General features: G+C 67.7%; 48 protein-coding genes. 16 read left to right on the plus strand and 32 right to left on the minus strand.

The genetic code is table 11. The features are described from left to right. Window positions 1-69 precede the first annotated feature (69 nt). A complete protein-coding gene (locus ACNPNP_RS03620; RefSeq protein ID WP_448964698.1) occupies window positions 70-948 on the plus strand; it encodes an SMP-30/gluconolactonase/LRE family protein in 879 nt (292 codons plus the stop codon). Between the two features lie 40 nt (window positions 949-988). On the opposite strand, the gene ACNPNP_RS03625 is transcribed toward ACNPNP_RS03620, so the two are convergent. Further along, entirely contained in the window at window positions 989-2,578 is a 1,590-nt protein-coding gene (locus ACNPNP_RS03625) for a molybdopterin-dependent oxidoreductase (RefSeq protein WP_448964699.1), read from the minus strand. A 163-nt stretch (window positions 2,579-2,741) separates the two neighbouring features. Between ACNPNP_RS03625 and ACNPNP_RS03630 the strand changes: the two genes are divergently transcribed. Both ACNPNP_RS03630 and ACNPNP_RS03635 read left to right on the plus strand, forming a co-directional pair. Continuing rightward, window positions 2,742-3,935 carry a MalY/PatB family protein gene (locus tag ACNPNP_RS03630; RefSeq protein ID WP_448964700.1) on the plus strand — a complete coding sequence of 398 codons (1,194 nt, stop codon included), beginning with the start codon at window positions 2,742-2,744 and terminating at the stop codon, window positions 3,933-3,935. Between the two features lie 32 nt (window positions 3,936-3,967). Continuing rightward, entirely contained in the window at window positions 3,968-5,050 is a 1,083-nt protein-coding gene (locus ACNPNP_RS03635) for a PQQ-dependent sugar dehydrogenase (protein ID WP_448964701.1), read from the plus strand. Window positions 5,051-5,054: 4 nt separating this feature from the next. On the opposite strand, the gene ACNPNP_RS03640 is transcribed toward ACNPNP_RS03635, so the two are convergent. Next, a complete protein-coding gene (locus ACNPNP_RS03640; protein ID WP_448964702.1) occupies window positions 5,055-6,071 on the minus strand; it encodes a magnesium and cobalt transport protein CorA in 1,017 nt (338 codons plus the stop codon). Between the two features lie 9 nt (window positions 6,072-6,080). Continuing rightward, window positions 6,081-7,616 carry an MFS transporter gene (locus tag ACNPNP_RS03645; RefSeq protein WP_448964703.1) on the minus strand — a complete coding sequence of 512 codons (1,536 nt, stop codon included), beginning with the start codon at window positions 7,614-7,616 and terminating at the stop codon, window positions 6,081-6,083. Between the two features lie 225 nt (window positions 7,617-7,841). Between ACNPNP_RS03645 and ACNPNP_RS03650 the strand changes: the two genes are divergently transcribed. The 4 genes from ACNPNP_RS03650 to ACNPNP_RS03665 all read left to right on the plus strand — a co-directional run bounded on the left by ACNPNP_RS03650 (window position 7,842) and on the right by ACNPNP_RS03665 (window position 11,596). Beyond that, entirely contained in the window at window positions 7,842-8,768 is a 927-nt protein-coding gene (locus tag ACNPNP_RS03650; RefSeq protein WP_448964704.1) for an ABC transporter ATP-binding protein, read from the plus strand. Then, a complete protein-coding gene (locus ACNPNP_RS03655) occupies window positions 8,765-9,577 on the plus strand; it encodes an ABC transporter permease (protein WP_448964705.1) in 813 nt (270 codons plus the stop codon). The genes ACNPNP_RS03650 and ACNPNP_RS03655 overlap by 4 nt, the downstream gene beginning before the upstream one ends. Window positions 9,578-9,647: 70 nt before the next feature. Beyond that, on the plus strand, window positions 9,648-10,940 hold the full coding sequence (locus ACNPNP_RS03660) for a sensor histidine kinase (RefSeq protein ID WP_448964706.1): 1,293 nt from the start codon (window positions 9,648-9,650) through the stop codon (window positions 10,938-10,940). Then, window positions 10,937-11,596, plus strand: a complete 660-nt coding sequence (locus ACNPNP_RS03665; RefSeq protein ID WP_448964707.1) for a response regulator — start codon at window positions 10,937-10,939, stop codon at window positions 11,594-11,596. The genes ACNPNP_RS03660 and ACNPNP_RS03665 overlap by 4 nt, the downstream gene beginning before the upstream one ends. Window positions 11,597-11,624: 28 nt before the next feature. Here the strand turns inward: ACNPNP_RS03665 and ACNPNP_RS03670 are convergent, their stop codons facing one another. The 4 genes from ACNPNP_RS03670 to ACNPNP_RS03685 are packed head-to-tail and all read right to left on the minus strand — an operon-like array spanning window position 11,625 to window position 15,015. Continuing rightward, a complete protein-coding gene (locus ACNPNP_RS03670; RefSeq protein WP_448964708.1) occupies window positions 11,625-12,497 on the minus strand; it encodes a fumarylacetoacetate hydrolase family protein in 873 nt (290 codons plus the stop codon). After that, window positions 12,494-13,369 carry a fumarylacetoacetate hydrolase family protein gene (locus ACNPNP_RS03675; protein WP_448964709.1) on the minus strand — a complete coding sequence of 292 codons (876 nt, stop codon included), beginning with the start codon at window positions 13,367-13,369 and terminating at the stop codon, window positions 12,494-12,496. Before ACNPNP_RS03675 ends, ACNPNP_RS03670 begins: the two co-directional genes overlap by 4 nt. Window positions 13,370-13,408: 39 nt before the next feature. Further along, window positions 13,409-14,200, minus strand: coding sequence for an SDR family NAD(P)-dependent oxidoreductase (locus tag ACNPNP_RS03680; RefSeq protein ID WP_448964710.1), 792 nt, complete (start codon window positions 14,198-14,200; stop codon window positions 13,409-13,411). 23 nt (window positions 14,201-14,223) lie between these two features. Further along, the gene (locus tag ACNPNP_RS03685; protein WP_448964711.1) at window positions 14,224-15,015 is read right to left on the minus strand and encodes an SDR family NAD(P)-dependent oxidoreductase; all 792 of its coding nucleotides are present in this window, start codon (window positions 15,013-15,015) and stop codon (window positions 14,224-14,226) included. 126 nt (window positions 15,016-15,141) lie between these two features. Between ACNPNP_RS03685 and ACNPNP_RS03690 the strand changes: the two genes are divergently transcribed. Both ACNPNP_RS03690 and ACNPNP_RS03695 read left to right on the plus strand, forming a co-directional pair. After that, the gene (locus tag ACNPNP_RS03690; protein WP_448964712.1) at window positions 15,142-15,699 is read left to right on the plus strand and encodes a carboxymuconolactone decarboxylase family protein; all 558 of its coding nucleotides are present in this window, start codon (window positions 15,142-15,144) and stop codon (window positions 15,697-15,699) included. Window positions 15,700-15,732: 33 nt separating this feature from the next. Next, the gene (locus ACNPNP_RS03695) at window positions 15,733-16,530 is read left to right on the plus strand and encodes an IclR family transcriptional regulator (protein WP_448964713.1); all 798 of its coding nucleotides are present in this window, start codon (window positions 15,733-15,735) and stop codon (window positions 16,528-16,530) included. 1 nt (window position 16,531) lies between these two features. Here the strand turns inward: ACNPNP_RS03695 and ACNPNP_RS03700 are convergent, their stop codons facing one another. The 5 genes from ACNPNP_RS03700 to ACNPNP_RS03720 are packed head-to-tail and all read right to left on the minus strand — an operon-like array spanning window position 16,532 to window position 22,022. Further along, window positions 16,532-17,470 (minus strand): nucleoside hydrolase, encoded by a 939-nt coding sequence (locus tag ACNPNP_RS03700; protein ID WP_448964714.1) that lies wholly within the window; start codon window positions 17,468-17,470, stop codon window positions 16,532-16,534. Next, entirely contained in the window at window positions 17,467-18,402 is a 936-nt protein-coding gene (locus ACNPNP_RS03705) for an alpha/beta hydrolase fold domain-containing protein (protein WP_448964715.1), read from the minus strand. Before ACNPNP_RS03705 ends, ACNPNP_RS03700 begins: the two co-directional genes overlap by 4 nt. Next, a complete protein-coding gene (locus ACNPNP_RS03710) occupies window positions 18,399-20,687 on the minus strand; it encodes a family 78 glycoside hydrolase catalytic domain (protein WP_448964716.1) in 2,289 nt (762 codons plus the stop codon). Before ACNPNP_RS03710 ends, ACNPNP_RS03705 begins: the two co-directional genes overlap by 4 nt. Then, entirely contained in the window at window positions 20,688-21,470 is a 783-nt protein-coding gene (locus ACNPNP_RS03715) for an alpha/beta hydrolase fold domain-containing protein (protein WP_448964717.1), read from the minus strand. 6 nt (window positions 21,471-21,476) lie between these two features. Then, window positions 21,477-22,022 carry a quercetin 2,3-dioxygenase gene (locus ACNPNP_RS03720; RefSeq protein ID WP_448964718.1) on the minus strand — a complete coding sequence of 182 codons (546 nt, stop codon included), beginning with the start codon at window positions 22,020-22,022 and terminating at the stop codon, window positions 21,477-21,479. A gap of 146 nt (window positions 22,023-22,168) precedes the next feature. Here ACNPNP_RS03720 and ACNPNP_RS03725 point away from each other — a divergent pair, with 146 nt between their 5' ends. Further along, window positions 22,169-23,095 (plus strand): LysR family transcriptional regulator, encoded by a 927-nt coding sequence (locus ACNPNP_RS03725; protein WP_448964719.1) that lies wholly within the window; start codon window positions 22,169-22,171, stop codon window positions 23,093-23,095. Here the strand turns inward: ACNPNP_RS03725 and ACNPNP_RS03730 are convergent. From ACNPNP_RS03730 to ACNPNP_RS03750, 5 genes are read right to left on the minus strand one after another with little or no spacing between them, the layout of a single operon-like run. Beyond that, on the minus strand, window positions 23,092-25,476 hold the full coding sequence (locus ACNPNP_RS03730) for a family 78 glycoside hydrolase catalytic domain (protein WP_448964720.1): 2,385 nt from the start codon (window positions 25,474-25,476) through the stop codon (window positions 23,092-23,094). The genes ACNPNP_RS03725 and ACNPNP_RS03730 overlap by 4 nt on opposite strands. Continuing rightward, window positions 25,460-26,335, minus strand: a complete 876-nt coding sequence (locus tag ACNPNP_RS03735) for an ATP-binding cassette domain-containing protein (RefSeq protein WP_448964721.1) — start codon at window positions 26,333-26,335, stop codon at window positions 25,460-25,462. Before ACNPNP_RS03735 ends, ACNPNP_RS03730 begins: the two co-directional genes overlap by 17 nt. Then, window positions 26,299-28,257 carry a dipeptide/oligopeptide/nickel ABC transporter permease/ATP-binding protein gene (locus ACNPNP_RS03740; RefSeq protein ID WP_448964722.1) on the minus strand — a complete coding sequence of 653 codons (1,959 nt, stop codon included), beginning with the start codon at window positions 28,255-28,257 and terminating at the stop codon, window positions 26,299-26,301. The genes ACNPNP_RS03735 and ACNPNP_RS03740 overlap by 37 nt, the downstream gene beginning before the upstream one ends. Next, entirely contained in the window at window positions 28,254-29,195 is a 942-nt protein-coding gene (locus tag ACNPNP_RS03745) for an ABC transporter permease (RefSeq protein ID WP_448964723.1), read from the minus strand. The genes ACNPNP_RS03740 and ACNPNP_RS03745 overlap by 4 nt, the downstream gene beginning before the upstream one ends. A gap of 55 nt (window positions 29,196-29,250) precedes the next feature. After that, complete coding sequence (locus tag ACNPNP_RS03750; protein WP_448964724.1) at window positions 29,251-30,816, minus strand: ABC transporter substrate-binding protein; 1,566 nt, start codon at window positions 30,814-30,816, stop codon at window positions 29,251-29,253. Between the two features lie 210 nt (window positions 30,817-31,026). Here ACNPNP_RS03750 and ACNPNP_RS03755 point away from each other — a divergent pair, with 210 nt between their 5' ends. From ACNPNP_RS03755 to ACNPNP_RS03765, 3 genes are read left to right on the plus strand one after another with little or no spacing between them, the layout of a single operon-like run. Beyond that, window positions 31,027-32,001 (plus strand): alpha/beta hydrolase fold domain-containing protein, encoded by a 975-nt coding sequence (locus tag ACNPNP_RS03755; protein ID WP_448964725.1) that lies wholly within the window; start codon window positions 31,027-31,029, stop codon window positions 31,999-32,001. Then, complete coding sequence (locus ACNPNP_RS03760; protein WP_448964726.1) at window positions 32,001-33,260, plus strand: family 1 glycosylhydrolase; 1,260 nt, start codon at window positions 32,001-32,003, stop codon at window positions 33,258-33,260. Before ACNPNP_RS03755 ends, ACNPNP_RS03760 begins: the two co-directional genes overlap by 1 nt. Beyond that, the gene (locus ACNPNP_RS03765; RefSeq protein WP_448964727.1) at window positions 33,257-34,075 is read left to right on the plus strand and encodes an MBL fold metallo-hydrolase; all 819 of its coding nucleotides are present in this window, start codon (window positions 33,257-33,259) and stop codon (window positions 34,073-34,075) included. Before ACNPNP_RS03760 ends, ACNPNP_RS03765 begins: the two co-directional genes overlap by 4 nt. A gap of 142 nt (window positions 34,076-34,217) precedes the next feature. On the opposite strand, the gene ACNPNP_RS03770 is transcribed toward ACNPNP_RS03765, so the two are convergent. The 8 genes from ACNPNP_RS03770 to ACNPNP_RS03805 form a co-directional block, all read right to left on the minus strand. Beyond that, window positions 34,218-34,967: an IclR family transcriptional regulator domain-containing protein gene (locus tag ACNPNP_RS03770; RefSeq protein WP_448964728.1), complete on the minus strand. Its 750-nt coding sequence runs from the start codon at window positions 34,965-34,967 to the stop codon at window positions 34,218-34,220. A 54-nt stretch (window positions 34,968-35,021) separates the two neighbouring features. Next, the gene (locus ACNPNP_RS03775) at window positions 35,022-36,191 is read right to left on the minus strand and encodes a thiolase family protein (RefSeq protein ID WP_448964729.1); all 1,170 of its coding nucleotides are present in this window, start codon (window positions 36,189-36,191) and stop codon (window positions 35,022-35,024) included. Window positions 36,192-36,330: 139 nt separating this feature from the next. Beyond that, window positions 36,331-37,938: an ABC transporter substrate-binding protein gene (locus tag ACNPNP_RS03780; RefSeq protein ID WP_448964730.1), complete on the minus strand. Its 1,608-nt coding sequence runs from the start codon at window positions 37,936-37,938 to the stop codon at window positions 36,331-36,333. Further along, the gene (locus tag ACNPNP_RS03785) at window positions 37,935-38,837 is read right to left on the minus strand and encodes an alpha/beta fold hydrolase (RefSeq protein ID WP_448964731.1); all 903 of its coding nucleotides are present in this window, start codon (window positions 38,835-38,837) and stop codon (window positions 37,935-37,937) included. The genes ACNPNP_RS03780 and ACNPNP_RS03785 overlap by 4 nt, the downstream gene beginning before the upstream one ends. Window positions 38,838-38,867: 30 nt before the next feature. Continuing rightward, window positions 38,868-39,734: an ATP-binding cassette domain-containing protein gene (locus ACNPNP_RS03790; protein WP_448964732.1), complete on the minus strand. Its 867-nt coding sequence runs from the start codon at window positions 39,732-39,734 to the stop codon at window positions 38,868-38,870. After that, a complete protein-coding gene (locus tag ACNPNP_RS03795) occupies window positions 39,731-41,650 on the minus strand; it encodes a dipeptide/oligopeptide/nickel ABC transporter permease/ATP-binding protein (protein WP_448964733.1) in 1,920 nt (639 codons plus the stop codon). Before ACNPNP_RS03795 ends, ACNPNP_RS03790 begins: the two co-directional genes overlap by 4 nt. Window positions 41,651-41,709: 59 nt before the next feature. Then, on the minus strand, window positions 41,710-42,642 hold the full coding sequence (locus ACNPNP_RS03800; protein ID WP_448964869.1) for an ABC transporter permease: 933 nt from the start codon (window positions 42,640-42,642) through the stop codon (window positions 41,710-41,712). A gap of 138 nt (window positions 42,643-42,780) precedes the next feature. Next, window positions 42,781-43,200 (minus strand): MarR family winged helix-turn-helix transcriptional regulator, encoded by a 420-nt coding sequence (locus ACNPNP_RS03805; protein ID WP_448964734.1) that lies wholly within the window; start codon window positions 43,198-43,200, stop codon window positions 42,781-42,783. A gap of 151 nt (window positions 43,201-43,351) precedes the next feature. On the opposite strand from ACNPNP_RS03805, the gene ACNPNP_RS03810 reads away from it, so the two are divergent. Next, window positions 43,352-44,467, plus strand: a complete 1,116-nt coding sequence (locus tag ACNPNP_RS03810; protein WP_448964735.1) for a CapA family protein — start codon at window positions 43,352-43,354, stop codon at window positions 44,465-44,467. A 17-nt stretch (window positions 44,468-44,484) separates the two neighbouring features. On the opposite strand, the gene ACNPNP_RS03815 is transcribed toward ACNPNP_RS03810, so the two are convergent. From ACNPNP_RS03815 to ACNPNP_RS03845, 7 genes are read right to left on the minus strand one after another with little or no spacing between them, the layout of a single operon-like run. Further along, entirely contained in the window at window positions 44,485-45,690 is a 1,206-nt protein-coding gene (locus tag ACNPNP_RS03815) for an MFS transporter (protein WP_448964736.1), read from the minus strand. A gap of 3 nt (window positions 45,691-45,693) precedes the next feature. After that, window positions 45,694-46,944, minus strand: coding sequence for a 2-hydroxyacyl-CoA dehydratase (locus ACNPNP_RS03820; protein WP_448964737.1), 1,251 nt, complete (start codon window positions 46,942-46,944; stop codon window positions 45,694-45,696). Continuing rightward, the gene (locus tag ACNPNP_RS03825; protein ID WP_448964738.1) at window positions 46,941-48,002 is read right to left on the minus strand and encodes a 2-hydroxyacyl-CoA dehydratase family protein; all 1,062 of its coding nucleotides are present in this window, start codon (window positions 48,000-48,002) and stop codon (window positions 46,941-46,943) included. Before ACNPNP_RS03825 ends, ACNPNP_RS03820 begins: the two co-directional genes overlap by 4 nt. Further along, complete coding sequence (locus ACNPNP_RS03830; RefSeq protein WP_448964739.1) at window positions 47,999-49,234, minus strand: CaiB/BaiF CoA transferase family protein; 1,236 nt, start codon at window positions 49,232-49,234, stop codon at window positions 47,999-48,001. Before ACNPNP_RS03830 ends, ACNPNP_RS03825 begins: the two co-directional genes overlap by 4 nt. A gap of 43 nt (window positions 49,235-49,277) precedes the next feature. Further along, window positions 49,278-50,105 carry an amino acid ABC transporter ATP-binding protein gene (locus tag ACNPNP_RS03835; protein ID WP_448964870.1) on the minus strand — a complete coding sequence of 276 codons (828 nt, stop codon included), beginning with the start codon at window positions 50,103-50,105 and terminating at the stop codon, window positions 49,278-49,280. Window positions 50,106-50,107: 2 nt separating this feature from the next. Continuing rightward, window positions 50,108-51,010, minus strand: coding sequence for an amino acid ABC transporter permease (locus ACNPNP_RS03840; protein WP_448964740.1), 903 nt, complete (start codon window positions 51,008-51,010; stop codon window positions 50,108-50,110). A 17-nt stretch (window positions 51,011-51,027) separates the two neighbouring features. Continuing rightward, complete coding sequence (locus ACNPNP_RS03845; RefSeq protein WP_448964741.1) at window positions 51,028-51,945, minus strand: transporter substrate-binding domain-containing protein; 918 nt, start codon at window positions 51,943-51,945, stop codon at window positions 51,028-51,030. A gap of 119 nt (window positions 51,946-52,064) precedes the next feature. On the opposite strand from ACNPNP_RS03845, the gene ACNPNP_RS03850 reads away from it, so the two are divergent. Then, complete coding sequence (locus tag ACNPNP_RS03850) at window positions 52,065-52,667, plus strand: MarR family winged helix-turn-helix transcriptional regulator (protein WP_448964742.1); 603 nt, start codon at window positions 52,065-52,067, stop codon at window positions 52,665-52,667. Between the two features lie 338 nt (window positions 52,668-53,005). Then, window positions 53,006-53,540: ABC transporter substrate-binding protein (locus ACNPNP_RS03855; protein WP_448964743.1), on the plus strand; the 535-nt coding region annotated here is incomplete at its 3' end.

Here is a 53,540-nt window from a genome sequence, read left to right on the forward strand (position 1 = left end):
GCTGATGCGCCCGCGTCGCCCTGCCTGGCGTTGACCCGCCTACGCTGAAGCAGGAACGGAAGGGCGTCGATGACGACTGAAACGGGCCTGCTCCCCCACGGCTCAGCCGTCGAACGACTCGCCACCGGCGCGACCTGGTCGGAGGGGCCGCTCTGGATCCCCGACGAAGGGGTCCTGCGGTGGAGTGACATCCCGGGTAACCGCATCATGCGTTGGGACGCGGCGACCTCCGAGGTGAGCGTTCATCGCAGCGACGTGGAGTTCACGAACGGCCGGATGCTGGACCGCGACGGCAGCGTCGTGCAGTGCTCGCACGGCCGGCGACGGCTGGAACGGGAACTGCCCGACGGGACCGTCACCGAGATCGTCGGACGCTGGGGCGTGCACCGGCTGAACTCGCCGAATGACGTGGCACTCGCACCGGACGGCTCGTATTGGTTCACCGACCCCGATTACGGCATCACTCAGCCGCGCGAGGGTCATCCCGGCATCCGCGAGTACGGCGCGTGTCATGTGTTCCGCTGGTCAGATGCCGACGGGCTCACATCCATGATCGATGACATGGACCGCCCGAACGGGATCGCGTTCTCGCCCGACGGCGGCGTCGTCTACGTCACCGACACCGGGCCGGAGCTGGGCGCGCGGCGCGACCACCGCATCCGCGCGTACGACGTGGACGGAGCCCGCGCGACCAACGGCCGGAAGTTCGCCGCGATCGAGGTCGGTCTGCCCGACGGCATCACGGTGGATGTCGAGGGCCGCGTCTGGTCGTCCGCCGGTGACGGCGTGCACGTCTTCTCTCCGGACGGGACGAAGCTGGCCTTCATCCCCGTCCCCGAGGTGGTCGCGAACGTCTGCTTCGGCGGTCCGGACGGCCGCGATCTCTTCATCACGGCGACCACCAGCCTCTACCGCGTCCACACCGTGACGAGGGCTGCGCAGTTCTGACGACTCAGGGTGCGCAGGGACTCCCGTGGAACGACGTCCATCACGTCACGCGGATGAGCGAGCGCTGCCACCCCGACGAGCCGTTGGGTGCGATGGGTGCGCGCTCCTCGATCTGGAGGTCGCCGTCCTTGTTGACGGCACGAACGGCGACGTAGTGCGTGCCGGGCGTCGCATCCCATTCCATGAACCACTGCACCCAGGTGTCGTCGTTGATGGGGGTCGACAGCGTCGCCGGCATCCAGTCGCCCTCATCGATGCGCACCTCCACGCGCTCGATCCCGACCGACTGCGCCCAGGCGACACCCGCGATCGGGATGCGTCCGGCCGGCACTGCCTCGCCGATGCTCGGGGTGTCGAGGCGCGACGAGAACTTGATCGGCGCCTCCGCGCTGTAGCCGCGAGGAGTCCAGTACGCCTCGTCCGCGGCGAAGGTGGTGACCTTGAGCTCGGTCAGCCACTTCGTCGCCGACACGTACCCGTAGAGCCCCGGCACGACCATCCGCACGGGGAAGCCGTGCTCGAGCGGGAGAGGCTCTCCGTTCATGCCGACAGCGAGGATCGCGTCGAGCTCGTCGTCGACGAGCGCGGCGAGCGGAGTGCTCGCGGTGTAGCCGTCGACGCTGCGGGAGAGCACCATGTCCGCTCCGGACTGGACGCCGGCCTTGCGCAGCACATCCCGCAGCGGCACCCCGAGCCACATCGCGTTGCCCACGAGCTCACCGCCGACCTCGTTCGAGACGCATGTCAGGGTGATCGCGTACTCGTCCACCCCCATGTCGAGGATGTCCTGGAAGCTCAGCTCGACGCGCTGATCGACCATGCCGTCGATGACCAGTCGCCAGGTCTCCGGATCGATCGTCGGCACGGTCAGCGCCGTGTCGACCCGGTAGAAGTCGGCATTCGGAGTGAACAGCTTGCTGAGGCCAGGAACATCGAGTTCTGCGCCGGCCGGCACCGTCACGGTCGTGCGCGGGGCCGGCAGCTTCAGCGCCTTGCGGATCGTCTCGACGGATGAGACCGCCATGCTCACGGTGCGGGCCGTGATCCCGACGACGACGGCGGATGCTCCGGCGAGAGCGGCCAGCACGAAGAAGCGTCGCCGGTTGAGCTCCTTCGGAGCCGACGGCGCATCGACGGCGGGGTCGACCACGTCCTCATCACGCGCGATGAAGGACGCGCGCCATGCCTGCAACCGCCGCACGAGAAGGATCAGCAGGAAAGATCCGACCACGGTTCCGAGCACCGGCGGAAGGAATGCAAGGGGCGTCACGCCGGCGCGGGTGACGATCGCGGCGGTCGACAGCACCCCGGCGATCACCAACGCGATCACTCCGAGCGGTGGGCGCACCAACTGCAGGATGCCGGCGATCGCCGAGGCGATGACCACGGCAAGGCCGAGACCCGCCAGCAGCGCGATCTTGTCGTACTCGCCGAAGGTCGCGATCGCGAACTCCTTGAAGGGTTGCGGCACGATGTCGATCACGAACCCGCCGACGGCCAGGATCGGGCTCGCCGTGCGCGCGAAGAGCAGTGCGAACAGCTCTGCGGTGGCGAGGAAGACCGCCCCTGCGATCACTCCCGCGAGCGCCGCCCACGCGATGAATCGTCGGCCATTGCTGCGTTTTGTCACGATCTCCTCCAACTTCACCCGCGAAGGTGCTCCCCCGTTGTTCGGAGCCGGAGCGGAAACGGATCCCTCCGACGACCGACCCCATGTCTCAGATCCTCGTTACGCTGGAAAGTGGAGCGGCCAAGAGTGCGTTCTCCAGTCTCCGATCGAGAGGACGGCGCGGATGTCACCCCAGGACTTCGACGCGACCACGGAAGCCGACCTTCGCGCGGCCGGCAGCTTGAAGTGGACGATGTTCCCCGACATGATCGGGGCGTTCGTCGCCGAGATGGACTTCGGTGTCGCACCGGCGGTCAAGGATGCTGTGAGCGGCGCGATGGAACGCGGACTCACCGGCTATCTCCCGCAGCAACTCGCCGACGACCTCTCCCGGGCGACAGCCGACTGGTATGCGGGCTCATACGGCTGGACCGTGCCGGCCGAGCGCGTGCACCACGTTCCGGACGTGATCGCGGCGTTCGAGTTCGCGATCGAGCAGTTCACCAGCCCCGGTGCCGCCGTCATCGTCCCGACGCCCGCCTACATGCCGTTCCTGATGGTCCCGCAGATGCACGGCCGTCGGGTCATCGAAGTACCGAGTGTGGAGATCGACGGCCGCTGGCAGATCGACCACGATGCCGTGACCGCCGCGTTCGCCGACGGCGGCGAGCTGTTCGTGCTGTGCAACCCGCACAACCCCCTCGGCACCGTCTCCACGCGCGAAGAGCTCGAGTGCGTCGCCGAGACCGTCGCGGCAGCGGGAGGGCGGGTCTTCTCCGACGAGATCCACGCCCCGCTCGTCTACTCCCCCGCACGGCACATCCCGTACGCCTCGATCTCGGAGACGGCGGCCGGCCACACGATCACTGCCGCGTCCGCCTCCAAGGCCTGGAACCTCGCGGGCCTCAAGTGCGCGCAGATCATCCTCTCCAATGAAGAGGACGCTCAGCTCTGGGAGACGGCCGGCGCCTGGGTCGGTCACGGCACATCGACGATCGGCGCTGTCGCGAACATCGGCGCCTACACCGGTGGCGCCGGCTGGCTGAGGGAGGTCGTCGAGTATCTCGACGGCAACCGCCGCCTGCTCGCCGATCTCGTCGCCGAGCACCTCCCCGGCGTCAGGATGACGACGCCGGAGGGCACCTACATCGCGGTGCTGGACTTCCGAGCCACCGGACTCACGGGCGATCTCGGCACGTGGTTCCGAGAGAACGCCGGCGTCGCGATGACCGACGGGGCGGCCTGCGGAGTCGCCGCGGTCGGCTTCACGCGTTTCGTGTTCGCGATGCCCCGGCCCCTGATGGAAGAGGCCGTGAGGCGGATCGCAGCGGCTCTGGCAGACCGGACAGCGCCGCTGCCAGCCGGTTCGACACGCTGACCGGACGGACAGAGCTGACGGAGAGCGATCCCATGGCGACGAAGCGCTTCCTGAGTCTGATCCCCCTGATCCTCGTCGTCTCCGCACTCACGGCCTGCACCGCTCCCGCGGACGTCGCGCCGTCCGAGACCGCGACGGCATCCGCGACCCCGACCGCGTCGGAGACGCCGTCATCCTCGCTCGCTGTCTCGGGCCTCGACGCCCCATGGTCAGTGGCCTTCCACGGCACGACCGCGCTGGTGAGCGAGCGCGATTCCGCGCGCATCCTCGAACTCGACGGCGCGGGCGCCGCCCGCGAGGTCGCCGTCATCGACGGCGTCGCGCCGGCCGGAGAAGGTGGACTCCTCGGCATCGCCGTCCACGATGATCATCTGTACGCGTACTACACAGCGGGTGACGAGAACCGCATCGACCGCTTCGCACTGACCGGAGAGCCGGGCGCGCTCGGCCTCGACGCTCCCGAGCGCGTGTTCGACGGCATCCCCGCAGCGCGCAATCACAACGGCGGCCGCATCGCGTTCGGTCCGGACGGCATGCTCTACGCCACGACCGGCGACGCCGGGGATGAACAGAGCGCGCAGAGCCTCGACAGCCCGGGTGGCAAGATCCTCCGCCTCACCCCTGACGGGCGCATCCCGCAGGACAACCCTTTCCCGGGGTCGGCCGTCTACAGCCTCGGGCACCGCAATCCCCAGGGCATCGCCTGGGATGCCGACGGCACCATGTACGCCAGCGAGTTCGGGCAGGACACCTGGGACGAACTCAACGTGATCGAACCCGGCGGCAACTACGGCTGGCCCGAGGTCGAAGGCATCGCCGAACAGGACGGCTTCATCGATCCGGTGCAGCAGTGGGCGCCGCAGGACGCCAGTCCCAGCGGCATCGTCGTCGCCGGAGACGTCATCCTCATCGCGAACCTCCGCGGCGAGCGCCTCCGCGAGGTTCCCCTGTCCGACCTCGCCGCGTCGACCGAGCATCTGGTCGGCGAACACGGGCGCCTCCGCGACGTCGCGCTCGCCCCCGACGGATCCGTCTGGGCGATGACGAACAACACCGACGGACGGGGAAGCCCACGGCCGGACGACGACCGGATCCTCGAGGTCGTCGTCGACTGAGGCGTTACAGCCAGCCCTTCTTCTTGAAGACGGCGTAGAGGCCGAGACCCATCACGAGCATCGCCCCGACGGCCATCGGGTAGCCGTACGTCCAATGGAGCTCCGGCATGACGGTGAAGTTCATCCCGTAGATCGTGCCGATCAGCGTCGGTGCGAACAGGATCGCCGCCCACCCCGAGATCTTCTTGACCTCTTCGTTCTGACGGATGCTCAACTCCGTCATCCTTCGCATCTCCTCGTTCTGACGTCGCGCGACGATCGTCGACTCCACGGTGAGAGCGTTGTCGAGCACCGTCCGGAACGTCGTGGCGCGATCCGCGATGCGCAACGTGTGATCGAGCACGTCGCGCAGATACTGCTGCAGCTCGAGCTCGACCTGATACTTCTCGGATCCGCGCTGCAGCGCCTCGAGCATGCCGGGAAGCGGCTGCGTCGCCCGCTGGAAGTCGATCACCTCACGGGCGAGTTTGTAGATGCGCTCGGTGGCGTCGGCATCCTCGACGAACAGCTGGTTCTCGATCTCGTCGATGTCGTTCTCGAGGCCGGCCAGAACGGGAGCGTACTCGTCGACCACTTCGTCGAGGATCGCGTACAGCACCGCTTCAGGACCGCGCGCGAGCAGCTGCTGATCGTGCTCGAGCCTGGCGCGCACGCGTCCGAGGTCGGGAGACTCGGCATGGCGGATCGTCACGACGAAGTCGGGACCCGCGACGACGTGCACCTCCCCGAACTCGACCTCCTCCACATCGTCCAGATACCGGGCGGGGCGCAGCACCAGGAACAGCACGTCCCCGTAACGCTCGATCTTCGGACGCTGGTGGCCGGCGAGAGCGTCCTCCACCACGAGGGCGTGCAGCCCCAGTTCGTCCGCCACCTCGCGCACCTCGTGCTCGCTGGGACGGTACAGCCCGATCCAGCCCATTCCACCGCGCTCGCGCATGGTCTCGAAGGTCTCGCTCAAGGTGTGCGGGTTCTCCGTTCGGACACCGCTCACGTATATCGCGTTGTCGATGATGGCCATCGGGAGACCTCAGTTCTGGATGATGGGCAGGGGCATGGTGCTGGTGTCGAGCAGTTCATTATCGTCCTGCTCGGCGACCAGTTCCTTCGCCTCGGCACGCGTCTCCACCGTCGGGAACGATCCCTTCAGCGGCCGCTTCGCCGTCTCCTTCATCGAGAGCATCGCCACGCCGCCGAGCGCGGCGAAGAACATGATGTAGAACGCCGGCATGTACGTGTTGCCGGTGAGGTCGATCAGCGCCTGGCTGAACAGCGGCGTCGTGCCGCCGAACAACGACACCGCGACGTTGTACGCGATCGCCATCGCCCCGAATCGGGACGCGGTCGGGAACAGTGCGGGAAGAGCGGATGCCGAGATCGCGACGTAGAACGCGACCGGGATCGCCACCATCGCCAGCGCGATGATGACCGCCCATTCCTGACCGATCTGCATCACCGCGAACGCGGGCACCATCAGCACGATCGTCGAGATCACCGCGATGCCGTACACGGGCTTGCGCCCGATGCGGTCGGACAGCTTGCCGATCAGCGGCAGGCACGCGCTCATCACGATCAGCACCGGCACCGTGGCGATCGCCGCCATCAGATTGGACACGCCGACCTCGGTCTCGAGATAGGTCGGCATGTAACTGGTCAGCGCGTAGCCGGCGGTGTTGGTCGCAGACACCAGCGCGATGCCGATCAGCACCTCGCGCCAGTGGTGCCGGAAGATGCCGATGACGCCCTGGCGCGCCAGCGGATCGTTCGGGTTCCCCTCGCGCTCCTCCTCCGGTTCGGCTTCGAACGCGGGGGTCTCCGGGATCTTCAGCCGGAACCAGATCGCCACGACGCCGAGCGGGATGGCGATGAGGAAGGGGATGCGCCAGCCGTACTCGATCATCGCCCCGGTGCCCGAGATGCCCTCGGTGATCCACGTGACGATCGCGACGGTCGAGGCACCGGCGGCGAAGCCGATGTACGAGCCGACATCGAGGAACGATGACCAGTACCCCCGCGAACGGTCGGGGGAGAACTCGGACACGTAGGTGGTCGCGCCCGCGTACTCACCGCCGGTGGAGAAGCCCTGCACCATCTTCAGCAGGTACAGCGGAACGATGGCCCACAGCCCCAGTTGCTCGGACGTCGGCAGCAGTCCGATGAGCCCGGTGGCGATCGCCATCATCGTCATCGTGAAGAACAGCACCTTCTGCCGGCCGATCCTGTCACCGAGCGGCCCGAGCACCAGCCCACCGAGGGGACGCACGAGGAACGAGATCGCGAACCCGAGCAGGGTCAGCAGCAGGCCGAAGCCGCCCGGGGCGTCGGATGCGAACACCGCGGTCAGCGTGACAGCGAGGTAGCCGTAGATTCCGAAGTCGAACCACTCCATGAAGTTGCCGACCACCGTGCCGGAGATCGCGATGCGCAGCCGCGACCTCTTGACCACGAGCACGTCGTCGACTTCGAGCCTTCTGCGGCGGACGATCGGCTTCCTGAGGCGCCGTGAGCGCGCACCGCCATCGGATGCCGCAGCCTGAGGATCGGAGACAGGATTGTCATTGGACATGGGATGATCCCTTCGGTCCGATCCGGTCCGGATCACGGGCTCGCACCCCTGGAACGGATCTCGATGGGTCTCACGATACCCACCGGGCGCATCCGTGCAGCCAGTGTGCGCGGCGTTGTCACCTATTGCCGAATCGTCGCGGTGGGTCCGCAGTGCCACCCGGATCCACGCAGTCGGCACCTGGGGAGGACGCGCGCATCTGGCGCGTCTTCGTAGCGTGGAGACATGATCACAGCAGAAGGCCTCACGAAGAGGTTCGGAGACAAGACCGCAGTGCAGGACGTCTCGTTCACCGTGAAGCCGGGTACCGTCACCGGCTTCCTCGGACCGAACGGCGCCGGCAAATCCACCACGATGCGCATGATCGTGGGCCTCGACAGACCCACCGCCGGCAGGACGTCCGTCAACGGCAAGGAGTACCGGCGCCTGCGCGCCCCTCTCACAGAGGTCGGCGTGCTCCTCGACGCCAAGGCCGTGCACACCGGCCGCACCGCCAGGAACCACCTGCGCGCGATGGCGGCGACCCACGGCATCCCCTCATCGCGCGTCGACGAGGTCATCGATCTCGCCGGTATCGGGTCGGTGGCCCGCAAGCGCGCCGGCAAGTTCTCGCTCGGCATGGGCCAGCGCCTCGGCATCGCCTCGGCGCTGCTCGGCGATCCCCACACGCTGATCCTCGACGAGCCCGTCAACGGCCTCGACCCCGAGGGCGTGCGCTGGGTGCGTCAGTTCGTGCGCTTCGCCGCGTCCGAAGGACGAACCGTGCTGCTGTCCAGCCACCTCATGAGCGAGATGGCGCAGACCGCGGATCACGTGATCGTCATGGGCCGCGGTCGAGTGCTGGCGGATGCTCCGCTGGACGAGCTCGGCCGCGCCTGGACCGCGACGACGGTCAGGGTCCGCAGCCCGCGGATCGCGGATCTGGCATCCGCCGTCGCTTCCAGCGACGTCGAGATCGTCAGCACGAGCCCCGATTCGCTGGACATCGTCGGACTCCCCGCCTCGCGCATCGGCGACATCGCCGCCGATCGCGGCATCCCGTTGCATGAGCTCACCCCGGCGAACGGCTCGCTCGAGGACGCGTATCTCGCACTCACCGGCGAATCGGTCGAGTACCGTTCCGCCGACTACTCCGTGAAGGAACTCGCATGACCACCACAGCCGCCCCCGCCGCACGCCCGCGCGTGGCCTCGACGCACCGCCTCACGTTCGCGCGTGTGCTGCGCAGCGAATGGATCAAGCTCTCGACCCTCCGCTCCACCTGGTGGTCGATCAGCATCGCCGCGCTGTTCACGATCGGCATCGCCGTGCTCGTCGCGGGCGCAGTGAACGTCCCAGGGTTCGAACCGATCCAAGCCGTCGTGACACCTTTCCAGTTCACGATGCTGCTCGCCGGCATCCTCGGAGCCATCGCCGTGACCGGTGAGTACTCCACCGGGATGATCCGGTCCACATTGGCCGCCGATCCCGTCCGCGGCTCGGTGCTCGCCGCCAAGGCGATCGTCGTGGGCGTGTTCCTCTTCATCTCCTCGCTCGCGATCTTCATCCTCGCCGCGATCGCGGTGATGCCGATCTTCGCGTCGAGGGACATCGCGTTCCCTGGAGACGACCTTGCCGGTGCGATCGTGCCGATCCTGGCCGCGTCGTTCTCGATGGCCGTGTTCGCGCTGATCGGCGTGGCCTTCGGGTTCCTGCTGCGCTCCGGCGCCGGTGCGATCGCAGCCACCGTCGGACTCCTGTTCGTCCTCCCCATCATCGCGAGCATCTTCGCGATGCCGGTCGAGGGCTGGGAATGGATCACGGATGTGAGCAACCACCTGCCGATGACCGCCGCTCAGAGCGCCATCCTCCCCCAGGACGGCGTGGGTCTGTCCACCGGCGAGGCCTACCTGACGCTCGGCGCATGGGTCGCGGCCGGGATGGCGTCGGCATGGGCGGTCCTCAGGACCCGCGACGCGTGAGAGCGCGACGTCCATCGGCACGCACGTGAGAACACGACTCCCGCACTCACCGACGCGTAGAGTCGAGGCCGTGTCGACCTCGAGTAGCCGCAGCGCCTCCCTCCGTGAGGAGGAGGCCCCCCCGCTTCCGCGTCCGCCGGGGATCATCCGTCGCTTCTGGGCGCGGCATCCGGTCTTCGCCGACGTGCTCGTCGCACTCATCTGCCTGCTGCTCTCGATCGTCCCGGCATCGAACTTCGCCACATATCGTTCGACGCCTGATGGCGACATGGTGCTCATCGACCCTCCGCCTGTGGTCGCCAGCATCATCATCGGGACGCTCATCCTGTGCGCGTGCGCACTCCTGCTGCGACGACGGCAGTGGCCGCGCACGGCCTTCATCGTCGCGTACGTCACAGCGGTCGCGTACCTCTTCCTCCTGGAGCCGGCGGGTGGCCCGCTGCTGCTCGTCACGAGCTACTCCCTTGCCGTGTACCGCTCCTCGCGTGCGGCGTGGAACGGGCTGGCGATCGGCATGGGCTCGCTGAGCCTGATCTCCATCGCCCTGCAGCTCACCGGTGTGATCTCCCTCCAGACGGCGTTGAACGCCATCTTCGGGCAGCTCACGCTGGCTCTGATCGGCACGCTCATCGGCGTGAACGTCGGGGGTCGCAAACGCTACCTCGAAGCCGTGATCGACAGATCGCGACAGCTTCTCGTCGAACGCGATCAGCAGGCTCAGCTGGCGGCATCCGCGGAGCGCGCCAGGATCGCGCGCGAGATGCACGACATCGTCTCGCACTCGTTGACCGTGATCGTCGCCCTCTCGGAGGGCGCCGCCGCGACCGAGGACCAGGCACGGGCGAGGGATGCTGCCACCGCGGCGGCGGCGACCGCCCGCGGTGCGCTGACCGAGATGCGCTCGATGCTCGGAGTGCTGCGCGACGGGGCGGGCGACATCCCCCTGGCCCCGATGGAATCCGCCGCTCCGCACGCCACCGTCGCCACGGCGCAGAACGCCGGATACCCCGTCACCCTCACGACCGTCGGCGAGGCGAACGTGTCCGCCACGGTGGACTTCGCGATCGGCCGGATCGTGCAGGAGGGGATCACCAACGCCATGCGTCACGCTCGCGGCGCGACGAGGATCGCCGTGCTCATCGACTACTCCCGCGACCCCGTGCTCATCGAGATCGAGAACGACGGCGTCACCGGTCCGGTCGGCACGACCGGGTTCGGACTCCGCGGTCTCAGCGAGCGCGCCACGCATGTGAACGGCACGATCCACTCCGGACCGGTCGACGACCGGCACTGGATGCTGCGCGCAGAGCTGCCGGCGGCATCCGGATCGACCACCCCCGACCGAGCAGAGGACGTCAAGTGACCGATCCGATCCGCATTCTCCTCGTCGACGACCAGGACCTCATCCGCGTCGGGTTCCGGCTCGTCCTCGAGGCCGAATCCGACATGGTCGTCGTCGGTGAGGCCGGCGACGGCGAGGCGGCGATCAGTCGTGCGCGGGAGCTGCGACCCGACGTCGTGCTGATGGACATCCGGATGCCAGGGCTCGACGGCATCGCCGCGACGGAGGCCATCGTCGAGGCCCCCGACACCCGGGTGCTCGTGCTCACCACATTCGACCTCGACGAGTACGCCTTCGGTGCGATCCGCGCGGGGGCGAGCGGTTTCCTGCTCAAGGACGCTCAGCGGCACGAGATGACCTCGGCCGTGCGTGCGGTGCACCGCGGGGATGCCGCATTGTCGCCGAGGGTGACGCGTCGGCTGCTGGAGCACCTCGGCCCTCGCCTGCCTGCGGCAGAGGCGGCATCGGATCCCACCGCTGCGCTCACCGACCGCGAACGCGACGTGTTCCGTGCGATCGCCCGCGGGCTCACGAACGCGGAGATCGCTCAGGAGCTGTACCTGAGCGAGTCGACCGTCAAGACGCACGTCGGCCGCGTGCTGATGAAGCTCGAGGCGAGGGACCGGATCCACGCCGTGATCCTCGCGCACCGTTACGGGATGAGCGAAGACGCATAGTCCCCAGAACGCGAACGCCGACGCCTGTTCATTCGGCGGTGCCGGAGACGGGTGGCGCCGGCGCGAACCGAGTCGTCAGAACACCGATCCCATCGACTTTGCTGACCAGCACGTCGTCCGGTCCGATGAATCGTTGCGGCGTGCGACGGTTGCCGATGCCGGACGGGGTGCCCGAGAAGATGATGTCCCCCGGCAGCAGCGGGCAGACGGCCGAGAGGCGCACCAGCAACTCCGGCACGTCGTAGAGCATCATCGAGGTGCGAGACGCCTGCATCCCCTCGCCGGACAGCGTGCACGAGATCGCCAGATCATCGCGGTCGGCGAACTCGTCCGGCGTCACCAGCCATGGTCCGGTCGGCCCGAAGCCGGGGTACGACTTGCCCAGGCTGAACTGCGGGGGAGCCCCCTGCAGCTGGGTGATCCGCTCGGAGATATCCTGGCCGATCGTGAGTCCTGCGACGTGGTCCCAGGCGTTGTCCCGCGTGAGGCGGTGCCCCCGCCTGCCGATCACGACGACGAGCTCCACCTCCCAGTCGACATGCCCGTCGGGCAGCTCGACGACAGCATCCTGGCCGACGATCGAGGACGGGAACTTCGTGAACGTCACCGGCATCGAGTCCGGCGGGTATCCGGCTTCGGCGGCGTGCTCGGCGTAGTTCAGGCCGATTGCGAACACCTGGCGTGGGCGCGGAACCGGCGCGCCGAGGGCAGCGACATCGAAGGCGACGGATGCCGCAGCATCCGTCCGAGCGCTCGACGCCCACCCGGCGAAGGAGTCCCAGTCATCGAACAGCGCCTGCGGATCGGGACCGAACCGCCCGTCGGATGCGGTGTGGACGTCGGTCGCGCCGCCATCGCCTCGCACGAGGACGGCGCGACCGGCGAGATTGGCGATCTTCACCAGTCGACCCGCTGCGGTGCGGGGACACCGTACCGGTCCTGCCAGCTGACGACGTTGTTGCGCAGCGTGCCGATGCCGGTGATCTCGGCCTCGATCTCGTCGCCGGGCTTCAGGTAGAAGTCGAACGGGTTCGGCTGCACGGCCGCGACGCCCGAGATTGTGCCGGTGGTGATGATGTCGCCGGCACTGTAGATCTGCGGCGAGTGGTACGCGACCAGATGCGGGAATTTGATCCGCGTCTGGTTCGTGTTGCCCTGCTGGCGGACCTCGCCGTTGACGCGCAGCTGCATCGGGAGCTCATGCATGTCGGGCACCTCGTCGCGGGTGACGATCCACGGCCCGATCGGGCAGAACGTGTCGATCGCCTTACTGAACGAGAAGACCCCTGATTCCATCTCCTTGCGCTGGATGTCGCGCGCCGAGATGTCGTTGAACACGGTGAATCCGGCGATGTAGTCGTCGGCTTCGTCCGGGCCGAAGAACTTGCCGGACTTGCCGATGATGATGCCGAGCTCGAGCTCGTAGTCCAGTTCCTTCGTCAGCCCCTCGGGGTACACGATCTCATCGTCCGGGCCGATGATCGCATCGACGTTCTGGAAGAACACGATGCCCTTGTGCACGGGGTGCGACCAGTCCACCGCGGTGAGCTCGTTGTGGTGATCGGCGAAGTTCCCCGCCGTGTGGAAGAACTTCTTCGGGCGGATCGGCGCCTCGAGCTTCACGTCGGCGTAGGCCAGCCGCTCTCCCGTCTCGCGCACATCGCCGCCGCGCTCGAAGTACTCGCGCGTGGAGGGCACATCGAGTTCGATGACCGTGCCCTCCTCGAGTTCCAGACGGCCCACCCGGCCGCCGTCGAAGGTGATGAGCTTCATCGGTCTTTTCTCCCTGTCGTTGTCTGTCTCGGGCGGCGCTCAGGCGCCGACCATGTTGAATCCGCCGTCGGCGAGCATGTACCCGCCGGTCAGATGCGCGGCCTCGTCGGTCGCGAGCCAGAGGCACGCACCGGCGACGAACTCAGGCGGCGGGATGACCCCCATCGGCGTCTGCGAGAGCAGCACCTCGCGGCGGCCGCTCTTCCAGTCCTCGCGATTCAGCAGCCGCTCGGTCTCCATGAACCCCGGTGCGAAGGTGTTCACGCGCACGGCGGGTGCGAACGCCTTGGCGTACGACTTCGTGATGCCGAGGATCGCGTACTTCGCGGCCGCATACTGCGGCGCACGCGCCGAGCCGCGCACGATCACGGTCGATCCGACCTGGACGATGTTGCCGTGCCCCTGCGCCAGCATCCGCTCGCCGAACTCGTGGGTCATCAGCAGCGTGCCCTTGACGTCGATGTCGATCACCGCGTCGAGCGCCTCCTGGGTCAGCTCGTTCCAGTTCATCTGCTCGCTGGACACGTCGCCGACGTTGTTGACGAGCACGTCCAGCGTGCCGAACGCCTCGAACACCTCATCGGCCATCTTCCTGATGGCATCCCAGGATCCGATGTCGGCCTGCACCAGGATGCCGTCGCTGCCTGCTTCGCGGATGCGCTCGAGGGTGGCCTGCGCGCCCGCCTTCGACGACCGGTAGTGCACGGCGATCCTGGCGCCCTCCTGGGCGGCGCGCACGGCGATCTCGGCGCCGAAACCGGTGCCGGCGCCGGTGACGAGGACGGTCTTGCCCGCGAATCGAGGGAAGATCTGCGATGAGGACTGCGACATGATGTATCCGTTCTTGGGTCGTGTCAGACGAGGGTGCGTCCGCCGTCGATGTACATCACGTGTCCCGTGATGAATCCGGCGTGACGGGAGGACAGGAACAGCGCGGGGCCGGTGAGCTCGTCCGGCGTACCCAGACGCCCGGCCGGCACCAGGCTCTCGAGGTCGGCCCGCTTTCCCGGCTTGGACAGCTCGACCGCCGTCAGCGGCGTCTCGATGTAGCCGGGGGCCAGCGCGTTGACCGTGACGCCGGACGACGCCCACTCGCGCGCCATCACGCGCAGCAGCTGGTTGACGCCGCCCTTGGATGCCGCGTACGGACCGTGCGAGTGATGGGCGAGCAGTCCCGACACGCTGGAGAGGGCGAGGATGCGGCCGGAGCCCTGGGTGACCATGTGACGACCGGCGGCCTGGGCGATGCCGAAGAGCGTGGAGAGGTTGACCGCGAGGATGCGCTCCCACTCCTGCTCCGTGAACTCGAGGATGGGGCGACGGTCGTTGATGCCGACCGCGTGCAGCAGCACGTCGAGGCCGCCCAGCCGCGCAATCGCCTCCGCGACGACACCCGCACCGGAGCCGCGTTCGGTCAGATCGGCTTCGATTAGCTCGTAGCGGACCTCCCCGGCCTGAAGCGCCGCCCCCAGCTGATCCAGGACGGAGCGGTCCCGATCGACGACCGCGACGGATGCTCCCGCCGCGGCGTACGCGAGTGCGCAGGCCCCGCCGATCCCGCCCGCACCGGCGACGAGCACGCGGGTGCCGTCGAGACCCAGCCAGCCGGCGTCCACGCGAGCTCCGGCGATCGTGTCAGTCGACATCGGTGATTCCTCGTTCTGTTCAACTCATTTATTGAGTGAAAATGACTTTCGTTGTATGAATGTATCGCGAGCGGACGAATCCGTCAATCGCGTCGCCGCACCTTCGCACCCACCGTCAGGAGAGACATGTCGCCTCGCATCACCCCTCGCACCCCGTCGGAGCTGAACGGCGCCGAGTCCGAGTTGTACGAGGCGATCACCAATGGCCCTCGCGCAGCGGGGCCGCAGCATTTCGCGCTCACCGCTGCCGACGGCTCGCTGCGCGGTCCTTTCGATGCGATGCTGCTCTCGCCGGCGGTCGGGTCGGCCCAGCAGGCACTGGGCGCCGCGATCCGGTACCGCACCGCGCTGTCCGATCGGATGCGCGAACTCGCCATCCTGCTCGTCGCCGCACGGTGGGACAGCGCATTCGAGCGCGAGTCCCACGAGGCCGTCGCGCGCGCCGTCGGGCTCTCGGACGCCGAGCTGTCCGCTCTTCGGATGCTCGATCGATCCCCGTTCACGGGCGACGAGGCCATCGTCGCCCAGGTCGTAATCGAGCTGTTGGACGGCGACCTCGCCGACCGTACGTGGGATGCCGCCGCTGCCGCTTTCGGCGCCGGCGGAGTGTTCGAGCTCACGGCGCTCGCCGGCTACTACGGCACGCTGGCCCTGCAGCTGCGCGCCTTCCGGATCGACAATTGACCCGGCACGCGTCCTGAGATACGTTTCCACTCTATGAAAGTCCACGAATCCGACGCGGCGAAGAGCGGCAGCCGCTACCGCATCGAGGCCCTCGCGAAAGGGCTCGACGTCCTCCGGCTCTTCGACGAGTCGGTGACCTCGCTGAAGCTCCGCGAGATCTGCGATCGCACCGGCATCCCCATGCCGACCGCCTTCCGCGTCGTCGCGACTCTCGAAGAGGGCGGCTTCCTCGAGCGGCTCCCCGACGGGGCGATCCGGCCGGGCGTCGCTGTGCTCACGCTGGGATCCGCCGCGCTCCGCGGCTCCAGCATCGTCCAGCTCAGCGAGCAGCCGCTGCGGCATCTGGCCGAGGAGTCCGGCGAGACGGTTAATCTCGGCGTGCTCGTCGGCGATCAGGTGCTGTATCTGGCCAGGCTCCGCAACTCGGATCTGGTGACCGCCAACATCCAGGTCGGATCCACGCTTCCCGCCGCGTACACCTCGATGGGCAAGCTCCTGCTGTCGTACCTCGATGACGACGAGCTCACGACGACGCTGGCACGGCACGACTTCACCGGGCACGCCGGACCCAACGCCGCCACGTCCCCGGACGATCTGCGTCGGCGGCTCGCCGAGATCCGCGCGGCCGGCTATGCGCTCCAAGACCAGGAGGTCGCAGCCGGCCTCCGCTCGGTGTCGGTGCCGGTGTTCGGACGGAGTGCCAGACCTGCGGCGGCGATCAACATCGCGGTGGCCTCGTCCCGGTACGACATCGAATCGCTGCGCGGCCCGCTGCTCGAGCGCATCCGCGCGACGGCCGAGAACATCTCCCGGCTGCTGCGCGCGGCCTGATCTAGTCACTCGCCGCTCCCCCGGCGTGGGCATGCAGCTTCGCGACGAGATCCGCGTACATGAGCCGCATGTCGATACCGGTGAACACGCGCACCGGCAGACGCCCGTCCAGCGGGTCCCCGTACGTCCCGTCATCCTCGATCGGCCTGCGCGCCACGAGGCGGGAAGGCGATGAGGACGGCTCCGCGCGGAATGCTCCTTGCAGCGCCGTCAGCAGCACGAGTGGACTGTCTCCCAGCACCGCGCACTCGCCGAGGCTCGCGCCGAAGAGCTCCTCGATGCGGTGGGTGAAGGTGCGCCAGCGGTCCACCAGGTGCGCACCGAGCGGCCCGGCCGGAGCGATGTCGCGGTCGAGTTCGCTCCACGACGCCAGGCACTGACGGTACGTGGGCTCCGGGACCTGCCAGATCGGCACGGCGGATCGGAACACGACCTGGGCGGCGGCGAGATCCGAGCTCACGTTGAACTCGAGCCCTTCGTCCGCGGTCTCGTACCCGTTGCCGCCGATCCACACCAGCGTCAAGCGCTCCGCGATGCGCGGCTCGAGCAGGAGCGCGGTCGCGAGCTCGGTGAGCGCTCCGCCGGCCGCGTAGAACAGAGGCAGATCGGTGTCGTCGCGCAGGGCTTCGCGGATGATCGCGTCCGTGACATCCGACCGCACCGGCGTCTGTGCGGTGAGCGCCGCTCTCGATCCGCGCTGCGCCCTCAGCGCGCTCCCGGCGAGCGCCAGCACCTCGTCGGCGGCCTCGACGCCCTCGGCGATGATGTCGAGATCGGGTGTCGTCATCTCATCGGACACCCGGGACACGACCACCTGCACGACGTCGACGGAAGTGCACAGCACGTGGTGCGCGAGCTGGAAGAGTCCGTCCGGGTCGCCGCCGAAGTCGTTGTCCACGATCACGCGGGATCGGACGCCGCCGTGTGCAGCCGCGCTCATGCGGGAGGCCCCGCCCGGCGGGGTTCCGGAGCGACGGCGTCCGACAGCAGGGTGAGCGTGCGCTCGGCCGCCGGATCGCCGATCTCGTTCAGGAAGCCGTGCATCGCGCCGCGCATCCGCACCGCGTGCACATCGACGCTGGCGACGGCCAGCTCAGCGGCGAACGCCTCGCCCGAGGCGCGCAGGCTGTCCAGCTCGGCATTGACCATGAGCACCGGGGGGAGACCCGTCAAGTCATGTTCGCCGGGGAACGCGTAGCCTTCGGGATCGTGGCCGTCGGGCAGGTAGTTCCGATTGATCGCGTCCCGACTCTCGGACGTGAAGATGCGCTCAGACGGAACGTCACGCAGGAGACTTTCGAGCTCGTCGTTCGGTGTCAGGACCCCGTCGTGAAGAGACGGATAGATCAGCGCGAGGACCGCAGGCGACGTCGTGCCGCGGTCGCGCAGACGCATCGCCGCGCCTGCCGAGAGGTTCGCGCCGGCACTCGCGCCACCCAGCGAGACCAGCGAGGGCAGTGCCCCGAAGCGGTCGGCGTTGGCGACCGCCCAGTCGAACGCCTCGACGATCTGCAATGAAGCCACGGGAAACCGCGCTCGCGAACCCGTAGCCTGCGCCTCTGCGCGCAGTTGTTCCGCAGACGCGAACCCTGCGTCCTCCGACGGCGGAGCGAGCGTCTCGAGCGCGTCCAGCGGCGCGAGCGTGTAGTCGACCGAGATCACGGTGGTCCCCGCGGCGCTGAGCCGACGTGCCACCTGATCGGCTTCCGGCATCTCCAGGGTGCCGAACATGAACGCGCCGCCGTGCAGCCAGACCAGCATCGCGCCGTTCGGCGCTGCCGCCGGATAGATCCGCACCCTGAAAGCGTGGCCACCTCCTTCCAGAGTCACATCGTGGATCTCCGTGACGCTGGATCGGATCTGATTCGTCATACTGTCGCCTCCGCTATGTGGAATCCGGTTTCGAGCACCCTGTCGTCCTGGCCCGGGAGTCGCAGGACAGCCGTCGCTCCTCGCGGCACTTCAACCTCGACGTGCAGCGTGTCGTCGTCGAGCTGCCAGGAGACCACGACCCTGCCTCGCGGGGTGTCCAGTGTGGTGCGGGCCCAGTCCAGCCCCCCGCCGGGGCGTGGAGCGACGAGTATGGTCCGGTAGCCGGCATCCAGGGGTGCGAGCCCTCCGACTGTGCGGTGCATCCAGTCGGCCACGGCGCCGAATGCGTAGTGGTTGAAGCTCGTCATCTCCCCCGGGTTGACCGATCCGTCGGGCAGCATTGAGTCCCAGCGCTCCCAGACGGTCGTCGCGCCCATCGTGACTGCGTAGAGCCACGACGGCGACTCCGTCTGCAGCAGTAGGGCGTAGGCGTCATCGAGGTGGCCTGTCAACGTCAGCGCATCGCAGACGAACGGGGTGCCGGCGAAGCCGGTGCTGATGCGGTGCCCCGCCGTGCGCACCAGTGCAGCGAGACGGTCGCCGGCTGCCTGCCGATCCTGCCCGTCGAGCAGCTCGAAGACGATGGCGAGCGCGTAGCCCGTGGCGCTGTCGCCGCGCACGCGGCCGTCGTCGATGTAGTGCGCCCGAAACGCGTCACCGATGTGGTCCCGCAACCGGGTGAACTCGTCCGCGTCGGCGTCCTCGCCGAGGAGGAGCGCCGCCTCGGTCATGATCGTCGCCGTACGATAGGCGCTCGCGGTGGCGACCACCTCGGCAGGGGTCTTCGACTTGCCAGGATCATCGGCTGGCGCATCCGGATCGAGCCAGTCCCCGAACTGGAAGCCGGTGTCCCACAGCCCGTTTGCCGAGAGCACTTCGGCGACGGAGCGCATGTGGGCCGTCATCAGAGGGTACGTGGACCTGAGCGTGCCCTCATTGCCGTATGCGCACCAGAGGGCCCAGGGAACCCACACCGCCGCGTCGCCCCAGACGGCGGTCGCACCAGGCTCGGGGAAACCGGTATCGAGGTGCTTCATGACGTTCGGCACGACGACCGGCACCGTCTGCTGAGGCGTCGCCCGACGTTCGAGTTCGACGTCCACGAGCCAGTCGGCGAGGAAGTCCTCGACGTCGCCGAGGAACGCGGCCGTCGGCGCGAAGACAGCGAGGTCGCCCGTCCAGCCGAGCCGTTCGTCGCGCTGTGGGCAGTCTGTCGGGATGCTCAGGAAGTTGCCTTTCATCCCCCACACGACGTTGCTGTGCAATCGGTTCAAGAGCGGATCGGAGCACTCGAAGCTGCCGACTGGGCGGATGTCGGAACCGACCACAACGGCCGTCAGAGCCGCCGGATCGAAGTCGCCCGGCCATCCGGTCACCTCCGCATAGCGGAACCCGTGGAACGTCAAGGTCGGCTCGAAGACGTCGCTCCCGCCGCTGAGAATGAATCGGTCGGTCGCTTCGGCGAGACGCAAGGGCCGCGTGCCGAGCTCGTCGTCCTCGAGCACCTCCGCGTGACGCAGGACCACCTCGGTGCCGGCGGGTCCGGCCACCCGTACTCTGACGAATCCGACGAGATTCTGCCCGAAGTCGACGATCGTGTTCCCTGCCGGACTGGTCCAGGTCCGCTGGACGGGAAGCTCAGCGAGGCGGCGGACGGGTGGAGATGTGCGCGGCACGAGCCTGCCCTGGTCGAACTCCACGATCCTGGTGGCCGTCCACCCGGAATCGTCGAAGCCGGCGCGATGCCATCCGAGTCCAGCCATCCCGGGATCCGCGAGTCCGGCATCGATCGTCTGGCCGTTGTAGAGATCGTCGGTCAAGACGTCCCCGGTGCCGGCGCGCCAGGTCTCATCGGTGGCGACGGTCTGCAGATGCCCGTCGGCGAAGCGGATGCCGAGCTCAGCGAAGCCGGCTCGTTCGTCGCCGTACACAGCGCGCTGGCCGGTGAAGCCGAGCGAGCCTCGGTACCACCCGTTGCCCAGACGCAGCCCGACGGCGTTGCGCCCAGCGATCAGCGCGGTGACGTCGTGCTCGATCACACGCACCCGCCACTCGTAACTGGTCCACCCCGGCATCAACAGTTCGTCCGAGGTCGGCACTCCGTTGATCCACGCCTCGACGACCCCGAGCGCGGTCAGCCGGAGCGTCGCCTGCACGACGGGACCGTGGCCCTCGTCGAGAGCGAACTCCCGCCTCAGCAAGGGAGCGGCCTCGCCCCGTACCACAGGCACGATCATCCTCGCGGTGATCCCGTTCGTTGCGTCCGCCATCGTCGTCGTAGTCATCTATCTGTCCTGGTCGTGCGCCGTCACGCGGCGAATGAAGTCGATGGCCAGGTCGAACAACGGCCCCGTGTCGCCGAGTCCCTGCCAGAAGTGGCGTCCTCCGGCGACGGGGTGAAGCTCCGCGTCGACGCCGGCTGCGCGAAGGGCCGCGGCGAGCGCGTCGCTCTGCGCGAACGGGACATGCTCGTCATCGGTTCCGTGGGAGATGTGAAAGGGCGGAGCCCCGGCATGGACCTGGAGCACGGGGCTTGCGGCTCTGGCTCGATCGGGCAGGTCGAGGGCGGTTCCGCCGAGCCATCTCGCTTCCCTTGTGTCCTCCGGGGCGTCCGTGCCATGGCCGACCATCGCGAAGAGGTCCGCCGGGCCGTACCAGTCGACGACGCCGCGGATATCGGAGCGGCGGAGTCCTGTGAGCGCCGCCAGCGTGGCACCGGCGGACACCCCCCAGAGCACCAGACGCGAGGCATCCACCCCGCACTCGCCGGCGTGAGAGTGGAGCCAGCTAATCGCCGCATCGACATCGTCGAGTTGAGCGGGGAATCGCGCCTCCCCGCTCAGCCGGTACTCGCATGATGCGATGGCTAGGCCCGCCTCGACGATCCGGTCGAAGGAGTCCTCGTCCCTGATCCCGGGGGTGAAGACGCCGCGGCTTCCGCGCGCCCAGCCGCCGCCGTGCAGGAAAAGCACGAGGGGCGCTCCGGTCACGTCCGGCGTCCGCAGGTCCATCGAGAGTGGGCGGAATCCGTCGAACGCGGCGAAGTCGATCTCGAATGCGGCTGGCACTCGCGGTCAGTCCTGGAACTGGAACTCGGGCATGAACACCGTCGAGTACTTCTCGCCGGCCGCCCGCATCACCTCGAACGGCGGCACGTACACACCTTGAGCCTCGGTGACGTCCGTCTTCTGACCCATGGCGTGGAAGAAGCGCTCGAAGCCGGCGGTCCCGACGCCGAACACCTTGGTGGAGTTGTGAACCTGGAAAGCGTGCACAGTGTTCGCCGGGACGTAAGCGAAGTCTCCGGTCACAAGCGTGGTCCTGCTCTGATGCTCGGCGCGGTCATCCATCCACACCGTGATCTCACCATCGACGACGTAGAAGATCTCGTTAGTCTTCAGGTGCAGGTGGGCGGGGATGCGGGCGCCGGCGCGACCCTGCATGGTAAACGCTCCGTACTGGTCGTCCGTCTCATCCGCCGACAGAAGGATCGTGAACAACTGGTCAAAGACCAAGGACTTCTCGCCCTCGCCGTTGCCGAGGACGAACGGCCTCGGAGCTCCGGGAAGGATGCCGGCGAAAGGCGACTTGTCGCAATCGTCAACAGGGAAAACGGTCATGCTTACCTCCTCGTAAGTCTGTGCGCGCCGTTAGGCACAGGGACCGGGCGATAACCCGTTCCAGACATCTCGATTCTGTTGAAGATGCTGGAGAGAAGGAAGTTCGAGATGGCTACTCGACGTTAGTCTCAGACTAAGATCGCGGCATGGACGTGCCCATTCAAGTCATCCGCTACTTCTGCGTTCTCGCCGAAGAGCTGCATTTCGGCCGCGCCGCGGAACGCCTCAGGATCACGCCGCCGTCGCTCAGCCAGCAGATCAGCAGACTCGAGCGGCAGCTCGGTGTGAGGCTCTTCGATCGCAGCCCGCGCAAGGTCGAGATCACAGTGCACGGACAGGAGCTGCTCCCACTCGCCCTGCGGGTGCAAGACGATCACGACTTGCTACTGGCGTGGGGCCGGTCGATGCAGCGCACCAGCGAGGCGCCGACGCTGCGCGTGGGCGTGGTGGCGGCTGGCGCCGGTTCGCTGACCACCACGGCGATCGCGACGACGCTGCAACGGGTTCCGACGGCGAGGATCGAGATGCGCAGGCTCGGTTTCTTCGAGGTCGCGGAGGACCTGGAGGCAGGCCGCGTCGATGTGGCGTTCGCACCGTGGCCGATGGAGCTTCCGCCGCGTGTACTCGTCGAGGAGATCTGGCGCGAGCCACGGGTGCTCGTGACCCGCGCCGACCATCCACTAGCGCAGCACGAGACCGTCTCGATCGCGGAGACCGCCGACGAGGTGTTCGTGACCGCCAACGGCGGTGCGGCCTCGAGCGTGGACTGGTGGGTCGTCGATCCCAGGCCCGACGGAACGCATCCGCGGCGCGGGCCGACGGCGGACGGTGTCGAGGGGCTGCTGGAGCTGGTCGCCGCCGGCGCCGGCGTCAATATCGCCAGTCAATCGGCGAGCCAGCACTACCGCCGCGACGAGCTCGCCTTCGTTCCGATCATCGACATAGAACCCGCGACGCTGGTCCTGTGCTCGCTCACAGGTTCACCGAACCCGATGGTGCGCACGTTCCGTGAGATCGCCAGACATCTGTCACCGCTGAGCGGCGATCCAACCCGCGGCGAGTCCGGTTCCTAGGGCGCTGCAGCGCGAACGATGTGCGTGCCCGCAGGCAGCAACTGCTGCGCACCGTCCGGCAACCTGACAATCGCCCGCGCCGGGACGGTGACGACGATCGTCACCACGCCCGCGTCGACAGTCCAGTCGACAGCGGCGCGACCCGCCGGCAGGTCGAGGTACGCGGACGCGGACTCCAGGCCGCCAGCGAAGATCGGCTCAACGATGATCAGCCGCCCACCGGCCTCATCGGGCTGCGGTTCCAGCGGCAGACGCAGACCGGCGACATGGGTGTGCAGGAACGACGCCACCGCACCCTTCGCGTAGTGGTTCAGCGACCCACGAGCGTGTCCGGCTTCATCGATCCCGTCCCACCACTCCCACATAGTGGTGGCTCCCCGGTCGATCATCGCGAACCACGAGGGGGACTCATGGGTGCACAGCAGTCTCATTGCGGCGTGCGCCTGCCCGTTGTCCGCCAAGGCGGTGAGTAACAGGCCGGTGCTGAGGAAGCCGGTGCCGACCCTGGCGTCCTCCACCAGAACCGCCAGTCGTGACGCCGCTCGTCGGCGCTGAGCCTCGGGGATCAGTCCGAATACGAGCCCCCTTGCGTAGGTCGCCTGACTGTTCAGCGCCGCTTCGCCATCGCCCAAAAGGTACTCGGTCCGCCATGCGGCGAGCGCCCCCGCTGCGATAGCCGCATACCGTTCGTGCGCAGCAAGGTCTTCCAGCACCACGGCCATCTGAGACAACAAGTGCGCTGACCGGTGCAGGTATGCGGTGGCGACGATGCCGTGATCGACGCTCGGATCGGGGTTCGGCGCGATCCCAGGTTCGAGCCACTCGCCGAAATGGAAGCCGGTATCCCAGAGGAATACCTCATGGTCTGCGGAAACCGCCCGTTCTGCGACCCGGTCAGGATGCCGGTTGCCTGCAGCCGAGCGCGCCGCGTAGTCGACCCACCGCGCCGCGGCCGGGAAGAACTCGGCAAGCACGCTCCGGTCCCCCGTATACCGCCATAACTCCCACGGTACGGTGACGGCGGCATCCCCCCAGCCGGCCGAGCCCGCGCTCATGTCCTCGAAAGCAATCCCGGACGGCGCGGCGCCGGCCGGATTCGGGATGATCGTCGGAACACGCCCGTCCGGCCACTGATCGGCTGCCAGGTCACGGAGCCAACTGCGGCTGAAGTCGTCGACGTCGTACATCCGCGATGCGGTCTCCACGAACAACTGCCAGTCGCCCGTGAATCCAGAGCGTTCACGCTGCGGACAGTCGGTCGGTAGACCGCAGGCGTTGCCCCGGAAGCTCCACCGGACGGCCTCGTGCAAGCGGACCAGTTCGGGGTCGGCAGCGATGAATCCTCCGCTCACGGTGAGGTCGGAGTGCACAACCACCGCCTCGATCTCCACGTCCTGAGAGCGCGGATACCCGTCGATCTGCACGTAGCGGAACCCGTGTGTCGTGTGACGCGGCTCGAACACATCATCCGCCGTACCGGCGCTGATGACCTCGTCGACCTGGCCAGCCTCGAGGAGGGTGTGATCGCTGAATCGGAACGCGCGAAGATGCTCCGTGTCGAGGCGTCCAGTATCCGCGAGGTGCTCGCCGTGCGTCAGGGTCAGCCTGGTCCCGCGCGGACCTAATGCGCCGAGCCGCACCCAACCGTTGATGTTCTGACCGAAATCGATCACGACGCTTTCCTCGCCGAGCCACCGCACATTCTGAGGCTGCAGAACTTCGATGCGACGGATGGGCGGACGGTCATCCGCGAACAGACGCGCGCTGCCATCTTCGGACACAGGTCGCACAGCCACCGGAGCATAGGCCGCCGTGTCACCGTCAGTCGTCGCCCATAACGGGTCGTGCCGTCGCCGATCCTCCCCCTGGCCGTCCATGAGGTCCGCCCGATATATTGCGCTCTCGCGCCACAGCCAACCCGACCCGGACGAAACGATCACCCCGGTCTGGTCACACAGGGCGAGCAGCACCGAGGTATCGGCACCGAAGCCGTCTGCTCGCCTCTCGAAGCCGTGACGGCCGCGGAACCAGCCGTCACTGAGAATTACGCCGAGGACGTTACGACCCGGCTTCAAAAGCGTCGTGACGTCTGCCTGCTGGACGGCGAGGCGAGAGCGGTAGGACGAGAATCCCGGCTTGAGCTCGGCGTCGTCGGTGCGCACCCCGTTGAGGAACACCTCGTAGACCCCCTCCGCCGTCGCGGTGAGCAAACTCGGGGTGACGGAGTCGAGCAGAAACTCCGTCCGTAGGAGGTAGGCAGGACGCCGCCCCGCCGATGGCGCGGCCTGCTCGCCCGGACCGATCCACTCGGCGGAGTTCAGCGCCTGACGAACGCGCGCATCGTGATGAGAGTGCCCGCGCAGCTCAGGCTGCTGAGACATCGTTCTTCAGCGCGTGCCACGCTTCGCGGCGACGCGCCTGCTCATCGGGATCGGGCACGGGGGACGCCGCCATCAGCACCTTCGTGTAGTGCTGCTGCGGGTCGTGGATGACCTCCGAGGTGACGCCCTCCTCGACGACCCTGCCCCGGTTGAGGACGACGACGCGCTGCGCGAGGAACTCGACGACCGCCATGTCGTGCGCGATGAAGAGGTAGCCCAGATCCGTGCCGGAGCGGAGGTCGGCAAGGAGATTGAGCACCTGCGCCTGGGTCGACAGGTCGAGGGCACTGACGGCCTCGTCGCAGACCACGAGCCGCGGATCGGTGACCAGCGCCCTGGCGATGGCGACGCGCTGACGCTGTCCGCCGGAGAACTCTCGGGGGTAGCGATCCTCCGACCCTGGCGCCAGGCCCACCGAGTCCAGCGCGGCCTGCACCCGGGGCATCCGATCCTGACTCGGCACGCCGGCCACGCGCAGGGGTTCGGCCAGCGCGTCTCCGATCGGGCGACGCGGGTTCAGCGAACTGAACGGATCCTGGAACACGGCACGCAGATCACCCTGCAGAGTGCGGCGCTCCGCCGCGCTCAACCGCGTGATGTCGCGCCCCTCGAAGAGGATCTGGCCGCTGGTGACCGGAACGAGTCCCAGGATGGCGCGGCCGATCGTGGTCTTGCCCGATCCCGATTCGCCGATCAGGCCCAGTGTCTCGCCGCGGCCGATCGTGAAGGACACGTCTTCGACGGCGAGCGGGCCCTTCTTGCCGTAGCGGATCGAGAGGTCGCGCACCTCCAGGAGCGGCGTCTGCTCCGTTACGTCGATGCTCACAGTTCTCCTCCGATCAGGACAGGACTGCGCCATTCCTCCTGGCGTCCCTGCACCTCGTCACGCCGGATGCAGCGCACGCCGCCCTCCGCCTGCTCGATCCGTGGCAGCAGCGGTATCGCCGCAGAGCACTCGTCCTGCGCGAACCGGCAGCGCTGTGCGAACCGGCATCCGCTGGTCCACGACCCCGGCAGGGGCACCTGACCGGGGATGGACGCGAGCCGCGGCGACCCCTCGGCGTCGATGATCGCGTGCGGATCCGCGGCCAGCAGGGCCATCGTGTACGGATGCTCCGGCCGCACCAGCACGTCGCGCACGGTGCCCGATTCGACGATCTGCCCCGCGTACATCACCGCGACGTCGTCGCACAGGTCGGCGACGACGCCGAGGTCGTGGGTCACCAGGATGATCGACATGTCGCGTTCGGCGATCAGCCCCCGAAGCAGCGCCAGGATCTCGGCCTGGACGGTCACATCGAGTGCGGTCGTCGGTTCGTCCGCGATGAGCAGCTTCGGCCGTCCGGACAGCGCCAGGGCGATCGACACGCGCTGCGCCATGCCACCGGAGATCTGATGCGGGTAGCTGCCCAGCACGCGGGCGGGGTCGACGATGCCGACATCCGTCAACAGCTTCAGCGCGATCTGCTTGGCTTCGCGTGCGCTCACGCCGCGCAGGCGCTTGACGGATGCCGCGATCTGCCAGCCGACCGTGAACATCGGATCGAGCGCCCTGGTCGGCTCCTGCGAGATGAATGCGATCTCGTGGCCGCGGACCTTCTGGAGCGTCCGCTCGTCCGCACGGGCCAGGTCGGCGCCGTCCCAGAGGATGCGGCCCGAACGCACCGAGAGGCCGGGGGCGAGCAGGCCGAGCATCGCGTACGACGTGACGCTCTTGCCGCAGCCGGATTCGCCGACCAGGCCGAGGACCCGGCCGGTGCCGACGCTGAGCGAGAGCCCCGAGACGAGCTCCGGTCCGTCGTCCACCCCGATCACGAGGTCCTGCACGATGAGGGCGTCTGCGGCGGGTCCGACGGGGACGTCCGAGTCTGGTTCACGGGTGTCGGCTGGCAGCTTGCGGCGCTTCAGCGAGACGAGCGCCGGCGGCATCGCCGTGCCGCCGGCGAGGACGTCCGCCAGCGAGTTCGCGGCGATGATCGTCAGCGCGAGCACGCCGCCGGTGGGCACCATCATCCACGGCTGCTGGAAGATGAACCGCGACGCGGTCTGCACCATCCCGCCCCAGGTCGGCTCCGGCGGCTGGGGTCCCAGACCGATGAACGCCAGGCCGGCCTGCAGGCCGATGCCCGCTCCGAACAGCAGCACGAACTGCACGATGACCGTGGTGGACATGTTCGGCAGCACGTGCCGGAGGCTGGCGAGCATCGGCTTGACGCCGTCGACGGCTGCGGCCTCGACGTACAGCTGCTGGTGCAGCGACTTCGCCTGGCCGAAGAAGATCCGGTACATCGCACCGAACAGCAGCAGGCCGAAGGCCATCATGACCAGGGGCATGTTCGTGCCGACGGCGGCGATGAAGGCGAGGATGATCACGGTGCCCGGCAGCGAGAGCACGATCTCGCTGATCCGGTTGACGACGCCCTCCGCCCGGGGGCGGCGTGCCGCCCACAGGGTGACCGGCACCGTGACCACGACCGCCACGATCGGCACGATCACCGCGATCAGCAGGGTGGGTGCGGCGGCGGTCACGATGCGCGAGAGCAGGTCGCGGCCGAGTTCGTCGGTTCCGAGCAGATGCGCCGCACTGGGCCCCTGCAGCACGGCGGTGAGGTCCTGCTCGAGCGGTCCGTACGGCAGCCACAGCGGCCCGGCGAAGGAGGCGAGCACGAGTCCCGCGAGCCAGATGATGGACAGCACGGCGGCCGGGGACCGGAAGATCCTGCCGCTCAATCGGCGCTGCGGTCTGCGGATGCGCAGGATGGAGGTGGTGTCGATTGTCATGATGCACGCAGCTTCGGGTCGAGGACGCGGTTGAGGAGTTCGAGGCCGAGGTTGACCATCACCACGACGAGCGTGGCCACCAGGACGAGCGCCTGGACGAAGGGCAGATCGGCGGAGCCGACCGCCGAGTTCATGGCCTGTCCGATCCCGGGCAGTGCGAAGAGCACCTCGATGATGACCGAGCCGCCGAACAGGATGATGAACTGGACTGCGACGCTGGCGAGGATGGGCAGGCTCGCCCCGCGCAGTGCGTGCACGTAAATGATGCGCCAAGTAGGAGTGCCGATCGCACGGAGTGTACGCATGTGCTCCTGGGTGAGTGACTCCCCCATCGACGCTCGCGTCTGCCTGGCAAGCCCCGCGGCGGACGTGATCGCGATCGTGATCACCGGCAGGGCAAGCGAACGAGCCCACCCCGCAGGGTCGGTGGCGAACGGGACGAAACCGGTCGCGGGCAGCAGCCGGAGCTGTACAGCGAGCAGATACACGAGCAGGACGCCGACCCAGAAGGCGGGCAGGGACAGCAGGATGCCGGACAGAGCGGTGATCCCCCGGTCGACCAGCCCGCCGCGGACGGCGGCGACGACGCCCATGACGATGCCGATGACGGCGCTCGTCAGCGTTCCGAGCACCGCGAGGGCGGCGGTCACCGGCAGCCGTCTGCTGATGTCGGCGGCGATGTCGCGGCCGTCGATCAGTGAGACGCCGAGGTCGCCCCGCAGCACCTGGCCGACCCAGTTCGCGTACTGCATGATCCAGGGATCGAACCAGCCGATCGCCTGGTTGTACTCTCGGATCTGCTCTGGCGTCGCGGATTGGCCGAGCGACACCCCACCGGGCGTGGAGCCGGACAGGTGCATGAGCATGAAGGCGATCCAGGTCGCCACCAGCAGTGTCAGGATCGCGAAGGCGACCCGCTTCAGCATGAATACGAGCATCGTTACTCCCCTTGTGGCGCCGGCGCCGACCATACGGCCGGCGCCGGCGTCGCGATCAGGATGCGGGCTGGATCGACGCGAGGAGCGGGTAGGCCTCGGCCCCCGGGAACGTCGGCTCCTGGATCTTCGAGGTGTTGTACGCCCACGGTGCGAGCTGCTCGAACAACGGGATCAGCCATCCGGAGTCCACGATGCTGCGGTTGATGTCCGTGAGGGCCTCGGCCTGCAGTTCCTCGTCACCGGTGGCCGCGCCGTATGCACCTGCTGCGGCCTGCAACTCGGCGTTCTCAGCACCATGGAAGTTCGCGAAACCGAACAGAGCGCCGAACACGTTGCCGGCCGGGTTCGTCCACTGGAACGGGATCGGCCCACCCAGCGGCTCGGTCTGCACCGAGAGGAAGGATTCCTCCGTCGATGCGGCGTTCTTCAGATTGACCGTGACGCCGATGGCGGCCCAGTACGGCTGCAGCGCCTCGAGGTCGCGCTGGGAGGTCTGCGAGATCGTGAAATCGAAGGTGAAGCCGTCAGGATAGCCGGCCTCGGCGAGCAGGTCCTTCGCACCCTCGGGGTCGTAGGCGTACTGCTCATCCAACTCGGCGAGGAACCCGGGGCTGTCAGCGGGCAGCGCGTTGGCGGTCGGGATCTCGCCCGGGTGCACGGCGTTGACGTAGGCCTCGCGGTCGATCGCCATGGACAGGGCCTGGAAGACCCGAGGGTCGCCCCACTGCGGTGCGGTCGCTCCCGCCTTGTCGAAGGCGATCATGTTCATCACGGTGCCACCGTTGGCGACGAGGCCGACGCCGGCGGATTCGACCTGCGTCTTCGTCTCGGACGTGACGTAGGCCAGATCGACCTCACCCGAGATGGCCGCGTTCACGCGGGCCTGCGGGTCGAGGATCGGGCGGAACTCGTAGGAGTCGAACGGGTAGTCGCCGGCGTTCGGGTTCTCCTCATCCTTCACCAGCAGGTATGAGTTCCCCTTGACCGTCGCGTCGGAGTCGACCTTGAGCGGGCCGGAGCCGTCGGCGGTCGCATCCAGGCTCGCGCGGTCGGCGACACCGGTGGGACCGACGATCATTCCAGCGGGGGACACCAGGTTCGACTCGAACCCGGGCTTGGGTGCGGCGAAGGCGAACGTCACGGTGTCATCGTCGACCACGGTCACCTCGGTGATCTCGTTCTCGCCGCCCGCCGCGAAGGAGCTGTATCCGGACAGGTCGGGGTCGCCGCGGAAGTCGAAGTTCTGCTTCACCAGTTCCGCACTGAGAGCCGTGCCGTCGTCGAACGTCGCATCGGTGTCCAGATCCATGGTGAGCTGGGTCTGATCCTCGTTGTACTCGAACGCGGTGACCAGCTGCGGCACGATCGTGCCCGACTGGTCGAGCACGAAGAGCGAGTCGTAGATGCCCTCGAAAAACATCCGCTGGCCGGTGCCGTACCGGATCGGGTCGTAACCGAACGCCGCCGAATCGCCATCGAGGCTGACGACGAGCTTCGCCGTGTCTGCTGCTCCGTCTCCACCGCCGTCCGGGCCGGGGGCGGAGCACGCGCTGAGCATCAGCGCTGAGGCTGCGAAGGCCGCAATGACGGCGGCTCCGCGGGCTGTGGTGGTGCGAGTCATCCTGATCTCCTGTGATCGGTGTGCTGGTGAGACTTCGGTGTCGTGATCGCAGTCGGGATGCGATCCTGGGTCCAGGTTGACCTGTGCAGCCGCTCTTGGCCATTCGGATTCGCGCCTCGGTGCGTTAGTCAACGCCTAACTCGATTTCTGAGGCGCAACCTAATGAAACATGCTTTCATAGAGTGAACACATTCGCAAGGAGGCGGCAATATGACCGATGAGACCATGGGCTCAGTGGCGACCGAGGAGCCGATCCGGTTCGGCCCTCCCGCCTTTCTCGCTCCGGGGACGGCCGAGCGACAGCATCCGACGCGCGCCGTGACCCACGCCGCACTGACGTACTCGGTGCCGGACGGCTATCGCCCGCTGCAGATGGATGTCCATGTGCCGATCGACCGCGAGTCACCCGTGGCGTGCGTGGTCTGGATCCATGGCGGAGCCTGGCTCTTCGGCAGCAGGCAGACGCCGCCGGAGTACTGGCCGGACGCCCACGTGTTCCAGTCGCTGATCGACGCCGGCCTCGCGGTGGCGACGATCGACTACCGGCACTCGCGAGAGGCCTCGTTCCCTGCCCAGCTGCACGATGCGAAGGCGGCGGTGCGCTATCTCCGCCGCTTCGCCGACGAGCTCGACATCGATCCCACACGCATCGGCGCCTGGGGCGAATCCGCCGGCGGCCATCTCGCCGCCCTCCTCGGACTCGTACGCGATCCCGCCCTGGAAGGCGTCGAAGGCGTGAGCGAAGGCAGCAGTGCGGTGTCGGCGGTCGTCGACTACTACGGCGTCTCGGATGTGGACACGATGCCGTCGTTCCTCGATTCGATGCCGGCGGATTGGGTCGCGCAGTTGAAGGCGCACGATGCCGTCAGCGACGCGGATCCCACGTCCGTGATCCTCTCTCGCACCCCGCTTCCATCCACCGAAGCGCGGAGGCTGCTGTCACCGGTGACCCACGCGAGCGGCGATGCGCCGCCGTTCCTCCTCGTCCACGGCGAGCAGGACGCTGTCGTGCCGATCTCGCAGAGCGAGGAGCTCCGTGCCGCACTCGATGCTGTCGGAGTCGACGTGGAGCTGGTGCGCATCGCCGGCGCCGATCACGTCTTCGAGGGAGCCGATCCGCTGCCGCCGATCCGGCTCGCCGTCGATTACCTGCGTACGAAACTGACCGAACAGAAGGATTCATGATGACCACTGACTTCCCCGCCGACTTCTACTGGGGCGTCGCCACCGCCGGCCACCAGAACGAGGGCGACAACGTCCACAGCGACACCTGGTTCCTCGAGAACGTGCAGCCGAGTGTGTTCAAGGACCGCTCGGGCAAGGCGACCAACGGCTGGGAGCTGTGGGAGTCCGACCTCGACCTCGTGGCCGGCATGAACCTGAACGCGTACCGGTTCTCGGTCGAGTGGGCGCGCATCGAGCCGGTCGAGGGTGAATTCTCCGACGAGGCGCTGGCGCACTACGAAGCTCTGGTCGACGGATGCCTGGCCCGCGGCCTGGCCCCGATCGTGACCTTCAACCACTTCACCTCGCCGCACTGGTTCGCCAGCCGCGGCGCCTGGCTCGACGCCGAGGCGCCGGCCCTGTTCGCCCGGTTCTGCGACGTCGTGATGGCGCGGTTCGGCGACCGGATCGCGCTGGCGGTCACGTTCAACGAGCCCGACCTGCCGGAGATGTTGACCTGGGCGCATCTGCCCGAGTTCGTCGTCGAGCTGGAGCGGCAGACCCTCGAGGCGGCGGGCCGTGCGGCCGGCGTCGAGCGCTACCGTGCGGGCAACGTCATGCTGCGTGAGGACTTCGCCGGCATGCGCGCCGGGATGACGGCGGGGCACCGTGCCGCGAAGGCCGCGATCAAGGCGCGGCGTCCGGATCTGCGAGTCGGTCTGTCGCTGGCGATGGTCGACGACATCGCTGGCCCCGGCGGCGAGGCCACCCGCGACCGCAAGCGTGCAGAGGTGTACGACCACTGGCTCGAGCTCGCGAGGGACGACGACTTCGTCGGCGTGCAGAACTACGAGCGGATCGTCTACGGACCCGACGGGCAGCTGCCGACGGATCCCGACAGCACCGTCAACGGGATGGGGACCACCGTGGACCCTGACTCCCTGCGCGGAGCGGTCGAGTACGCGTTCTCGGTCGCCCGGGTTCCGATCCTCGTCAGCGAGCACGGCGTGGGCACGCCGGACGACGAGATCCGCGCCGCCTTCATCGAGCCGTCGCTCGCGGGTCTCGCGGAGGCGATGCGCAACGGCGTCCCGGTGCTGGGCTACTGCCACTGGACACTGATGGACAACTTCGAGTGGATCTTCGGCTACGAGCCCCAGCTCGGTCTGTACAGCGTCGACCGCGAGACGTTCGAGCGCACGGCGAAGCCGAGCTCCGGCGTGTACGCGGAGCTCGTTCGCCGTGCTCGGCACGGAGGTCGGGCCGTCGCGCGTCCATGATGTCGCTCACCCTGCTGGGCACGGCCGGCGGGCCGGGCGGCCATCGCGATCGGGCGGGGATCTCCAGCCTGGTGGAGGTGGACGGCGCGAGATTCCTGATCGACGCCGGTGTGGGCGTCGTGCGCCGACTCGCGCTCGTCGGTCTGAGCGTGGCGGACGTGGATGCCGTGTTCCTCACGCATCTGCATGACGATCACACCGCCGGCCTGCCCGCGCTCATGACGTTCCGGCACACCATGCGCCAGGGACCGCTGACCCTGATCGGCCCGCCGGGGACCCGGGCGCTGCGGGACGGGGTGCTCGCGTACATGGCGGCGAACACCGCCATCCGCGGTGAGGAGGGGCGTCTGGTCGACCCCGGCACGCTGTTCGAGGCGCGCGAGGTCGAGCCGGGGGTCGTCTACTCGGATGCCGGGCTGACGGTCACCGCGGCGGAGAACAGCCACTACGTCCTCACGGCGTTCCCTGACGATCAGCGGTCGTACGCGCTCCGATTCGACACGGCATCCCGATCGATCGTCTTCACCGGTGACACCGGTGAGAGCGCGGATGTGGAAGTGCTGGCGCGAGGCGCCGATCTCCTGGTCTCGGAGATGGTGACCGATGTCGACATCGCGAGCGTGCCGCCGCCCGTGCAGTCGCACATGCGGGCGGAGCATCTTTCACCGGCGCAGGTGGGGCGCCTGGCGGCCGGAGCCGGCGTGGGCACGGTGGTGCTGTCGCACTACACGGATGCCTCACCCGACGACCTGGCCGCCATCGGCCGCGAGTTCGACGGCGCGGTGGTCGCCGGTGAGGATCTGCAGCACTTCTGAGCTGGTTCCGGCCCACGTCCTGCAACAGAGCAGACACTCCCTGGATCAACCTCGGCCGACTCCGACGCAGATCGCGACGACGGCAACGCAGCTCGAACGAGACCGACTCCACTCGAGCTCGCGTCTCATTCACTCATCGGAATCAGATGCGGGCGGTGCGCAGCTCCGCATCGATATCGACTGCGGTCCGTTGCAGCGCCGGCAGCAGCTCGACCCTGACCTCGTCAGCCGCGCCGCGCGCGGTGCTGGTCGAGGCATTGAGCGCTGCCACGACGCCCGCGCGCGCGTGCAACGGGATCGAGATCGAACGCAGCCCCTCTTCGAGCTCACCGTCGACCATGGACCATCCCGGTGCACGGACCCGATCGATCTCGGCGGTGAGCTCGACGCGGTCGGCGCGGGTGCGCGGCGTGTAGGCGATGAGTTCCGACGCGTCGAGCACGGCCTCGGCGTCCGTTCCGGGAAGCGCCGCCAACAGAACCCGGCCCAAGCCCGTGGCTGCGGCGGGTAGTCGTGTGCCGATGGTGATGCGCTCGCTCATGATCCGCCGGGCCGCGGCGCGTGCGACGTAGACGATGTCCGCGCCATCGAGGACGGCGACGGACACTGATTCTCCGATGCGGTGCGAGAGCTCATCGAGGTGCGGCTGCACGACGTCGGGCAACGACAGCGACGACAGATACCCGTAACCCAGTTCGAGGACGCGTGAGGTCAACCCGAATCGCGCATCCGCCGTCGCTCGCACGTCGCCGAGCTGCTCGAGTGTGCGCAGGAACCGCCGGGCAGCAGCCCGCGGGATATCGGTGCGTCGAGCAACTTCGGCGAGCGACAGCTCGGCAGGTTCACCGTCGAACGCGCGGATGACGGCGAGGCCTCGGGCGAGCGACTGCACGAATTCGGCGGACGGCGTCGCGTCCGCAGCATCCGAATCAGTCGCTCGACCAACCTAGCGCTCCAGCACGACGGCGAGCCCCTGCCCCACGCCGATGCAGATCGCGACGACGGCGACGCCGCGCCCGCGACGGCGCAGCTCGTGCGCGGCATGGCCGATGATGCGCCCTCCGGACGCGCCGAGAGGGTGCCCGATCGCCAGCGCACCGCCGTGGATGTTGAGCTTCTCGGGGTCGAGGCCCGGCCAGCCGCGCAGGCAGGCGAGGGACTGAGACGCGAAGGCCTCATTCAACTCGACGAAGTCGACGTCCGCCCAGGTACGCCCGGCGCGCGCGAGCGCCTTGTTCGCGGCTTCGATCGGTGCCGTCGGGAAATCGTCAGGATCCACGCCGTGCGCACCGCGCCCGGTGATGCGCGCCAACGGCTCGACGTCGAGCGCTCCCTCCGCACCCAGCAGCACCGCCGAAGCACCATCGTTGATCGACGACGAGTTCGCGGCGGTCACCGTGCCGTCGGCGGCGAACAACGCGCGCAGGCCGGCGAGCTTCTCCACGGTCGATCCGTCGCGGATGCCCTCGTCACGGGCGAGCTCGGCACCTTCGACCTGCACGATCTCACCGTCGTACACGCCTTCGGCCCACGCCTTGGCGGCCAGGTCGTGCGAGCGAACCGCGAAGGCATCCTGGTCCGCCCGGCTGATGCCCCAGGTCTTCGCAGTCTTCTCGGCAGCCTCGCCGTTGGAGACGGTCCAGTGCGTCGGCAGCGCCTTGTTCGTCATGCGCCAGCCGATCGCGGTGTTCCACATCGTCTGATTGCCAGTCGCCGGATACGGTTTCGCCGACTTCTCCACCACGAACGGTGCACGGCTCATCGACTCCACACCGCCGGCGAGGATGATCTCGGCATCGCCTGATTCGATGGCCCGCGATCCTTGGATCACCGCTTCCACGCTCGACGCGCACAGTCGGTTGACTGTCACGCCGGGCACCGTCGTCGGGAACCCCGCCAGCAGCGCCCCCATGCGAGCGACGTTGCGGTTGTCCTCTCCTGCCTGATTCGCATCACCGAAGATCACGTCGTCGATACGCGCGGAATCCAGGCCCGAACGCTTCACGCTCGCACGCATGACGGTCGCAGCGAGATCATCGGGTCGGACGCCGGCGAGCGCACCGCCCGCACGGCCGAAGGGAGTGCGCACGGCGTCGTAGATATGAGTGGTGGTCATATCGACTCGCCCGTCCTCGCGATGTTCGCTCTGCGAACGTGGGTTCGCTCTACGCCCAGCGTATCCCCACCGTCCGCGGAGCGACAGAAGCGAGCCGTATACGAGAGGGGACCGCAGCTCCGCCGCGGTCCCCTCCGGTTCACTGCACGGGTTGCCAGTTGTACTCGGGCTCAGGGCCGACCGGCAGCATCACCGGGTTCTTGGCCGAGGAGTTCACGTTCGTGACCTTCGGCCCGATGTAGTTCACGAAGTATCCGGTGACGATCGGAACGGCGAACGCCGCCTCCTGCCAGCGCTCACTCATCTGCTGGTAGACCTTCTCGCGCTCCTCGCCGCCGAGAGCAAGGCTCTCGGCGTACAGCGCCTCCATCTCATCGTCGACGGCGCCGAACGGATTGTTCATGGATCCCGCGCCCCGGAACGGTCGATAGGAGTTGGCGACGTCGCCGTTCGAGGCCCAGATGCTCGCCTCGTATTCCTTCGACTCGAGCTTCTCGGCGAATGACGGAATGCTCACGGAGTCCACCACGAGGTTCACGTCGATGTCGATCTCGGCGAGAGCGCTCGCCACCGCCTGCGCGATCTGCGACTGGTTGTCCTGCAGACTGCTGTCGACGACCGTCAACGCGAATCCGTCCTCGTACCCCGCCTCCTCCATCAGCTTCTTGGCGCGATCCAGATCGAACTCGAAACCGATGTCGGGGTTGTACCCCTCGAGTCCCTCGACGACGAACTGGTTGCTGGGCGCCATGTACTGGCCACCCAGAGCCGCAACGATCGACTCGCGGTCGATTGCGAGGCCGATGGCTTCTCGCACGCGAGGGTCGGCCAACGCCGGGTTCACCTCGCCGGCGATGTCGTGCAGACGCAGCTCCCAGTTGTAGAACGGCGCGGCGGCCACTTCGAGGCCGGCGCCCTCAGCGGCGTCGGCGAACAGCGGCGACCCCAGTCCGAAGTCGATCTGCCCGGTGGATGCCGCGTTGAGCACCGCGTTGGGATCCGAGATGATCTCGACGACCACCTTGTCCCACATCTGCGCATCGGGGTTCCAGTAGTTGGGGTTGTGCGTGTAGACGTACTGCGAATCCGGCACCGATGCCTCGGCGTCGTAGATGTACTGCCCGGCACCGTCCATCTCCTGCAGCAGTGAATCCGGATCAGCGAGCCCGTCTGGCCCGATGATGTTGCCGAACATCACGGTCTGCGTCAACGAGAACGGCGCATCGGCCCAAGGCTGCTCGTAGTTGATGCGCACGGTCAGGTCATCGACGGCCTCGATGCTCGAGATCGTTCCCACACGCGGAATCTGGCCGCCGCCCTTGCCCAGGAAGTACTCCATCGAGGCCTTCACCGCGTTGGCGTCCCGCGGCTCGCCGCGGGCGAACTCGAGGCCTTCCCGCAGCGTGAACTCGAATTGGCGGTAGTCGTCGTCGACGAACTCCCACTCGGTGGCGAGCGACGGCTGCAGGCTGCCGTCCGGCGCCTGATAGATGATCGGGTCGTACGCGAGCACCGTGAAGATCGATCCGCTCGCCGTGCCCTGCAGCGCAGGGTCGAGGCTGATGGGCGCTCCACGGAACTGCAGGGTGAGCTCCTCGCCCCGCTCTGCCACGGGCTTGTCATTGCCGGCGTCGCTGTCGGCACTCGTACTCGGCCCGCACGCGGTGAGGCCGGCGATCAGGGCGAAGGATGCGGCGACCGCACCCCACCGCAATCCGCGGCGCTGATCCCAGGTCAGCTTTCTCATACTGTGTCTACTTTCGTGTGATCGTGAATCGGGCGCCGCTCGGGTCGGGCGGTGCCGTTGATCTCATCCATGTACAGACGGACTTCCCGGATGAGACGTTCGGGGATCTCCCTGGTCATGTAGTGGCCCTCGCTCTCGAAGAAGACGGCCTTCGAGTCGCGGACGTTCATTACGCCGCGGAGCGACGATTCGGGAGAGACGATGCCGTCGCGCATGCCGGCGAGCATGAGGGTGGGAACGCTGATCGTGCGCAGCACCGAGGCGAGCTCGTCGTTGGTCTTCGACTCGGGGAACGGCATGCCCTGATTGATCTGCGACTCACCGTCGTCGCGTGCCATCGCGCCGGCGATGGCACCGTCGATCAGCAGGTCGCGCTGACGTCGCCGCTCGATCTCGTCTTCGTGCAGCCAGCCGCCGAGCTTCTCGAACTGCACCCGCATGGCGTCGACGTCGCCTGCCATGCGAGCGCGGATCGATTCGCGCCGGCCCTCCGACGAATCCGTCACGCCGAACCGGTCGTGGGGCGTGCCCACGACTGACACGAAAGCCTTGAGACGCTCGGGATGGCGGACGGCGATGTACCAGCCGATTCCTGCTCCATGGGATGCTCCGGTGTAGACGAATCGCTCGATGCCCTTCGCGTCGGCGAAAGCGACGACATCGTCTGCCCACTGCGCCAGCCAGCCCTCTTCGGGCACGCTGTCCGGACGCGTGGAACGGCCGAATCCGCGGGCCTGGATCGTGTAGACCCTGTAGTCGGTCGGCGACTCGGAGAGCCGCTCGGGGTAGGCGTCGAGCCCCGAGAACCCCATCGCCATGGACAGGAACACCTCGGAAGCATCTTCGGGGCCGTACTCGTCGAACCAGAGTTCGGCGTCAGCGAGTTTCTGAATGGGCATGGAACCTCCTTGCGGGCGTCGGGCCCGTGGTCATCGGATACTGCTGGCGATCGCGTCAGTGCGGGCAGAGAGTCCTTCCTTCTGCCTGGCAGCCGTTCGTCGGGCCTGTGCGACCGGATCCGGAACGGGAGCCGCATCCAGCAGCAGACGCGTGTAATCCTGCTGCGGGTCGCGATAGATCTCCTCAGCGCTCCCCCTCTCGACCACATGTCCCTGCTTGAGCACGATGATGCGGTCAGAGAGGTAGTGGACGATCGACAGGTCATGCGAGATGAAGAGGAAGCTCGCCCCGGTCTCGCGTTGAAGGTCGGCCATGAGGTTGATCACCTCTGCCTGGATCGAGAGATCGAGCGCACTGGTGGGTTCGTCGCACACGACGAGCTTCGGAGCGAGGATGAGCGCGCGAGCGATCGCGATGCGCTGCTTCTGCCCACCGGAGAACTGCGAGGGGAAGCGATGGGCGGCGTCTTCTGACAACCCGACCCGACGCAGCATCTCGAGCACGCGCTCTCGCACGGCAGCCTTGGGCCCGGGCTCGTGGACCTGCACCGGTTCGGCGATGGAGTACCCGATCGGCTTGGTGGGATCGAGAGAGCTGTGCGGGTCCTGGAAGATCACCTGCACGTCTCTCGCCAGAGCACGCCGCTTCGCCCTTGTCATCGTGCCGATCTCAGTGCCGCGATACCGGATGCTGCCCTCGGTCACCGGCGCGAGCCCGATGATCGCCTTGCCGATCGTCGACTTCCCCGACCCCGACTCGCCCACGAGTCCCAGAGTCTCGCCGGGCGCGATGTCGAAGCTGATGTTCTCGACCGCGCGAGTGCGCCGCCGCCCGCGGCGGTACTCCACGGCGAGGTTGTCCACCTCGAGCAGAGGACGCTCCTGCGCGTCGGTCACTTCGTCACCTCCATCGATTCCTGGGTCTCCTCGCGCGCTGCGCGAGCCTCGTCGATCCGGATGCAGCGTGCCAGGTGATCCTCGTGCGCGGCGATCATCGGGATGCGACCGTCACGGCAGGCTTCGGTCGCCAATGGACAGCGCGGAGCGAAGTGGCAGCCAGTGGGCCACCGACCGGCGGGCGGCACCGCGCCGCCGATCGTGGGAAGGGGCGCACCCTTGGGCGCATCATGCGGGTTCGAGCGCTGAAGCGCCTGACTGTACGGGTGCAACGCATCTTCGAAGGCGCGCTCGACAGTGCTGCTCTCGACGACCTGCCCCGCGTACATCACCACCGCGCGATCACAGATGTCGGCGACCACTCCCCAATCATGGGTCACGAACAGAACGGCCATGCCGAGTCGCTCCTGCAGCGCACGCAGCAGATCGAGGATCTCCGCCTGCACCGTGACGTCGAGAGCTGTCGTGGGCTCGTCGGCGACGAGCAGCTGCGGGCGTCCGGCGAGCGCGATGGCGATCGCTATCCGCTGCGCCATCCCTCCGGACACCTGGTGCGGATACAGCTTCGCGACCTCGCCGGGGCTCGGCAGGCGCACTGCCTCGAGAAGCTCCTGAGCGCGGCGTCGCGCGGCCCGCCAGCTGACCCGATGCTGCGCACGCACGACCTCGGCGATCTGGAAGCCGATGCGGAAGGCCGGATCGAGAGCGACCATCGGCTCCTGCGAGATCATCGCCATCTTGGTGCCTCGAAGCGCCGCATACTGCCGACGCGAGTACCCGGAGATATCAGCGCCGTCGAACCGGATCTGACCGGAGAGCACCCGGCCACCCTCTGCGAGCAGACCGAGCACGGCCATCGCCGTCACGGTCTTGCCCGACCCGGACTCGCCCACCAGCCCGACCGTCTCGCCGCGCTGGATGTCGAAACTGACCCGGTCGAGCACGACGGTCTCACCGTCGCCCGTACCGAATGCCACCGTGAGATCGCGCACAGACAGCAGCGCGTCCTCATCAACGGGCAGACTGCTGTCCTCGTTCGTCCGAACAGCCGTCACCGGCGCGATCGCAGCGGATTCTGTCGAGGAGCGCCGGCCTGCCGTACGAACCGGACGCTCGATCCGCTCGGCGTTCGCATCACGGACCGCGTCACCGAGAAGGCCGAACGCGAGCGTCGTCAGAACGATGATTCCCGACGCGGGCACGATCATCCACGTGAAGTACTGGAGCATCGATGAGGCCTCGCCCACCATCCCGCCCCAGGTCGGCGCGGGCGGCTGCGGGCCGAATCCGAGGAATGCGAGACCGGTCTGAACGCCGAGCGCGATCGCGCTGAGCATCGCGGCCTGCACGATGACGACGCCGAGCGTTCGGGGCAGCACATGGCGCACGAGGATTTGTGCGCTGGTCAGCCCGGTCGCTCGTCCGGCGTCGATGTAGAGCTCTTCGCGCACGCCGAGCACGACGCTGCGAATCACGCGCGCTGCGCCCGCGGAGACGAGCACGCCGTAGACGACCATGGCCGCGAACATGCTGTTCTCGAAGATGGCGAGTACCGCCAGCGTCACGATGATCCCCGGGATCGCGAGGCTGATGTCGATGCTCCGCATCACGACCCAGTCGAGCCATCCGCCGAAGTAGCCGGCCGCGATGCCGATCGGCACGGCCAGTGCGAGCGCGACGACCAGCGCCTGCGCGACTCCCAGCAGAGACTCCTGCCCTCCGTAGAGCAGGCGACTGTAGATGTCGCGCCCCAGCGCGTCCGTACCGAGCCAGTGCTCGGCCGAAGGCATCAGCCGCACCGCACCCAGATCCTGGTAGAGCGGGTCGTGCGTCGCGAGCACCGGCGCCAGCACTGATGCGGCGATGACCATCAACAGGAACAGGATGGATGCTGCGCCCAAGGGCTTGCGCAGCACGTCCAGGAGAAGACTACGGCGACTGCTCTCAATGACACGGGGTGACCCTTGACGAGTCATCATGAAGTCCTCACCTTCGGGTTGAGCACGCCGTAGAGCACGTCGACGACGAGGCTGATGACCACGGCGACGAGTGTGAACAGCACACCGACGCCGAGGAGGACGGGAAGGTCATGGTTGAGGGTGACCTGAGTCGCGAGGGTTCCGAGCCCTGGGAGCACGAACACGTTCTCGATGAACACCGTTCCGGTCAACGCGGAGATGGCGCCGATGCCGAGTATCGTCACGGCCGGGATCGCCGCGTTCTTCAGAACATGCCGAAGAACGATCGAGGTCTCGCCGACTCCGTTGGCTCGCAGGAAGCGCACGTAGTCCTTGCCCAGTGCCTCTTTGGCCGAGTCGCGCATCTGCTTGGCGACCAGGGTGGTTCCACCCAGGCTGAGCGCCACGACGGGGAGAACCAGCGCCCACAACCAGGGCCCGAACCCCTGCTCGATGGGCGCGTATCCCGTCGCAGGGAAGATCCGCACGGTGACCGCGAAGACCGAGACGAGAAGGATCGCGATGGCGAAGCTCGGCACCGCCAGCCCGAACAGCGAGACGGAGTCCAGGATTCGGCCCACCACACCGCCTCGAAGCGCGCTGAGCAGTCCGAGGCAGATCCCGATCGCAGCGATCACGAGCGTCGACAGCAGCGCGAGCGAAGCCGTCACCGGGAACCGTCCCGCAAGGATGCTCACCACCGATTCTCCGCTGTAGATCGAGGTCCCCAGGTCTCCGCGCACGGCGCTCAGCGCCCAGTTCAGGTACTGCTGGTACCACGGCAGGTTCAGACCGAGCTGCTCCCGCAGTGCGGCGATCGCCTCCGGCGTCGCCGTCTCCCCGAGGATCGCTCTGGCCTGATCGCCTGGCACCAGGGAGGCGAGCATGAACATGATCACCGAGACGACGATGATCATCGGGATCACGAGCACGAGACGCCGTACCAGCATCGGGATCACGAATCAGCCTCCTTGCCGAGTTGCCGTGCTCACCGCTTCGAGCACATGTATCAAGTAACTAGATACTATTGAGCGCGCTGAGTCAAGACATCACGAGAAGATTCGTGCGGACGGACAGCGCCGGGCAGGTCAGCTGCGTCGTGCCACCGTGGAGATCGGGCTCCCGAGGCCGTCCGCGGCAAGACGCAGAAGTCGCATGAAGTCCGCGCGCTCATCCGGCGCCATCGCGCTGCACATCTGATCCTCCAGCGCGTTGGCGTGCTCCTCGCAGGCGTCGACGATCCGTCGGCCCTCTGACGTGAGCTCGACGAGCAGCACGCGCCCGTGATCGTCCGACGGCCGGCGCGAGACGAGATCCTGCGCGAGGAGGCTCTTCACGATCTGGTTCCCGCCCTGCGCCGTGACGGCCGTCCAGCGCGAGATCTCGGCACTGGACAGGCCCGGCATCCTCTTGAGGACGAACAGCACGGTGTACTCGGCGTCGCTGATGCCGTACTGCTGGAACTGCTCGGTCAGTTGCGCCTGATAGGTCCGGGCGACATGGCGCAAGACGTGCCTGAGTGTCGGATCAGGACTGACAGAAGGGGACGCGAGCAGCCGACGGGACATACAGCGATCAAAGCACAGCCGCGCCCACCACTCCTCCTTGTGCCGGCGACTCTCACCCCCTAATATCAAGTAACTTGATTTAAGGATCCACATGAGCACACGCATCGTCGCAGTCGGCGACATCGTCCTTCAGTTCGACGACCCCGACTCGTACTTCACCGCCAGCGCGCCCGTCACCCGGAACGCGCACGTCGCGATCGGGCAGATCGAGGTGCCGCACACCACGGAGCAGGCGGTGACGGCGCTGACCGTTCCAGCGCCTCCGGCCAGACCGGAAGACCTCGAGGCGATGTCCCGCGCCGGTTACGACATCGCGACCATCGCAGGAAACCACGCTTTCGATCTCGGTGAGCGCGGCGTGCTCGACACGATCGCCGCCGCGCAGTCGTACGGCATGGGCACGACCGGGACGGGCGCGAACCTCGCGGCCGCCATGGAACCCGCGATCGTCGAGCGGGACGGCATCCGCATCGGCGTGCTGAGCTTCAACTGCGTCGGCCCCCGCGAATCGTGGGCCACCAGCAGGAAGGCCGGGGCGGCGTTCGTCAAGGTGCTCACCCACTACGACCTCGACGACCTCAACCCGGGAAATCCGCCGCAGATCTACACCTTCGCCGACCGCACATCGCTGCGCCAGATGACGGATGCCGTCACCGCGCTCGCGGCGGACGTCGATGTCGTGGTCGTCGCCCTGCACAAGGGCTACGGTCACACTCCGGCGCGCATCGACGACTACGAGTACGAGATCGCTCACGCTGCGATCGACGCGGGCGCTGATGCCGTCGTCGGACATCATTCGCACATCATGCGCGGCATCGAGATGTACCGCGGCAGACCGATCTTCCACGGTCTCGGGAACTTCGTCACCGTCACCGACGCGCTCACCCCTGCCGAGGACAATGACTCCGAAGAGCTGAAGGCCTGGGCCAAGCGTCGCGTGGAACTGTACGGATTCGCCCCGGACCCGAAGATGCCCGGATACCCGTTCCATCCCGAGAGCCGCAACACCGCGATCGCCGTGCTCGACGTCGACGGCGGCGAGGTCCGCGCCGGGGTCATCCCGTGCTGGATCGATGACAGCGCCGCTCCGGTGCCGCTGGGCGAAGGCGATCGTGATTCGGTGCTCGCGTACATCGAGGACATCTCACGCCGCGCGGGCCTGGACACCCGCTTCACGTGGGACGGGGACGTCGTTCGGCTGTCCTGAGGACGCCGTCTCCGCGGTCATACCGCGCGTTCCGGACGCTCTCCTCGCACTCTCCACCACACCCATCCCGCGGCGAGGAGAGCTGCCAGTCCTCCGATCGCGAGGGCGATGCGCCCGGAGCTGATGTCGATGATCCAGCCGAGCAGCAGCGCGCCGAACGGCACGACACCGTAGTTGCCGAGGTTCATGAGCGACATCATCCGGCCGATGTCCGAGGGCGGCACCGACATCTGCGCGGTGGCATTGAGCACGCTGCTGTAGAAGCCGAGACCGAGACCCAGCACCGGCGCCGCGATCAGGAACCACATCAGCGAGGGCGCCGCGGCGTTGATGAGCACGGTGGCGCCGAAGCCCACGAGCGCCACCGCGACCATGATCGGCCGCAGTCGGACGATCGAGGCTGCAGCGACTCCACCGACGATGCCCCCGACGGCGTTGAGCGCGTGCGCCATGCCGGGCGCGGTGCCGTCGCCGCCGAAATCGATGGTCACGACTGAGGTCAACGTCACCATGAAGTTCATCGCGAGCACGGCGATGAAGACATTCGTGAGCAGGAGCGTGACGATCGCACGGTTGCGCAGGAGCCGCATCATCGGCAACGGCTGTGTCGCTCCGCCCACCCGCCGGGGGTGGAACCGTTCGGTCCGGATCAACGCGAGCATTCCGAACACGAGCAGAAATGAGCCCGCGTTGACGATCATTCCCGGAACGGCTCCGAACGCCTGGAAGAGGATTCCGGCGAGGCCGGGACCGATCGAGCGCGACACGGCCACTGCCACCGTGCTCAGCGCGACTCCCCTCGAGAAGACACGAGGCCCCAGCAGTTCGAAGATGATGGTCTGAGCGGCCACCCGTTCGAATGCCTGAGCGCTTCCCAGCGCCGCGACGATCCCGTACAGAGCGGGAAGCGACGGATCGGGCGACGCCACGATCACCGCGAGAACACCCACGAGGATGGCGGAGATCAATGACGCCGCCATCAGGACGGTGCGCGGTCGGAACCGGTCGGCTATCCGACCGGCGGGCAGGCTCAGCAGGAGCATCGGCAGGAACTGCGCGATCGTGACGCCGCTCAGCGCCCGCGCGCTCCCGGTGAGGTCGAGCACGACGAGCGAGAGCGCGAGGTTCTGGAACCAGGTGCCAGTCAGCGACAGGGTCTGGCCGGCGAAGTACAGCGAGTAGTTCCGTTCACGAAACGGTTCGAGGACTCCGCTGAGGCCCACCTGTCAGTCCCGCGCCGGCACGCGTTCGCGGAGGAACTCCTCGATGCGCTCCGGGATGCGGGCGCTGCCGCTCGAACGGGAGTCCGCGTTGTTCGCCCGGATCTCGAGGACCGGTATGCCCTCGGCCTCGAGAGCCTCGGAGATGAACCCCGCACCCGGCGTATCGTCCGCGACCAGGTGCACGACGCCGTCGACCCCGTGTGCGAGCGCCTCTTTCACATACCATTCGGCCGACCACGGCGGTACATAGAGCTGGTCCGTGAAACCGACGAATCTGGCGGCAAGGGCGCGCACAGCGTCTTCCCCGTAACGCGGGTAGCCGTCCGCCGCGATCGCCAGATACATCGACCAGACGAACACGGCGCCGAATTCCTCATGGAAACGGCGATACATGTCGAGGTCGGACCACAGGCCGCGACCGACCCACATGAGGCGGCGCTTCTCGTCCGCGCACACCGCGACGCCGTCGTCGATGCGGCGTGCGACCTCGTCGTGCAGCGCCCGCGCAGTGTCAACGGCCCACTGCGTGCCCCGGTGCCACTGCGGCACCATCACGGCGGGCATCGTGTCGTTCACCAGCACCGGCGTCGGCCGCGCAGCGGCGATCAGGTCGCGCGTGCGCCGATTCCACTCGGCCTGCTCGTTTCCGAGATCCATGATCCTCGCGAGCCGATCGCGGTCGAGGCTGCGACCCGTGCGCTCGCTCAGCCAGGCGATGAGCTCCTCGATCTCCGCCTGCAGCAGGTCGAGCCGATCGGCTCCGAAAGCGTCCTCCCAATCGCGGGGGACCTTCTCCCACCAGGAGGACGGCACCGGATCGGCACCGGTGCGTGAGAGCAGGAAGGTCTCGGTGCCTTCGCGCTCCCCCCACAGCTCGAAGATCTTCTGCGTGACGTCGCCGCTGCGCTCCGCGATCGCGAAGGCCGGATCCGGCAGTCCGCCCCATGCTCTCCGCTCCGCAGGCAGGTCCTGCGCACCGAGCGGTATCGCGTCGTACTGCTGGCTGAAATCCGGAAGACCCCGTTCCGCAAGGTGCTCCAGGCTGGTGGGGCCGAGACGCTTGGCGGAGATGATCGACGCCCACCATTGGTTGACGACGTAGGGGATGCCCATCGCCCGCAGCACCTCGTGCGGTGCATCCGCGTTCACGAGCGCGATCGGCTCGCCCTCCTGCGCGCGCCGCACCGTATCGGCGAACCACGCCTTCTGGTGTCGCGTGGCTGCCGCCGCGGCAGCGAGTCTGTCCTCAGTCATCGGCGCGATCCGTCCTTCTCCTGGAGTGCGGTCACAGCATCCCGCGAGGCCGAGAGAGCTCCATCCGCCGAGATCTGCACGCGCGCCGCGAACGGCACCCGCAGCTCAGCGAGAGCATCCCGCATGGCGGGCAGCTCCCATGCGGGCGCATCATCCAGGTCCCGTGCGAGCGTGATCACCGCAGTGCTCCCCGTGTCCGCCACCCGTCTACGCAGCGCTCCGACGCGTTCGGCTGTGGAGCCTCGGGCAGCCGAGGGCGGGCGGGACGCGTGCAGTGAGGCGAGCCCGACGAGAACATCCGCCTCCGACTCGCCCGTGCTGCAGCCCGCGAACCAGCCGCCGTCTCCCGCATCGTGATCCTCGGCGACGACGGTCGCCCCGGCGCGTTCCAACTCCTGATAGACGCTGGAGTCGGGGTGACCGCTACCAGTGACGAAGAGACGATCGCCCTGCCCGACCGGCGTGCTCGCGGCATCTATGACCTCGACGGCGGCCTCCGGTGCGACCGACGCCGCAGCGCGATAGGCGTTCAGTGCAGACGTGCCGGCACAGCGTCCCTGTGCACGTCGCTCACGCATGCGTTCGAGGGCATCAGCCACGCTCTGCTCGATGTCGCCCGCACGACGAAGTTCGTCGACCCCGATGTCGGCGCCGGTCACCCGTCTGCAGAAGTCGACGAGCCGGGTGTACTGGGCGACGACGAACGCCTGCTTCGCTGCGCCCTGCCCACGAGGGGCATCGAGCAGCTGCACGGGGATCGGGACCTCTCCCCTCTCGGCGAGCACCCTCAGCACGTAGAACATCCGAAGATTCGCCTGCGAATCATTGCAGATCACGAGCCCGGCGAGATCATCGTGCTCTCCGGCGAGGATGCTGTCGAGGATCCTGCCCGCCACCGCATCGACCGCGCCGAGAAGCTCGGACGCGCGCGGCGACACCGCACCCGACCATGCACCGAACAGGCGCTCGGGCGACGCGCCGGCGGCGAGCACGATCTGCCGTGGCAGATCCGCTCCGACCACACCGATCCGGCGGCGGTCCCGCACAGCCTCCGTCACAGCACCCCGTTCTGGCGCAGTTGCGCGATGCGCTCGGCGTCGTAGCCGAGCTGTCGCAGGATCGCGTCGGTGTGCTCGCCGAGTCCGGGCGCCGGCGTCGTCAGATCCGTACGACTCTGGGAGAAGAGCACGGGGATGCCGGATCCGAACAGTCCGTCGAAGTGCCCGAACTTCGGATGGACGAGCGGTACCACCTCGCCGCGACTCGTCACCTGGGGATCGCGCACCGCCTCAGCGGTCGTGCGCACCTCAGCGGCGGGAGCGCCGTTGCTCTCCAGCGCTGCCAGAGCCTCTGCGACCGTGTGCTCAGCGGCCCAGCCCGCGATGAGTCCGTGCAGCCGGTCGGCGTTGGCCACTCGTGCGTCGCGAGAGCCGAAGTCCTCCCCGGAGAGCAGGCTCTCGCGGCCGATCGCTCGAAGCACTCCCGCGGCGAACTGGTCGGTCGGGGCGCAGATGGCGAACCATCCGTCGGACGCACGGAAGTTGCCGAACGGCGCGAGCCGGGGCACATAAGCGCCGGTGCGCAGCGGGAATCCCACCGACTCCAACGCGTCGAAGGGCTCGCAGGCGACGAGCGAAGTCAGCGCACCGAGCATCGAGACGTCGACGTGCTGGCCCTCGCCGGTGTGCTCGGCGTGCATGAGGGCGCTCAGCGTGCCGATCACGCTGAACAGCGGCGCCACGAGGTCTCCCACCGGAAGGCCGAACCGCACGGGCGGGTCACCCGGTTCTCCGGCGGTCATCATCACGCCGCTGAGCGCCTGGATGATCGTGTCCATCGCCTTGCGGTCACCGTGGTCGCCGGTGGCGCCGAAGCCGCTGATCGACGTGTAGACCAGACGCGGGTTGAGATCACGGATCGCGCCGTAGTCGATTCCCAGCCGTTTGGTGACACCGGAGCTGTAGTTCTCCACCACGACATCCGCGTCACGGATCAGATCGAACAGCACCTCGCGGCTGTCGGGCTGCTTCAGATCGAGCGTGATCGACTCCTTGCCGCGCCCGCGGAGCATCATCGACACGGACATGTCGTCGGACGACTTGCGCTTCAGGCTCAGGCCGTCGGCGGTGACGTACGGAGAGTTGTTGCGCGAGGAGTCACCCCCGCGAGTGGGGTTCTCGACCTTGATGACCCGAGCGCCCAGTCCGGCGAGCAGAAGGGTGGCATAGGGCCCCGCGAGGGCCGTCGTGAGATCGATGACGGTCTTACCCGCAAGTGGTCCGGTGCTCATAGCTGCTCCTCGTTGATGTGAATGGGGTTGTCACTCGCAGACATCAGTCCGCGACTTCGTTCTGCGATCTCCCCGACCGGGTGAGGAACGTCCGCAACCGCTCGGATCGCGGGTCTGTGAAGAAGTCCTCTGACGGGCGGTCTTCGACGACCCGCCCGTCCGCCATGAAGACGCACCGGTCAGCGACCTCGCGTGCGAAGGCGATCTCATGCGTGACGACCACCATCGTGTGACCGGCCGCGGCGAGCGTCTTCATGGTCTGCAGCACCTCGTCGACGAGTTCCGGATCGAGCGCGCTCGTCGGCTCGTCGAAGAGCAGGATCCGTGGCCTGACCGCGACGGCGCGCGCGATGGCGACACGCTGCTGCTGACCGCCGGACAGGTGCCGCGGATAGGCGTGCGCCTTGTCGGCGAGACCGATGCGCTCGAGCAGTTCGAGCGCACGCCGTCTGGCTTCGCCCGCGGAGACCCCGTGCACCCGCATCGGAGCCTCCGTGATGTTGCGGAGCACCGTCCAGTGCGGAAACAGGTTGAACTGCTGGAAGACCATGCTCATCCGACGGCGCTGACGCCTGCGCCCTGCGTCGGTGAGCGGACGCAGGTGCCCACGGAGCTCCTCGAAGCCCAGCAGGTCGCCTTCGAACGACATCGAGCCGCCGTCGATCGACTCCAACTGGTCGATGCAGCGCACGAGTGTCGACTTCCCCGAGCCGGAGGGACCGAGGATCGCGACGACCTCCCCCTCGTAGACGTCCAGGCTCGCGCCGTCCAGGGCCACCTGGTCGCCGAAGCGCTTGCGCACCTGGGAGACCCGCATCAGCGGTGATCCGTCTGCCATTCTCGGCTGAACGATCAGACCGGAGGATTCCATGGTCACGATTGACGCTCCTTCGCTCGGGCGGTGCGTTTGACGGCGATGCGCGTGGTGCCGCGGCCGAAGTGATCCTCGACACGGCGCTGGATCACCGTGAGCACGGTGACGACGACGAGGTACCAGATCACCGCGACGATGAGCATCGGGACCACCTCGTAGGTGCGGTTGTAGATGACCTGGACCGCGTGCAGCAGGTCGCCCATGGCGATCACGCTCACCAGGGATGTGCCCTTCAGGAGAGCGATGACCTGCGATCCGGTCGGCGGGATGATCACGCGCATCGCCTGCGGGAGGATGATGCGCGTGAACGTGTGCCATCGGCTGAATCCCATGGCGGATGCCGCGTCCCGCTGCCCTTGATCCACGGACAGGATGCCGGCACGGATGATCTCCGCCATGTACGCGGCCTCGTGCAGGGAGAGCCCGATGATCGCCGCCGTGATCGGCGTGATGAGGTCGTTCGTCGACCAGCTGAACAGCTCGGGACCGAACGGGACCCCGACCGAGATGCGCGGGAGCAGGTAGGCGAGGTTGTACCAGAAGATGAGCTGCACGAGCGGGGGGATGCCGCGGAACAGACCGACGAAGCCCATCGATGCCATCCGTACCGGCCAGAAGTCGCTGAGCTGGCCGGCGGCCAGGAAGGTGCCGAGCACCGAGCCCAGCACCATCCCGATCGCGGTCAGCATCAGGCTCATCCCGAGCCCGACCAGAACGCTGCCGTTGAAGAGGTACTCGGCGACGACCGGCCACTCGAAGCGCTCGTTGCTGATGAGGAACCACAGCAGTGCGAGCACGACGGAGGCAAGCAGAAGGCCGCCGATGATCCGCAGCGGTCGGACGCGCGGGCGCGCATGCTCGACGTCGATCACCGCCGTGGGCTCTGCAGAGTGGGTCGTCATGATTGCCTCCGTCGTCATCATTCGGCGGTCATCGGGTTGAGCACTGGTTCCTCGACGGCGACGTCGGTGAGGTTCCACTCGGTCATGATCCGCTCGTACTCGCCGTTGTCGAAGATCGCCTCGAACGCGGCGAGCAGGGGCCCGGCCATGTCGCTCCCCTTCGGCACGAAGAAGGCGAGCTGATCGACGCCGGCGCCCTGGTCTGCGGACTGCACGAGGTACTCGTACCGGCCGGGATCGGTCGCCTGCAGATCGATCGCCGCCGTCTGCGTCGTACCCGCGTAGTCCGCACGATCGGAGTTGACCGCGAGGAAGGTCGCGTTGGTGTCATCGAGCCCGATGAACTCGGGCAGTTCGAGCCCCTCTGCGACGCACCACTCTCCGTAGCGCTCCAGCTGGCTCTCGGTGACGGAACCGCCCACGCCGGCCACGCGAGCGCCGCAGAGGGCCTCGGGGTCGGCCAGTTCGTCCTCGCGCTCGGACAGGTACACGTACGAGGTGATGGTCGTCATCCAGACGACGGCGTCGAAGTCCTTCTCGCGCTCTGGCGTGGTGCGCAGCGGACCGTTGAATCCGTCGTACCGGCCGGAGAGCATCCCGGTCAGGATCGCTTCCATGCCCGAGACGGACTTGATCTCGAACGGGACTCCGAGCTGCTCGGACAGCGCCGCCTGAAGCTCTGGGTCGATCCCGGTGATCTCGCCGCCCTCCTCGACGGTGCGGTACGGCGGGTGCGTGTCGCCGGCGATGCTGATCACACCGGCATCCTTGATCTTCTGCGGGAGCTGGTCGTACAGAGGGGCGTCGGTGTTGACCCCTCCGCCGCTGCCGGAGTCCCCGCCGGCGTCGTCGTCAGTCGAGCCGGTGCTGCAGGAGGCGAGCGCGAACACCGCGACTCCCGCGATCAGGGCTGCGCCCAAGCGGTTGAGTTTCATGATGATCTCCACATCGTTGTGAACAGACAGGTCGTTGGTGCGAGATGAAAAGTATCATGCCGAATGATATTCCTCAACCAGTCGCGAGCTCTCGATCGCCCGGCTCCGAGGAGCATGTAGTGTCGGACGATGTGGACGAGATCACACGGGACCCGCGCGGCGAACCCGCGACGGCACGCCTGAACTACAGCGCATATCGCCTCGGTCGCGCGTTCAACCGCTTCGCCGAGAACTGCGCGCTCTCCCACGGTGTGACACTTTCGCAGCTGTTCGTGCTGCAGGTCCTCGGCGAGGGTCTGCCACTGTCCAACGCCCAGCTCGCGCGCCGCGTCTTCGTCAGTTCGCAGGCTGCGCACACGGTCTCCAACGAACTCATCGAGATGGGGCTGGTGGAGCGCGGCGACCACCCGACCAATCGGCGCGTGCGGCTGGTCCGGCTGACCGAACACGGCTGGGAGGTTCTGGAGGCGTGCCACGCGGAGCTGCGCACGCACGAGGACCGGCTCACTGCGGAACTCGGAGATGAGCTCGGCGGATCTCTCGCCGAGGTGCTCGACCACTCCGCGCAGGTACTCGCCGGAGGCTACTTCGGTGACGACGAGGCCGAAGCCGAGGCCATCGGCAGGAGGACGAACGACATCCGTCCCCGGCACATCCCCTCGCGACTCGCAGCCGCACGCCTCCGCGCCGACCGCGCGTCGCATTCCGATTCCGAGTCCTGACCTCGCACCCGCCTCTCCCGCACCCTTCGGGCGGAGCGACGGTTGACGACCGCGTGGCGAAGCTGTTAGCTTTCGGGGCAGAATGTCATCCTGATTGACTTTATGCTTCGAAGGAGAGGTGACGCGGCGAGGCCGATGAGCCGCGCACGGGCAGCATTTATTTCATGAATCTCTGACGGGCGTCATAAAACTCTTGACAGTTCGACCGAACTCGCACACGATGGGCATTGTTAGCACGTCGATGTGCGTACCGTGGCGCTCCCCCTCCGGGGAGTGCGCTCTCCCCGAAGAGGGCATGCGGGCTGCGGGCGTCGACGCCCACCCACGAGAGGCCCACCATGAAGAAGAGTCTTGCCACGATCGGCCTTCTGGCCGTGGCCGCCCTGGCACTTTCCGGCTGCACCGACTCCGCCGCTGACCCGGCCGCGGAGCCGAGCGACTCGGGTGCGCCCGAGGAGGTGACGAAGATCCGCGTCGCCGCACTGCCGATCGCCGAGACCGGAGCGCTGTGGGCCGCCATCGATGAGGGAATCTTCGCCGACCACGGACTCGAGGTCGAGGTGGTGCCGGCTCAGGGCGGCGCACAGGCGATCCCCGCACTGCTCAGCGGCGACATCCAGTTCGCGATCGGACAGCCGTTCGGACCCATCCGCGCCGACCTGCAGGACCTCGGTGTCGCGATCATCGGCGACTACGCCGACAGCCGCGCCGAAGGCGACGATGTGAACGCGGTCGTCGCCCTCGGCGACTCCGGCATCGCGAGCCCGAAGGACCTCAGCGGCAAGAAGGTGTCGGTGAACAGCCTCGGCGCCGCCGGTGACCTCACCATCCGCGCCGCCCTCGACGCCGCTGGCGGCGCCTCGGCCCCCGGCG

The sequence above is a fragment of the Microbacterium xerophyticum genome, assembly GCF_053543555.1.

Bases quoted from the DNA above. Each gene is read 5' to 3' on its own strand.
- ACNPNP_RS03845 (WP_448964741.1), bottom strand. From the start codon at position 51,945: ATGAAACTCAACCGCTTGGGCGCAGCCCTGATCGCGGGAGTCGCGGTG.
- ACNPNP_RS03800 (WP_448964869.1), bottom strand. From the start codon at position 42,642: ATGCTGGTACGGCGTCTCGTGCTCGTGATCCCGATGATCATCGTCGTC.
- ACNPNP_RS03700 (WP_448964714.1), bottom strand. From the start codon at position 17,470: ATGAGCGCGGCTGCACACGGCGGCGTCCGATCCCGCGTGATCGTGGAC.
- ACNPNP_RS03675 (WP_448964709.1), bottom strand. From the start codon at position 13,369: ATGAAGCTCATCACCTTCGACGGCGGCCGGGTGGGCCGTCTGGAACTC.
- ACNPNP_RS03840 (WP_448964740.1), bottom strand. From the start codon at position 51,010: ATGACGACCCACTCTGCAGAGCCCACGGCGGTGATCGACGTCGAGCAT.
- ACNPNP_RS03765 (WP_448964727.1), top strand. From the start codon at position 33,257: ATGATGTCGCTCACCCTGCTGGGCACGGCCGGCGGGCCGGGCGGCCAT.
- ACNPNP_RS03645 (WP_448964703.1), bottom strand. From the start codon at position 7,616: ATGTCCAATGACAATCCTGTCTCCGATCCTCAGGCTGCGGCATCCGAT.
- ACNPNP_RS03775 (WP_448964729.1), bottom strand. From the start codon at position 36,191: ATGACCACCACTCATATCTACGACGCCGTGCGCACTCCCTTCGGCCGT.
- ACNPNP_RS03725 (WP_448964719.1), top strand. From the start codon at position 22,169: ATGGACGTGCCCATTCAAGTCATCCGCTACTTCTGCGTTCTCGCCGAA.
- ACNPNP_RS03685 (WP_448964711.1), bottom strand. From the start codon at position 15,015: ATGTCGACTGACACGATCGCCGGAGCTCGCGTGGACGCCGGCTGGCTG.
- ACNPNP_RS03655 (WP_448964705.1), top strand. From the start codon at position 8,765: ATGACCACCACAGCCGCCCCCGCCGCACGCCCGCGCGTGGCCTCGACG.
- ACNPNP_RS03620 (WP_448964698.1), top strand. From the start codon at position 70: ATGACGACTGAAACGGGCCTGCTCCCCCACGGCTCAGCCGTCGAACGA.
- ACNPNP_RS03695 (WP_448964713.1), top strand. From the start codon at position 15,733: ATGAAAGTCCACGAATCCGACGCGGCGAAGAGCGGCAGCCGCTACCGC.
- ACNPNP_RS03650 (WP_448964704.1), top strand. From the start codon at position 7,842: ATGATCACAGCAGAAGGCCTCACGAAGAGGTTCGGAGACAAGACCGCA.
- ACNPNP_RS03745 (WP_448964723.1), bottom strand. From the start codon at position 29,195: ATGCTCGTATTCATGCTGAAGCGGGTCGCCTTCGCGATCCTGACACTG.
- ACNPNP_RS03740 (WP_448964722.1), bottom strand. From the start codon at position 28,257: ATGACAATCGACACCACCTCCATCCTGCGCATCCGCAGACCGCAGCGC.
- ACNPNP_RS03735 (WP_448964721.1), bottom strand. From the start codon at position 26,335: ATGGCGCAGTCCTGTCCTGATCGGAGGAGAACTGTGAGCATCGACGTA.
- ACNPNP_RS03710 (WP_448964716.1), bottom strand. From the start codon at position 20,687: ATGACTACGACGACGATGGCGGACGCAACGAACGGGATCACCGCGAGG.
- ACNPNP_RS03835 (WP_448964870.1), bottom strand. From the start codon at position 50,105: ATGGAATCCTCCGGTCTGATCGTTCAGCCGAGAATGGCAGACGGATCA.
- ACNPNP_RS03635 (WP_448964701.1), top strand. From the start codon at position 3,968: ATGGCGACGAAGCGCTTCCTGAGTCTGATCCCCCTGATCCTCGTCGTC.
- ACNPNP_RS03785 (WP_448964731.1), bottom strand. From the start codon at position 38,837: ATGCCCATTCAGAAACTCGCTGACGCCGAACTCTGGTTCGACGAGTAC.
- ACNPNP_RS03810 (WP_448964735.1), top strand. From the start codon at position 43,352: ATGAGCACACGCATCGTCGCAGTCGGCGACATCGTCCTTCAGTTCGAC.
- ACNPNP_RS03820 (WP_448964737.1), bottom strand. From the start codon at position 46,944: ATGACTGAGGACAGACTCGCTGCCGCGGCGGCAGCCACGCGACACCAG.
- ACNPNP_RS03720 (WP_448964718.1), bottom strand. From the start codon at position 22,022: ATGACCGTTTTCCCTGTTGACGATTGCGACAAGTCGCCTTTCGCCGGC.
- ACNPNP_RS03705 (WP_448964715.1), bottom strand. From the start codon at position 18,402: ATGACGAATCAGATCCGATCCAGCGTCACGGAGATCCACGATGTGACT.
- ACNPNP_RS03630 (WP_448964700.1), top strand. From the start codon at position 2,742: ATGTCACCCCAGGACTTCGACGCGACCACGGAAGCCGACCTTCGCGCG.
- ACNPNP_RS03830 (WP_448964739.1), bottom strand. From the start codon at position 49,234: ATGAGCACCGGACCACTTGCGGGTAAGACCGTCATCGATCTCACGACG.
- ACNPNP_RS03780 (WP_448964730.1), bottom strand. From the start codon at position 37,938: ATGAGAAAGCTGACCTGGGATCAGCGCCGCGGATTGCGGTGGGGTGCG.
- ACNPNP_RS03690 (WP_448964712.1), top strand. From the start codon at position 15,142: ATGTCGCCTCGCATCACCCCTCGCACCCCGTCGGAGCTGAACGGCGCC.
- ACNPNP_RS03755 (WP_448964725.1), top strand. From the start codon at position 31,027: ATGACCGATGAGACCATGGGCTCAGTGGCGACCGAGGAGCCGATCCGG.
- ACNPNP_RS03730 (WP_448964720.1), bottom strand. From the start codon at position 25,476: ATGTCTCAGCAGCCTGAGCTGCGCGGGCACTCTCATCACGATGCGCGC.
- ACNPNP_RS03680 (WP_448964710.1), bottom strand. From the start codon at position 14,200: ATGTCGCAGTCCTCATCGCAGATCTTCCCTCGATTCGCGGGCAAGACC.
- ACNPNP_RS03750 (WP_448964724.1), bottom strand. From the start codon at position 30,816: ATGACTCGCACCACCACAGCCCGCGGAGCCGCCGTCATTGCGGCCTTC.
- ACNPNP_RS03640 (WP_448964702.1), bottom strand. From the start codon at position 6,071: ATGGCCATCATCGACAACGCGATATACGTGAGCGGTGTCCGAACGGAG.
- ACNPNP_RS03760 (WP_448964726.1), top strand. From the start codon at position 32,001: ATGACCACTGACTTCCCCGCCGACTTCTACTGGGGCGTCGCCACCGCC.